Below are 57,671 nucleotides of genomic sequence, written 5' to 3' on the forward strand. Positions count from 1 at the left end.
GTGACATGTTGGAAAATTTAATTTTAGAAGGGAGATATAAGATATTTTAATTGAATAGATGAGAAGAATGAAATATGTACATCAAATGAGGACACACCCTAGTTCCATCCAGCCCAACCAAAATGTTTTTTATCAAATTTTTCTCAGCGGCATTCAATCAACTATTCATAAGTGAATAATCAGACTTTATATTCTCGACTTTTCCATTTAAAAAAATCTGGACTTGTTGATGTTGTTATAGAAAATCAAACTTGTTCTTAATTTTCTGTAAAAAATAAATTTAAAAAAATTAATATTATTTTTATGAAGCTTAATTTTATGTTTTTACTGAATATTTTTATAAATTTTCACTAAACAAATCATGAAATTATTAATGTTTAAATTTTAAGCTCTTTCCCTTCTCAATTTTATTGTGTATTCTTCGCCTAATAAATGCGAAATTTACGCATTTTAAACACATTGATTCGTGTTAATGAATAAAAAGTAAAGGGATTAAAAATGAAATTGAAAACTCTTACGTGGGCTATTTTATTAATTGGTGTACCTACCACTGGGGCATTTGCCGCAGCACTGGATCGTTCGGGACAGTCGATCGCTGCTTTCCTGCAACCCAATAATTACTTTGAAGCAGGTCTTTCTGTACTTGATGCCGATGTTTCTGGAAATATGCGAGATGGCTGGAATATGCCTTCGAATGACACCGCCAAGTCCGGTGCAGATATCTCAAATTCACACTTAGGGGATATGGCTGAAAGTTTTCATTTTGCAAATTTTGCCTTGAAGTATCAGGTCAATGAAAATGTCTCTTTGGGTTTAATATATGATCAGCCTTTTGGTGCAAAGGCAGCTTATTCTGCTAATGATCCTAAACATCAAGTCAGTCCTACAATTTTTCCTGCATTTGGCGGGGATGACGTGCTCAAGACTGGAGCATTTCATAATGATGGTGAAGGGACCAGTGTTGAAGTAAATACACAAAGCCTGTCTTTCATTATGGGTTATCAGCCGAATGAAAACTGGAATATTTATGCCGGCCCTGTTTACCAAACTGTAAAAGGTGATGTCAGTTTACGTGGTTCAGTTTATGGACCATTTGGCGGCATCATGTGCTCGGATAAAATTGGGACAGTGTTTTGTAGCACCTTTAAAGATAAAGATACGGGTCAGCCAATCAAGGGATATGATGCTTCTATTCCCGAAGAAAGCGAGTTCGGTTATTTAGCGGGTGTAGCATTTCAAATTCCAGAAATTGCTTTAAAAGCATCACTGACCTATCGCTCGGAAATTGATTATAAAGTAGATGTAAACGAAAGAATGCCTCAGCCCAATAGTGTCTTTATTGAATCAGGCGTTCCTGAATTTAGCCGTGACTATGTTTATACATCAGGCAAAACAGAAATCACCACTCCTCAATCTGTCAATCTGGATTTTCAATCAGGAATTATGGAAAACACCTTGGCATTCGTCAATGTACGCTGGGTAGATTGGTCCAAATTCAGTATTCGTCCGCATAAGTTTGGTCAATTGGCTTCAGGCTTAACCCAGGCAGTCGCTGGAACACCACGCGGTTTTGACCTGATTGCGTATGACAAAGACCAGATTTCAGCAACATTTGGTGTTGCGCGCAAGCTGAATGATAAATTCGCTTTATCTCTACTGGGTGGATGGGACTCAGGTGCGGGTAATCCGACCTCTACTTTAGGACCGACAGAAGGTTACTGGAGTGCGGGTTTAGGTGGTCAGTATAGCCCTACTCCTGCGACTTTTATTCAGGCCGGTGCACGCTACTTCTGGATGGGTGATGCACAAGCCCAGTCTGCAAGCTGGTTTGGAACTGAACGCTATGATGCTGATTTTAAAGACAACACCGCAATCGGCTATAGCTTGAAAATTGGTTATAAATTTTAATTCATAAGCACACTGCATAACACAGTTTGAAAGTATCGCGATTAAGAGTCATCTACATGCTCTCTTACTCCATTTAATATCTTATACATTTATATTGAAATTGATGACTGTTTGATCCATTTCAAAAATATATAAATGTATAAGCGCGATCTTTCCCTTTCCCCACTTAATTCCTTGAGTGGGTTTTTTTTATCTTTTGAAGCTATTTAATCCGACAGTTAAAATCCATCTGGGTCTCTACAATATTGTCCTTATAACCCAGACTCTGAATAAAAGCGTTTCGATCCTGCAACAGTTTTTGATCCTGCTCCGTTAAGCGCGCCTTATTATCAACTGCCATCCGATAGATATCATTAATGATATTTTGATAAATTCCACACACTTCCTGACGCTTGGTCTTTTTCAACGTTCGTCCAGTCCAGCTTCGCTCAAAATCATCCGCCTTTAAGGTTTTACCCCACGCTTCAATCTGCTGGTTCATACGCTGCTGCATATTTTTTAAGCCTTGTTGAATTTCCGCTTGGGTCAGCGGCTCTACTTTTTCAGGCACACTCTCTGCTGTCGGATTGGCAAAAATAGATACAGAAGCAGTCACTGCCACGATCTTCATTAGGCCACTTAAAATACTTTGAAGTTTTACTGTTTTTATCAAGTTCGACATATGGCTGATCTTATTTCTATGTTTTACTTTTTATAACTAAAATTCATCTATTTATGAAGGAAAAATCAATCGAACTTACATAAAAAAACCACCCGAAGGTGGTTTTCATACATCTTGAACGACTTACTTTAATTCTTGAAAGTCTTGCTGACGCCATGCTTCATACAAAATCACAGCGGTCGCATTGGACAAGTTTAAACTGCGTGAAGTTGCTGCCATTGGCAAACGAATCCAGTGTTCTTTAGGGAACATCATCCGCACATTTTCAGGCAAACCACGTGTTTCAGGTCCCATCAACAATGCAACCGGACGGTTTAAATTTGACGTATGCGGGGTTTCAAAACCTTTGGTGGTTAAAGGATAAATCGCATCATTTTCAATGCCCTGCTCTTTTAAATGAGCAACGCATTCTTCAAAGTTTTCCCAAACTTTCATATGTGCCCATTCATGATAATCCAGACCTGCACGTCTGAGCTTTTTGTCATCCAGCTCAAAACCAAGCGGTTTTACCAAGTGCAACTGTGCACCGGTATTGGCACATAAACGAATGATATTCCCAGTATTACTTGGAATTTCAGGCTCATATAAAACAACATGAATCACAGGATTTCTCTACTCTTTCAATGCAACACGGCTTGAATTAGCCTTGCCACTGTAACTGATCGCGCAAACTTACCACTTCACCAATAATGGTCAGGGTAGGCGCTTGAATTTGATGTTCTGTCACTTTCGATGCAATATCTGCCAAAGTCCCCACCACCACTTTCTGGTCTGGTGTTGTACCTTTAGAAATAAGTGCCACCGGCATATTAGGACGCTGGCCATGTGCAATCAGTTGTGCACATATTTTTTCCAGTCCGACCAAGCCCATATACAACACCAGGGTCTGGTTTTCATAAACCAGTTCATTCCACGGTAATTCAGGTGAACCTTCTTTCAAATGTCCAGTCAGGAAACGGACACTTTGCGCATAATCACGGTGCGTTAAAGGAATGCCGGCATAAGCTGAACAGCCCGATGCTGCGGTAATTCCTGGCACGACCTGAAAAGCCACACCCGCAGCGAAAAGTTCTTGAATCTCTTCACCACCACGACCAAAGATAAATGGATCACCGCCTTTTAAACGGCAAACTCGCTTACCTTGCGCTGCGTATTCCACCAACAAAGCATTAATGCCATCTTGAGGAACGCTATGATTGGAACGCGCCTTGCCGACATAGATTTTTTCTGCATCACGGCGACACAAATCCAAAATCGGTGGCGACACCAGACGGTCGTAAATGATTACATCAGCTTGTTGCATCAGGCGTAAAGCTTTCAAGGTCAACAATTCCGGATCACCCGGACCTGCACCGACCAGATAAACTTCACCTTTCGGTTTTTTCCATTCAGTTAACGCTTGTTCAATTAAACGGTTAGCTTGCGCAATATTGTCATTAAACACCTGTTCCTTGAGTGGACTTGCATATAAGTCTTCCCAAAAAATACGGCGCTCATCTGGATTTTCAATTTTAGCTTTGACTGCAGCACGCCATTTTCCGGAAAAATCTGCCAACTTGCCCATGCCATGTGGAATGGCCGCTTCAAACTGAGTCCGGATTTGACGGGATAAAACCGGTGACGTGCCATTGGTGGCAATCGAAACCACCAGTGGTGAACGGTCAATAATGGCTGGAACCATAAAACGGCAATGCGGTGGATCATCGACACTATTCACCAATATTTTTTCAGCTTCGCACGCTTCAAAAACTTGGATATTGGTGGCTTTATCATTGGTTGCCGCAATGACTAAACGATAATTTCGTAATGGAATATCTCGACTAAAAGCTGATTGGACATATTGCCCTTGGCAAGCTTTAACAATCTCAAGAAGATTGGCTTCAATTTCCGGTGCGATCACGTGAATGACTGCACCCGCTTTTGCCAAAAGTACCGCTTTGCGATAAGCAATATGTCCACCACCGACAATCAGACAAGGTTGCTGTTGCAACTTTAAAGAGATTGGAAAGATATCCACGAATTACCTCAGTATTTTTAAATCTGACTGTCTTAAGCAATTTTCATGCACAAAACTGTGCTATTTGACGATTTATTGATCAATCCAGAGATTAATCAATAAATTCTGCACCACCCATATATGGACGAAGCACTTCAGGAACTTCAATAGAACCGTCTGCACGTTGATAATTTTCCATTACCGCAAGCAAGGTACGACCGACTGCCAAACCTGAACCGTTCAAGGTATGCACAAATTCAGTTTTCTTTTGGTCTACACGGTAACGTGCTTTCATACGGCGTGCTTGGAAGTCGCCCATGCATGAACAGCTTGAAATTTCACGATAAGTATTTTGGCTTGGAACCCAAACTTCCAGATCGTAAGTCTTGATAGCGCCAAAGCCCATATCGCCACCACACAGGATGATTTTACGGTATGGAAGACCCAAGGCTTGCAAAATACCTTCCGCATGACCGGTCAATTCTTCTAAAGCCTGCATAGAATCTTCAGGTTTTACAATTTGCACCATCTCAACTTTGTCGAACTGGTGTTGACGAATCAGACCACGGGTATCACGGCCATACGAACCCGCTTCACTACGGAAACATGGCGTATGCGCTGCATATTTCAGCGGCAGACGGTCTGGATCAACAATTTCATCACGCACGAAATTGGTCACTGGCACTTCCGCAGTCGGAATCAGATAAAGCTCTTTTTCGCCTTGAAGCTTGAACAGGTCTTCTTCAAATTTAGGCAACTGACCTGTACCACGTAAAGAATCTGCATTGACCAAATACGGGACATAGGCTTCGGTATAACCATTTTTCAAGGTATGGGTATCGAGCATGAATTGGGTAATTGCACGTTGCAGACGCGCCAATGGCCCTTTGAGAACACTGAAACGCGTACCAGTCAATTTGGTCGCAGTTTCAAATTCCAAACCACCCATCCATTCACCCAGGTCAGTATGATCTTTGATTTCAAAATCAAATTGACGCGGTGTGCCCCATTTTAAAATTTCAACATTATCATCTTCATCTTTACCTTCAGGTACAGATTCATGCGGCATGTTTGGAATGGTTAAAGACTTGGTTTCAATTTCATTTTGCAATTCAGCAAGCGCAACTTCAGCTGCCTTGATTTCATCACCAATCGCAGCCATACGTGCCATGATTTCAGATGCATCGCCACCAGATTTTTTAATTTGGCCAACTTGTTTAGCACCCGAATTGCGCTCTGCTTGCAAAGCTTCAGTTTTCGATTGAAGCTCTTTACGGCGAGCTTCAAGTGAAGCCCACTCTTCTACATTAAGCTGTACACCACGTTTTGCTAAGGCTAAATTTACAGCCTCAATATTATTTCTGATTAATTTCGGGTCGATCATAGCCAATCTTTTGCAAAGAAAAAAACTGGCTATAGTGTAAGCGCTAAACGCTAAAAAAGACAGTGACCGAGCTTACAGCTGTGCCTTATTAAAGCAAATTTAACCGAATTAACTCAAAATCAGGGTGTCGGATAGTGCGGCAAACTTGGCAAATATTGCGCTTTAACCAGTTTACTGAGCGCAACATAGGGTAAGGTCAGTTCAGTCATGCCTTCTGCATATGAAGCCAGTTCATATAAAGGATAAACAAACACAATGCCGTTCGCGCCGTAGTAAAAATTATCACTTAACTTGAGCTGGCTACGCTCAATAGTATGTTGATCTAACCAGATGCTATTTGAGTCATACAAAGCATTCAATACTTGCTGTTCTGCACCCTTCACCAGAATGTCTTGTAGCGCCAAGCGTTTTTTATTTTTCAAATCAAAATTCACAAATTCCTGATGATGCATGCCATGTGCTGCACCAGATGAATAATTGTAAGTCTGAATGGCAAATGTCGCCCGGTCATATTGCTGACCAATAAAACGCACATAGGTCGAGCTTTGACTTAAGTTAGGCTCAGCACCTTCAGCAGTATTAATTTTTTGATTGGGTGCAGTTGAAAAAGCAATCGGGTCGGCTGTTTTAATTCGATCGATAAAGTAATCATCAATCCATTTCAGATTGGTCTCTACGCTCTGAATGTCATATTGCATACAGCCATTTGCATCGCAAGCTTCTGGCTTGGTCAGTTTGACCGGAACAACTTTGGCTTGAATTAATGCAATGGATTCCGGCTTTTCCTGCTGCTTTGTCGTTGCGGTCTGTTCACTTTTCGGTACCGCCCGTTCCTGACATCCCGTCATGACCAGTGCCGCCAAAGAAACAGGAACTGCCCAGAGCCATTGTTTATTCGTGCAAATTTCCATTTTATTTTTACAACCTAAGACCTTTGATCATGCTCCTGCACTATACAAAGCTCGCTCACTGAATGAAATTTGAAATATGTATCTTTAAAAATATATAGCCTGATAGCGATGAATAAAAAATAGAAAGATCTCAGGATTTTAAGATAAATCGACCCAATTTCCATGAAAGCCCAATGGCACATGCACACCAAGTAAAATTTCAGCCTGAGGCTGAATATTTAAACCTTGAGCTTTTAAAATCACCACTTTCGAGCTTTCTTGATGGATGTGATGTACATAACACAACAAGTGACCCTCCCCCTCAGCCGCATCCGCTGATTCAGGAATAAACACCACTTCTCCCGTCACCCATTGATCACCAAATTCATAGGTGTTTTTTTCACGCGTTCGCAGGTCATGACAAATCAAATGATTGGCTTTGGTCATAGTCGCAGGATCAAAACTGACACTATAAATATAACGATGCTGCTCACCGGTATATCGTTCATCAATTCTTGGAAATTCTTGCGCCTGTGCATCCAGCACCTGCCGGTCCACAGCATTTTGCTTCGGATCAATTGTCCAGCGTTGCAATTGTGTATTCTGCTGCTCAAATGGACCTTGATGGGATTTTTTAAACATGTGGCGATGAACCACGACATCCAGAATAATTTGCTGCTGATCATTTCGATAAGCATTTGCAGCATGAAAAATAAAACAAGGGTCCATCGCAATCCACTGTACTTCATCGGCATGGCCATATTTGGGCAAAATCCCGATGCGTGCCGCATGCTTTTCATTCCATTCATAAGGCAATGGATTGCCTTTAAGGAGTTGCTTGAAAGAAAACGTGACAGGCAAATCAAAAATTAAAACGTCTTGCTTGGTAATGGCGCAGTCATGAATCATCGGGCCATGCTGTACAGGAATTTTAGTCCAATGCACCAGACAACCCTGCTCATCAATCACTTCATAATAGGCATGTTTGATATCCAGCGCATCATAGCAAACCGCATGTAAATGCCCTGTGTTATTGTCTTTATGCGGATGTGCAGTAAAAGGCAGATCAGCATCCGTATTAAAAAAACGGTGTTCTTCCGTATTCAGGTTTAAATCTAAACGCGCCGGCAAAGTGCCCGCTTCCACACTCGCCCAAATTTTATTGGCATGATAAAAAGCATTGGTATTCACCACATCACCGGGACCACGGCGAAATCCGGCTTTAACTGCCTTGTTCTTTTGCTTCTGTACAGCATCCGTTTCAATATAATGACTTTTAAACCAAACGGCTTGGCCCTGTTCAATTTTTAGAGCATGCAGCATTCCATCGCCGGTGAACCAATGATAGCAATCCGGATTTTCAACATGGATGGGATTTGGCCCTATTCTTAACAATAGTCCGGTGAGGTGCTGCGGAATTTCCCCAATGACTTTAAATTCGCGCTTTTCCACCTCATTGACCGGACCAAATATCCCATGTAAATAAGGATTTTCTGCCTTGGCTTGAGAGAGGTTTTTAGCTGAATCTTTTGATCTTCTTTGCAGCCAATTCACTCCTAAACCCATGACTTTTTGACGGTAAGTATTAAATTTTGATTTAAATGGTGTGAACCGCGGATAATCCACGGATGGGGTCACTACATTATTATTTGCCATGTTATTGTTTGCCACGTTTAGTTCTCCTGAACTTTTTTTGCTTTTGTCTTTGTTGCTTTTGTTTTTTGTCTTAAGCGGCAGTGATCTGGGTTATCTTGCCCTTCACTTCTTATCATTCATTTTATATTTTTAAGCATTGTGAGCTGCATTTATTGTGCAGTTTAGCGCTATTTTTGCATAGGGTTACTTTGCCTATAAACGCATCACTATATTTCTAGCAGAATATAAACCAAAAAAGCAGTCACGTATGACTGCTTTTAAATAAACTTTTTGGCTTAATTAATGATAAATCAATTCATTATTGATCAATAATATCGGTGCCTTTAGGTGGGGTAAAATTAAAGGTAGAGGCTGGAATTGAAGGATTCACTTTTACATTATTGAATCGAACATAGGTCGTTTGACCGAGTGAATCTTCCAAGATCATCAAACTTGGTGCCTTGTTTACCCCAAAACTAATGGTCAAGCTTTGAAATGCCCCATCACGGTCTTTAGGCAGCAAGGTGTAATAGGTCTTGCCTTTATCCGGTTGAGTCACACGATATGACTTCATGATTTGACTGGTATTTCCCGACAATAACAAAGCTGGTGTATTTGCCACTTGATCATCCAGGCTTTGACGGACCGCCTGTTGCAAGTCAGGATCATAAATCCAGACGGTTTTACCTGAAGTCACAATGGTTTGTTTTGATGGAGTCGTAGTTTCCCAGAAAAATTTACCAGGACGGGCAACTTTCATCACACCTTTAAAGGTTTGATTCATATGTTGTCCAGTGAGGCCTTTTTTCTGAGCCACTTTACTGCCAGAAGACGCTTTTGTGGTCTGTTCAAAATTCGCTGACAAACTTCGGATATTACTTAACTGTTTCACCAAATTATTGGTTGCTTGTTGCTCCGACGCTGCAACAGGCGCAGCAAAAACAGTAGTACTTATTACCGGTGCAAGCGTTGCGGCACCGAATGTCATAGCACATAGGGTTTTACGAAGCATTTTCATCTCATCACCTTTTTATTTGCTGTATCGCAATTTCTTCAATGTCCCATCTTAAACCAATTTTTATTGCTAATAATTGAGAAAATAAGAAGTTTTGTATTGTTATTAATGCTCAATGTAGATTTTTCTACATCATGATGAAGAACCCAGATTGGTTTTGACGAATTTACAGGCATAAAAAAACCCACATCAAATGTGGGCTTTTTTCTATTTAAGCTTACGCTTCAACAGATACGTAGCGACGACCGAATTGGCCTTTCACTTCGAATTTGATCACGCCGTCAGCGGTAGCAAATAAAGTATGGTCACGGCCCATACCTACGTTTGTACCAGCGTGGAATTCTGTACCACGTTGACGAACAATAATGTTACCAGCAGTCACAGATTGACCACCGTACATTTTAACACCTAACATTTTAGGGTTCGAGTCACGACCGTTACGTGTCGAACCACCAGCTTTTTTAGTAGCCATGTTTCATAATCCTCGTAATTAGCCTGAAATAGCAGTAATTTTCAACTCGGTAAACCATTGACGGTGACCTTGTTGTTTACGGTAATGTTTACGACGACGCATTTTAACAATACGGATTTTGTCGTGACGACCGTGGCTAACTACTTCAGCAGTTACTGTAGCACCAGCAACAACTGGAGCACCAATTTGAATGCTTTCGCCGTTTACAAGCATTAATACGTCATCAAACGTAATAGTTGTACCAGTTTCAGCTTTCAACAATTCTACTTTAAGGGTTTCACCCTCAATAACACGGTGCTGTTTACCACCGCTTTGGATTACTGCGTACATAATGTACTCCAAACATGCCCGTGTCGTCGTGCCGATAAAGGAATATACCGATCTTAATACGAGCGCCACTGGGGTATATACAAGGGCAAACATATTAAGTGATAATAAATCAAACGACAAGCCATTTCAGTGTTTTTTTGCGCTGATCGAATGTTTATTTTATAAACGATCAAAATCTAGAAAATAAATTACTTTTACATCGCAATTTTACATTTTATAAAATCAAATAGATTTTTAAAATCAATTCGCTACTATAGACTACGCAATGTCCGCTCAGTCACCTATGAGATGGGCTGTTAGCATAGGCGCTCGCTTAAAACCATTTGCCTAGTCAGGATTTAAGCAACTATATTAATATCTTAGCTATATCATCCGATATAGTTGTTACACTATAGAATAAGCAATTCAATTTTTAGAGGTTTCTCTTCATATGGCCATCGACTTTAAGCAGGATATTCTCGCTCCAGTTGCTTCAGACTTTGCTGCGATGGACACGTTTATTAATGAAGGGATTACTTCAAAAGTTGCCTTAGTCATGGCAGTAAGTAAACACGTGGTCGAAGCAGGCGGTAAACGTATGCGCCCGATTATGTGTTTACTGGCGGCAAAAGCCTGTGGCGCGACCGACCTGGAAAGTCATCGTAAACTCGCAGCCATTATTGAAATGCTGCACACTGCAACGCTGGTACATGATGATGTGGTCGATGAATCAGGCTTACGTCGTGGTCGTCCAACCGCCAATGCCACCTGGAATAATCAAACTGCCGTTCTGGTCGGTGATTTTCTGATTTCACGTGCTTTCGATTTATTGGTCGATTTAAACGATATGACCTTGCTTAAAGATTTCTCGACCGGAACCTGTGAAATTGCTGAGGGTGAAGTTTTACAGCTGCAAGCACAGCATCAGCCTGAAACTTCAGAACAGACTTATCTTGATATTATTCATGGCAAAACTTCACGTTTGTTTGAGCTGGCGACTGAAGGTGCTGCCATTTTATCTGGCACCCCGCAATACCGTGAACCCCTGCGCATTTTTGCCGGTCACTTTGGTAATGCCTTTCAAATTATTGATGATATTTTAGACTACACCTCTGATGCTGAAACATTAGGTAAAAATATTGGTGATGATTTAATGGAAGGGAAACCCACTTTGCCATTAATCTCTGCACTGCAAAAAACTACCGATGAAGAACATGAAATTGTTCGCCGTAGCATCGCAACCGGTGGTACAGCACAATTAGAACGTGTCATTGCCATTGTGCAAAATAGTGGCGCGCTGGATTATTGCCGCCAACGTGCAACAGAAGAAACTGAATCTGCGCTGCAAGCTCTAGATGCGCTGCCTCATAGTGAATATCGCCAAGCCCTGATTAACCTGACCCAACTTGCCTTAAATCGGATTCAATAATGGATTCTGAAAAAAATAGACTTAACCCTCGCCTATGCATATAAATTTTAATGATCTATTTTTAAAAATGCAGGAACAGCTTGAATCTAATCAAGCTGTTTTTGATGACTTACTGTTAATTGAGCTGGTTAACCGGATTCGACCAGACGACTCAACCAATACCGAAGAAATCAACTGTAAATTTCGTGCACTCATACAAGCACTGCTGATTACCCCCAATGCTGTATCGACTTTACAAAATTTTGTCTTAAAACTGATTAGCCAATATAAACAGACCAGTCTGTATGCCGATACTGGTATTTTATCGCTCGATGGTTTTTGGAATCAGCTTGCACAACGCGTAGGCGCGCATTTTTTACCCCTGATTAATGACAAAAGCCAACTGCAGGATTTAGTGCGTCGCGTGTTTTATCAACGTAGTGATAAATACTGGTTGGACAGCATTTCCAGTGAGGATTGGCAAAAGCTATTTGCCCTACTTAATCAAGGTCATAGTAACCAAGCTGAAAAACTTAAAATCAACAGTGAGCTGATTAAAGCCATTACCGTTCTGTCTTACCGGATTAGCGGGATTGGACTGTATCCGGAATTTATCAACGCACAGCCCGACTTAACCGAATACGAATCGCCTTTTCTGGTACAGAACCGGGAAATTGTCGAATTCATTCAGCATTATAAAAAACTGCATCAAAATACCGACCCTCTGGCAGTCATGCTCCCACCCGATGCTTCACAAGCTCTGGTGATGATTGAGCAATGCCGAAATGTCGTTTTAAAAATTCGTCGTGCCATCAAGCGTATTGGCGTAAGTATCAGCCTGAATTATTTATTATCGCTTCTGGAACAGTGTCTCGATCGGATCGAACTATTAATTAACTTAATTGTTGAACAAGACAAAATTCGTTATGAATCGCTCAGTGCGTTACTGGTCGATATTACTTCCGCCATTTATAGCGAACGCAGTGTTCGTTCTTTACTTGCCAATAACAGTGAATTAGTTGCTTTACAAGTAACCGAAAATGCCAGTAAAACCGGCGAACATTATGTAAGTACCGACAAAAAAGGTTTCTGGTCGATGTACAAGGCAGCAGCAGGTGCTGGCGTCATTATTGCCACCATGTCGACCTTGAAAATATTGACAGCACGTCTGGTCATGGCCCCCTTGATGCAGGCGTTTATGTTTAGCATGAACTATTCACTTGGTTTCATGCTGATTCACGTACTCCATTTCACTGTCGCGACCAAACAGCCGGCCATGACAGCAGCCGCGCTTGCAGCCACGGTACAGCATCAAAAAGGTTCTAAAACTGCACAAATTGCGGAACTTGCCGCACTGATCATTAATATTATCCGGACCCAGTTTATTGCTATTCTTGGCAATATCTCCATTGCCATTCCTACCGCTGCAGTGATTGCCCTGCTCTGGCAATACGGAATGGATGAGCCATTGCTGACCCATGCCAAGGCGACCACGACCCTAAACTCACTCAATCCGTTTACTTCACTGGCCATTCCCCATGCTGCCATTGCTGGGGTTTGCCTGTTTTTCTCGGGTCTGATTGCAGGTTATTTCGACAATATGGCGGTATACCGTAAGGTCGGTCCGCGTCTGAAAGCGCATGCCCACTTAAAACTGTTATTGGGTCAAGAACGCTTAAATCATTTTGCTGCCTATATTGAGCGGAATTTAGGGGCTTTGGCCGGGAACTTCTTATTCGGGATTATGCTTGGAAGCATGGGAACCATTGGTTTTATTTTGGGTCTTCCGCTGGATATCCGGCATATTGCCTTTGCCTCAGCCAATTTTATTCAAGGCTTGATCGATATTAATGGCAGCGCTGAAATTGGTCTGATTTTTGTATCCTTTTTAGGGGTGTTGTTAATTGGCCTGACCAACTTGTTTGTGAGTTTTAGTCTGACCATTATTGTAGCACTACGCGCGCGCAGGGTTCGATTTGAGCAGTGGAAGCCGCTGGCCAAACTGGTGCTCACCCATTTCTTAACCCGTCCAAGTGACTTTTTTTGGCCGCCGAAAATTCCATTAGAGGTGGATGAATCCTCAACATCACAAAAATCGGCTTATAAGTGATTGGTTATTTTTGTTTTACTTCACGTTAAAAAATCGGTAAAAAGAAATTAGCATAATTTACACATACTTGAAATAAAGTGTACTGATGAGTACACTTTAACCATTAATAGTCATGCTCCAATCGGCTAAGATAACAAAGGTTCCTTACATGCCGTACCTATTGCTTGGTGTAGGATTTTTCTTATTTATTTTCAGTGTATTAATACTTTTTATCCCATCACTTCATCACTTCGATCTGGTGATGGTTGAATGGATGAGCCAGCATCGTACAGTGCAATTAAATACGATATCTATCACACTTTCTGTTATGGGCGGCATGCCATTTGTGCTATTTTTAACCACAATCTGGTGTTTACACCAAGCATGGTGTAAAAAATATACAAATATTGTTTTTACAAGTTTAGGGCTTATAGGAAGCATTGCCACGGTTTGGCTGCTCAAATATATAATTTCAAGACCCCGTCCACCCGAAATGTATCATCTGGTCAACAGCTATGGTGCTTCATTTCCCAGTGCGCATAGTATTTATGCCGCCACCCTGGGCTGTCTTGCAATTTACCTCAGTCAAAAACATCCACAGCACACACTGATTTGTCTGTGTGCTTTTATATGGTTGTTAATTATGGGAATTTCAAGGGTTTACCTTGGTGTACATTTCCCCTCTGATGTCTTGGCTGGTTGGAGCATAAGTTTTATTTGGATCACACTACTTTATATGCTGTATGCCAAATTCAGTAGGGCGAAAACAAATTAATTTTTAGATAAAAATCTAATCGAGGTGGAACAATGATGTCTGCAAAGCTATGGGCACCCGCCCTTACCGCTTGCGCATTAGCAACAAGTATTGCACTTGTTGGTTGTAGCAAAGATCCTAAGGATGCGCAGCAAGCTGCAGCAGCCCAACAAATGCCACCGACTGAAGTCGGTGTCATTGTTGCTCAACCACAAAGCGTAGAGCAATCGGTTGAACTTTCAGGCCGTACCACGGCATTTGAAATTTCTGAAGTCCGTCCACAAACCAGTGGTGTGATTCAAAAACGTCTATTCACTGAAGGCAGTTATGTCCGTGAAGGTCAGGCGCTTTATCAAATTGATTCCAGCACCAACCGTGCGAATGTCGATAATGCCCGTGCCGCGATTGCAAGCGCTGAAGCAAACCTGAATGTTTTGCGTGTGAAAGAAGGTCGTTACCGTCAATTGGTCGGTTCAAATGCCATTTCAAAACAAGAATATGACGACATCGCTGCACAAGTAAAACTGGCTGAAGCCACTTTGAGCGCGAACCGTGCAGTCTTGAAAAATGCCGAAATTAATTTGGGTTACTCAACTGTACGCGCGCCAATTTCTGGTCAGACTAATCGCTCAACAGTGACTGTCGGTGCTTTAGTGACTGCAAGCCAGGCAGAACCTTTAGTGACTGTTCAGCGTCTGGATCCAATCTATATCGACATTAACCAGTCTAGTGCTGAATTATTGCGTTTACGTCAGCAATTGAGCCAAGGCAGTTTAGACAGCAGTAACAATACCAAAGTCAAACTTAAGCTTGAAGATGGTAGCGACTACCCTGTGGAAGGTCGTCTTGCATTCTCTGATGCCAGTGTTAATCCGGAAACCGGTACTGTAACTTTACGTGCCGTGTTCCCGAACCCGAACCATTTATTGCTTCCGGGCATGTATGCCACTGCTAAAATTGTACAAGGTGTGATTCCAAACGCCATCTTGATTCCTCAAGCAGCGATTACCCGCACTCCAACCGGTCAGGCGATTGCGATGATCGTGAATGCCAAAGGCGCTGTTGAAACACGCCCTGTAGAAACTGCTGGCGTTCAAGGTAAAGACTGGATTGTGACCAAAGGTTTACAGACGGGTGAAAAAGTGATTGTTGATGGTATTGCCAAGGTGAAAGAAGGCGCAACTGTCGTTGCCAAACCTTACCAGCCTCAAGCTGCGCCTCAGGGTGCCGGTCAACCTGCCGCACAAGCCAATAAAGCAGCTCAGCCTGCGCAGCAAGCACAACCCAAAACTGAACAAAAATCTACTTCAAATACATAAGGGGTAGACTAGATGGCTCAATTTTTTATTCATCGCCCGATTTTTGCATGGGTGATTGCATTGGTGATTATGCTGGCGGGTATTTTAACCATCAGCAAAATGCCGATTGCACAATATCCGACCATTGCTCCGCCAACAGTCAGCATTTCCGCGACTTATCCTGGTGCATCTGCTGAAACCGTAGAAAATACAGTGACCCAGATCATTGAGCAGCAAATGAATGGTCTAGATGGCTTGCGTTATATCTCGTCAAATAGTGCGGGTAACGGTCAGGCATCTATCGCTTTGAACTTTGAACAAGGTATTGATCCTGATATTGCCCAAGTTCAAGTCCAAAACAAATTACAGTCAGCAACGGCGCTACTCCCTGAAGATGTACAACGTCAGGGGCTTCGCGTAACCAAATCTGGTGCAAGCTTCTTGCAGGTTTTGGCTTTCTACTCACCGAATGGTGAATTGACCGATGCCGACATTAAAGATTATGTGAACTCGAATATTTCTGAACCGCTCAGCCGTGTGGCTGGTGTCGGTGAAGTACAGGTATTTGGTGGTTCATATGCCATGCGTATCTGGTTAGATCCTGCAAAACTCAGCAGTTATCAGCTGACTCCAAGTGATGTCGTGGCTGCCTTGCGTACTCAAAACGCGCAAGTTGCTGTGGGTCAATTGGGCGGTGCGCCAGCGGTTGAAGGTCAAGTCCTGAATGCCACTGTAAATGCACAAAGCCTTTTGCAAACGCCTGAACAGTTCAAAAACATTTTCTTGAAGAATGCCGGTTCTGGTGCAAAAGTGACCATTGGTGATATTGCCAAAGTCGAATTAGGCTCGGACAACTATCAGTTCACCTCGAAATTCAACGGCAAGCCTGCCGGTGGTGTAGCGATTAAACTGGCCACGGGTGCAAATGCATTAGACACCGCGACTGCGGTAGAAGAACGTTTAGTACAGTTACGTAAAAACTATCCAACAGGGTTAAAAGATCAGCTAGCGTTTGATACCACACCGTTTATCAAACTCTCCATTGAAAGTGTAGTTCACACTTTAGTGGAAGCGATTATTCTGGTATTCCTGGTCATGTTCCTGTTCTTGCAGAACTGGCGTGCGACCCTGATTCCAACCATGGCTGTGCCGGTGGTTGTACTCGGTACATTCGCGATTATTAACCTGTTTGGCTTCTCCATTAACACGCTCACGATGTTTGCCATGGTTCTTGCCATTGGTCTACTGGTGGATGACGCGATTGTCGTGGTCGAAAACGTTGAACGTATTATGGGAGAAGAGCATCTAGAGCCGGTTGAAGCGACTGAAAAGTCGATGAATCAGATCTCTGGTGCATTGATTGGTATTACCACGGTATTGTCTGCAGTATTCGTCCCAATGGCGTTCTTTAGCGGAACCACCGGGGTGATTTACCGTCAGTTCTCGATTACCCTGGTGACTGCAATGGTTCTGTCACTGATTGTGGCATTAACATTCACCCCTGCACTTTGTGCGACCTTGTTGAAACAGCATGACAAGAATAAACCACAAAGCAACAGTGTGCCTGCCCGCTTCTTCCGCTGGTTCAACGCACGCTTTGAACGTACTGCTGAAGGCTACCAGAAATGGGTCGGAAAACTGCTGATTCACAAAATCATTGCCGGTGCGATTTATGCGGTCGTGATTGTCGGTCTATTGTTCTTGTTCAAAAGCTTGCCAAGTTCATTCTTGCCGGATGAAGACCAAGGCGTAGTCATGACTCTGGTTCAGCTTCCACCGAATGCCACCCTAAACCGTACTGAGAAAGTTATTGATCAAATGACTGGCTTCTTTATGGAAGGTGAAAAAGCCAATGTCGATTCTGTATTTAGTGTCGCAGGCTTCTCGTTTACCGGTGTCGGTCAAAATGCCGGTCTGGCTTTCATCAAATTGAAAGACTGGAGCGAACGTACTTCTCCTGAATCGCAAATCGGTGCCATTATCCAGCGTGGCATGGCCTTGAACGTCATTGCTAAAGATGCGTCTTATGTGATGCCGTTGCAGCTTCCTGCAATGCCGGAACTGGGTGTTTCTGCCGGCTTTAACTTGCAGTTAAAAGATGCTGCAGGTAATGGTCACGAAACGCTTCTGAATGCACGTAACATGATCTTGGGTATGGCTGCACAGGACAAACGTCTTGCCGGTGTCCGTCCAAATGGTCAGGAAGATACGCCACAGTACAAAATCTATGTAGATAACGAAAAAGCCAGCGCTATGGGCGTCAGCATTTCTGAAATTAACAGCACCATGAGTATTGCTTGGGGTGGTTCATACATTAATGACTTTGTCGACCGTGGTCGTATTAAGAAAGTTTATGTTCAAGCCGTTCCTGATGCCCGTATGATGCCGGAAGATCTCAATAAATGGTACGTACGCAGCAACACTGGTCAAATGGTTCCGTTCTCGGCCTTTGCTACAGGTGAATGGACTTACGGTTCGCCACGTCTTGAGCGTTATAACGGTATTTCATCGGTTAACATTCAAGGTACGCCTGCTCCGGGTGTCAGCTCGGGTGATGCGATGCTTGCCATGGAAGAAATCATTGCCAAATTGCCTGAAATGGGGATCGCTGGCCTTGACTACGAGTGGACAGGTTTATCGTTGGAAGAACGTGAATCTGGCTCGCAAACGCTTGGTCTGTATGGGCTTTCAATGCTGATTGTATTCCTGTGTCTTGCGGCATTGTACGAGAGCTGGTCAATTCCATTCTCAGTCATGCTGGTGATTCCACTGGGTATTGTCGGTGCAATTGGCTTGACTTTCTTGGGTATGGTTCTTTTAAAAGATCCAAACCTGTCGAATAACATTTACTTCCAGGTTGCGATTATTGCCGTCATTGGTTTGGCTGCAAAAAATGCGATCCTGATTGTAGAGTTCGCTAAGGAACTGCAGGAAGATAAAGGCGAGCCTTTACTTGAAGCGACCCTTCACGCAGCAAAAATGCGTTTACGTCCAATCATCATGACCACTTTAGCCTTCGGTTTTGGTGTACTTCCGCTTGCCCTTTCATCAGGTGCCGGCGCAGGTAGCCAACACTCGGTCGGTTATGGTGTACTCGGTGGCGTAATCAGTTCGACTTTATTGGGTATCTTCTTTATTCCTGTGTTCTATGTCTGGATTCGAAGTATCTTTAAATTTAAACCTAAAAAACCAAATAATCAGGAGCAAGCATCGTGATGCAAAAGGTATGGTCTATTTCAGGTCGTAGCATTGCGGTATCTGCACTTGCGCTTGCTTTGACAGCCTGTCAAAGCATGCGTGGCCCAGAGCCCGTAGCTCAAGCGAATATTCCAGAACAAGGCTATTTAACTGCCAGTTCTGGTCCTTCAATTGCTGAACAAGGTTATAAAGACTTTTTTGCAGATCAACGCTTATTGCAAGTGCTTGATCTGGCATTAGCCAATAACCGTGATTTGCGTACTTCGACATTGAATATTCAACGTGCGCAGCAACAGTATCAAATTACCCAGAACAACCAGCTGCCAACCATTGGTGCCAGCGGCAGTGTACTGCGTCAAGACACGCTCAACACCGGCGCCATGACCAGCTACAATGTGGGTTTGGGCGTCACTGCCTACGAGCTGGATTTTTGGGGTCGTGTGCGTAGCTTAAAAGACAATGCTTTGGATACTTATTTAGCAACGTCAAGTGCACGTGATGCCACTCAAATTGCGCTAGTGGGTCAGGTTGCGCAAGCATGGTTGAACTACTCGTTCGCCAATGCAAATTTAAGACTTGCAGATCAGACACTAAAAGCTCAACTTGAGTCTTATAACCTCAACAAGAAACGTTTTGATGTCGGGATCGACAGTGAAGTTCCTGTTCGTCAGGCACAGATTTCTGTAGAAACCGCGCGTAACGATGTTGCCAATTACAAGACCCAGATTGCTCAAGCACAAAACTTGCTTAACCTGCTTGTAGGTCAAGCAGTTCCTGCAAACTTGTTGCCGACTCAACGTGTAACGCGTATTACCACCAACAATGCACTCACTGCAGGATTACCAAGTGACTTGCTCACCAACCGTCCTGATGTACGTGCTGCGGAATACCAATTGTCTGCAGCCGGCGCCAATATTGCTGCGGCTAAGGCACGCTTGTTCCCGACCATCAGTTTGACCGGTAATGCAGGCTATGCGTCAACCAGCTTAAGCGACCTGTTTAAATCAGGTGGATTTGTCTGGTCAATTGGTCCAAGTATTGATCTTCCAATTTTCGATTGGGGTACACGTCAAGCCAACATCAAGATTTCAGAAACAGATCAGCAAATTGCGTTGTCTGACTATGAAAAATCGATTCAGTCCGCTTTCCGCGAAGTGAATGATGCCTTGGCAGTACGTCAAAACATTGGTGACCGTTTAGCGGCGCAGCGCCGTCTGGTTGATGCAACCAATACCACTTACCGACTTTCTAATGCCCGCTTCCGCGCCGGTATTGACAGTTACTTGACGGTACTGGATGCGCAACGTGCGTCTTATGCGGCTGAACAAGGTTTATTGTTGCTTGAACAAGCTAATATGAATAACCAGGTTGAAGTCTATAAAACACTCGGTGGTGGCATTAAAGCCAACACCAGTGATGCCGTTTTACAGCCAGCATCTACTGCTGAACGTAAAGCTGCAAACAGCGCTCAATAACTTTAAGCGTTAATTTTAAGCGTTATTAAAAAGCCTGCTCTATGCAGGCTTTTTTATTGCTTTTTAAGGCTCGATTTCCTATCTTCAGTACAAGCTTCTTTATTTGAATATCAAACATGCTTTTAAGTAATCTAGAATCTGTGCCGGGACATACTATTCTCCGCCAAATTGATGTGGTGTATGGCAGTACCGTGCGTAGCAAACATGTTGGACGTGACTTGCTGGCCGGCTTAAAAAATATAGTCGGTGGTGAGCTGACGGCCTATACCGAACTGCTTGAAGAATCCCGTCAGGAAGCCATGAGCCGTATGATTGAAAAAGCTCAATCTATGGGTGCAAATGCTGTAGTGGGTATTCGTTTTTCAACTTCAAATATTGCCCAGGGCGCTTCTGAACTTTTTGTTTATGGCACTGCCGTGGTGGTTGAAGCAAATGCACAAAAACTGCCTGATCCCTTCCCGACTCAAGGCTAAGCTATGGATGCCTTGATATTTAAAATAGCCATCTTTGTAATTTTATTTGCGGTGGGCTGGGGCTTTGGCCGATATACCGAAAGAAAGCATTTAAATGAACTGAATCGACAGGAACAGCGTCTGGCTTATATCACACTGGATAATAGCCGCTTTAAAATCTCTCCACATCTGGGACAAATGATCAGTAGTAATGTAGTCATTTCACATGATTACTTTAAATATGTGATTGCCAATATCGAAAACTTTTTTGGTGGGCGTTTAACCCGTTATGAAAGTGTGGTTGAACGTGCCCGACGTGAAGCCATTGTGCGTTTAAAACTGGAAGCGGAAAAAATGGGCGCGACCCATATTATGGGCTTGCGTTTAAGTACCACTGAACTGGGCATGCAAGGCGGGATGGTCGAAGTCTTTGCTTATGGCACGGCGATTCAATCGTAAATCCTCCCCAGCCCTCCTTTCATAAAGGAGGGAGAAAAGCATAGTCCCTCTTTAATAAAGAGGGATTTAGGGAGATTGTTTGTCACTTTCCCCTTCTATACTCAAAATATATTGCGAGTGTATTCATCTTTAAAAAAGGATGGAGCTTTGCTTACTTCACCTTCATCTTGCGAATCATTTTATACAGTGTAGATGGTGACAAACGCGAAACTAGAACGCCCAGTTTTTCTTTAGTACCACCAACCACAATATATTCTTCATCAGCAAGCAGAGACTTGACTACAGTTTTCGCAAATTCCTCCGGTTGTAAGCCGTTTTCAATCGCTTCATCCTGATGACCCTGTGCTTTACCTTCGCCATTTAAGGCATTAAATGAAACATTGGTTTTCACAAAGCCCGGGAAAATGACCGAAACGCCTACGCCTTCATCCGCCACTTCAGCACGTAAGCTGTTGGCCCACATATGAATCGCTGCTTTCGCTGCCGAATACGAGGCACGGTATTGCGTACCCAATAACCCTGCGACACTGGAAACAAAGGCAATTCGACCTGATTTTTGTTTCAGGAAAGTTGGTAAAACGGTTTTGGTCAGAAACACTTGCGAGAAATAATCCACTTCCATGATGGCGCGTTCAGTTTGCATGGTGGTATCGGCAATCAAGGCACGCTGACTCAGTCCGGCATTATTGATCAACCAATCAATACGCCCCTTTTGATCTAACACCTGTTCATAAGCATGACGAACTTGAGTTTCATCGGTAATGTCGGCAACAACAGAAATATGCTGATCGGGATTGGCTAAACTTTGGCGAACATTTTCCAGTTCATCCTTACGACGGGCAGTAAGTACAACCTGCGCCCCTTGTAAGGCACACTCTTGCGCAAGTGCCTTACCCAAACCTGAAGATGCCCCTGTAATCCATACCACTTTATTGTTTAAACTGCCCTGCTTCGCCATATTGTTGTTCCTAATTACACTTACGATTAATAATGCGTTGAGACTTAATGTATGAATATCTTAATACATGGATAGCTTATTAATGTTTTTGCTCATGATTTAAAAACCTCAGAAAATGATCAAAATAACGATAGGTCATTTGCGAATCATACTGGGTACCCAGTTTTTCCAAACGCTTATAGCCCATCTGTGTAGTCAAATGAATCACGCCATTTAAAGTTTTATCCACCACCACATTGAATTTCAATATGTTTTTGGGTTCACGGACCAGACTGGTCACGCCTTGATCGATCATCTGGGTAAATGCTTTCAAGCCTGGCGAAACATAATGGGTATTGCCGTTTTTGAGCTGCTCTACACATTCCAGCAATTCCACCACCAGGACATGATCGACACTATAAGAAATATAATTCTGACCATTTTCCTCATAGGCCTTATCTTTCAAATAATTCACCATCGGGATCAAGCGGTCATTGCCAAAGAAAGAAACCGACCATGGCATATATTTGCGTACGGTATCTAAAATTTGCTGCACCATTTTTTCAGATTCCTGATCGGCTGTAGTCGACAATCGCGCAATTTCACCAAAAACCTGATCGACAACTTCACAGGAAATATCTGCCAGCACCTCGCCTAAAGGCTTGGCTAAACTTTGCGTTTCTCCCTGATTCAATTGCTGATGAATCTGCTGAAAGCGCTGATGGGTTTCTCGGGTTAATTTTAAAGAAACTAAATAGCTCATAGCGATAACATCCTTTTTAGAATTGTATTGCGATCATTCGCGCTGTTTTTATTTAACTCTTATCATAAGTTCTTATTCAGTGTATGCCAATTGCATAAAGTTTGCATTTGGTGAAGCTGCCTCATTCGGTAATTTTTTTGCTACAATAGTCCTAATTTTTTATTCACTTTTGATCTGTTCTGACTATGACTGATTCTGCGCAAAATATTGCTACGACATACGATCCTACCGAGATCGAGAAAAAATGGTACAAGACCTGGGAAGAGAACGGCTACTTTAAGCCATCTCAAAAAGGCGACTCATTCTGTATCATGATTCCGCCACCAAACGTCACTGGTAACTTGCACATGGGTCATGGTTTTAACAATGCCATTATGGATGCCTTAACCCGTTACAACCGTATGTCTGGTAAAAACACCTTGTGGCAACCGGGGACTGACCATGCGGGTATCGCAACCCAGATGGTGGTTGAACGTCAATTGGCAGCACAAGAAATCAGCCGTCATGACTTGGGCCGTGAAAAGTTCATTGAAAAAGTCTGGGAATGGAAAGAACAGTCTGGCGGTAACATCACCCGTCAAATCCGTCGCCTCGGTTCGTCTGTAGACTGGTCACGTGAACGTTTCACCATGGATGACGGTCTTTCAAACGCTGTAAAAGAAGTCTTCGTACGTTTACATAAAGAAGGCCTGATTTACCGCGGTAAACGCCTGGTTAACTGGGATCCTAAACTCCAAACTGCCCTGTCTGACCTTGAAGTTGAATCAGTAGAAGAAAAAGGTTCACTTTGGCATTTCAAATATTTCTTTGAAGATAAAGACCTTCGTACCAAAGATGGCAATGACTTCTTGGTTGTTGCTACAACGCGTCCTGAAACGTTGCTTGGTGACTCGGCTGTTGCAGTACACCCTGAAGATGAACGCTATGCACATCTTGTCGGTAAAAACATCGTTCTGCCAATTTCAGGCCGTTTGGTCCCTGTTGTTGCCGATGAATATGTTGAAAAAGACTTCGGTACAGGCTGTGTAAAAATCACTCCTGCACACGACTTTAATGACTATGAAGTAGGTAAACGTTGCAACTTGCCAATCATTAACATCTTCAACAAAAACGCTGAAGTGTTGGCTGAGTTTGAATACATTGCCAAAGCTGGCGAACAGATTTCTAAAACCATTGCTGCACCTGCGGACTATATTGGTTTAGAGCGTTTTGCTGCACGTAAAAAACTGGTTGAACAAGCCGAGGCTGAAGGCTGGCTAGATCAAATTCAACCATACGACTTGAAAGCACCTCGCGGTGACCGTTCAGGCGTGATCGTTGAACCATTATTGACTGACCAGTGGTACGTGAAAATTGCACCACTTGCTGAGCCTGCCATTAAAGCGGTAAAAGATGGCGACATCAAATTTGTTCCAGAACAGTACAGCAATATGTACATGGCCTGGATGAACAACATTCAAGACTGGTGTATCTCACGTCAACTCTGGTGGGGTCACCGCATTCCGGCTTGGTACGATGTAGATGGCAACATTTACGTGGGTCGTTCTGAAGCTGAAGTACGCGAAGAAAATGGCATTGCGGCTGATGTAGAACTGAATCAAGACGAAGACGTTTTGGATACCTGGTTCTCGTCTGGTCTTTGGACATTCTCAACTTTAGGTTGGACTGGCGACGCGAAAAAAGATGCAGAAAACTACTTCCTCAATACCTTCCACCCGACTGATGTATTGGTGACAGGTTTTGACATCATCTTCTTCTGGGTGGCCCGCATGATCATGATGACCATGCACTTCATGAAAAATGAAGACGGCACGCCACAAGTTCCGTTCAAAACTGTGTATGTTCATGGTTTGGTGCGTGATGGTGAAGGTCAGAAAATGTCTAAATCTAAAGGCAACGTGCTTGATCCTTTAGACCTGATTGATGGTGTAGATTTAGAGACTTTGGTACAAAAACGTACTACAGGACTCATGAATCCGAAACAGGCGGCGAAGATTGAAAAATCAACCCGCAAAGAATTTCCGGAAGGCATCCAGTCTTACGGTACAGATGCAGTTCGTTTCACCTTCTGTGCACTTGCCAACACTGGTCGTGACATCAAGTTCGACATGAAACGTGTTGAAGGCTACCGTAACTTCTGTAACAAAATCTGGAATGGTACCCGTTTCGTTCTGATGAATGTTGAAGGTCAAACTGTAGGTCAAACTGCACGTCCAGACCTTTGGGAATTGCCTGAACAATGGATCGTGAGCCGTTTGCAAAAAGCGGAACAAGCGGTTCAACAAGCATTTGCAACCTATCGTTTAGACTTGGCTGCGCAAGCGATTTACGAGTTCATCTGGAATGAATACTGTGACTGGTATGTCGAGTTAACCAAACCAGTTCTGAACGATGAAAATGTCTCTGAAGAGCGTAAAGCGGAAGTTCGTCGTGTTCTTCTTGCGGTAATGGAAGCATCTTTACGTCTTGCACATCCAATCATGCCGTACTTGACTGAAGAAATTTGGCAAACCCTTGCACCAATGATTGGTTTGGGCGGTGAAACCATTATGACTGCGGCTTACCCTGTTGCGGATCAAGCATTGATTAACGACCAAGCTGAAGCAGATATGCAATGGCTACAAGGTTTGATTGGTGCGGTACGTAACATCCGTGGTGAAATGGGATTGGGTAATGCGCGTTTACTTCCAGTGTTGATGCAAAACATTACTGATGCGGAAGTTGCGCAAATTTCACGTATCGAGCCTTTGTTTAAAGCATTGGCGAAAGTGGAAAGCATCACTTACCTGGCAGATGGCGAACAACCACCATTATCATCTTCATCTGTAGTCGGTCATGCCTCTGTATTTGTTCCAATGAAGGGTTTAATTGACCCTAAAGCGGAATTGGGCCGTTTGCAGAAAGACTTTGATAAAGTTCAAAAGCAGCATGACCAAATTGCAGGGAAACTTGCCAATGAAGGTTTTGTGGCAAAGGCACCTGCGGCTGTAGTTGAAGGTGAGAAAGTGAAACTTGCTGAATTTGCTGATCAGTTAGTTAAAATTCAAGCGAATATGGATCAGATTGCAGCGCTTTAATTATTAGCAATTTAATCTAATTCAATGTATAAAGGGCTGATTATTCAGCCCTTTATAATTTTATGACTTTAGAAAAAGAAAGTTGGTGTGTTCGTTCTATAAAATATTTAGAGAACAACTATCATCATTTATATAAAAACTTTGAAGCCCTAATTCTTTTTATGCTGAGTGCATATTGTCTCGCCGATTTTACAACTTTAAAAAACGATATTACTGCATTTGTCAGTTCAATCAGTAGTGATCATATTGATAGTTGGTTAATGTTTAAAAATATTCTTTATTCTTATCCATTTTATTTAATTATATTATTGCTTGCTATATCAATTTTTATTACCCGCAAAGTAAGCAATGAAACTAAAACTATTGAAGAAGAAAATCAAAATTTGAAAAAACAAATTCAATTAAAAGAAACAGAACTAATTAACACTAAAATGCAATTAAATGAAGCTGAAGAAGCTATAGATATTTTAAAAGATAGCAATCTAGAAACATCATTTGAAATAGGCAGTAAATTTATTGCATATCTTTTTCAAAAATGGGGCTTAACATCTAGAGAGTGTATAAATTTATATTTAGAGGTCGAAGGTCATTTTGTTTTGAGTGCTAGATATGCTTTAGATGCTAAATTCACAGAAATTCATCGAAAACAATTTCCAATTGATCAAGGTATCATTGGTGATTGTTGGCGCTTGAAAAGAAGATTCATCAAAAATTATCTAAATAACAACCAACAATATATTCGTGAATGTATTAAACACAATTTTACTGAACAAGAAGTTAAATCGTTTACAATGAAGAGTAAAAGTATTATTGGTTTTCCTATTTATAGAGATGAGTTTGAAGTTTGTGGTGTACTAATCGTCGAATCTACACAGCTTAATTGGGACTTTGATGAACACTCTAAATTAACTGACGAATATCGAATACTTTTTAGACAATTTCTTTTACACTATGAAAAAACTATAAATGCTTGTCAAAGGGAGGCTGCATAATGAATCACTCTCTAAATGATCTAATCAAATATTTTTGTAGTGCCTACCCTCATTCTCAAGAGCTTTCTAAAGCTCGTTTGACCAAAATGATTTACCTAGCAGATTGGGAAAATTACAAAGATAGTCAAAAACAAATTTCAAATATTGCTTGGTATTTCGATAATTTTGGTCCTTACGTGACAGATGTTATAAATATCGCTTATGAAGATCCAGAAGTAAGAGTTGTTTCAACTAGAACAATTTATGGAACAGACAAAACTCTGATTGAATATAAAGGTCAAAAACCTATATTGGATGAATCAGTTAAAAATGTCCTCGATAAAGTAATTGAGGGTACAAAATCTCTATCTTGGAAAAGTTTTATTGACTATGTATATGCAACACCACCTATAAAGCAGTCTGCAAGATATAATTACTTAGATTTTTCTAAATTTATTTAACCCTCACCCCAGCCCTCTCCCATAGGGAGAGGGAGCATCTATTGTGAATTCAATTTTCATTTGATACGTAATGAAGTTCCCTCTCCTTGTAGGAGAGGGTTAGGGAGAGGTGCTTTTGATTTTAAAACCCTCATCCCCCGCCTTCTCCCAGAGGGAGAAGGCGCTTCCATTACTTATCACCTTTTAATTTTAGGCAAATTTCCCACAAATCCTCCAACACCTCATCCGTTTTATTCAACACCTCATGATTCCAGTACCGTACAACCTTTAAATCCAAAGCCTCTAAAAACTTCGTCCGTTCTGCATCGTATGCAATAGCATCATCTGTACCATGATGACTACCATCAAGCTCGATTACTAAACCAATTTCATGACAGTAAAAATCCGCAATATACGGCGCAATCACATGCTGACGGCGAAACTTCAGATTCATAATTTGCTTGGCACGAATTAATTGCCACATGAGCTGTTCAGCATCGGTAGCAAAGTGGCGCAAGGATTTGGCGAAGATTAAAAGTTGGGGATCTATTTTCATTCTTATTTCCCTCTCCCTAGCCCTCTCCCATAGGGAGAGGGAACTTTCATTGTGATTCTAATTTTTGTCGGTAAATTCTCAAATTGAAATTCTAGCTTAAATTAAATCAATAATGGATTTTCCCTCTCCTTTCAGGAGATGAGCATCCTCAAAATATATTTTGACTGCGCAAGGGAGAGGTGCCTTTAAAATTATAAAGCCCCATGCTCCAACAACATCTCCAAACCTTTTACCCGGCTCATATATTTAAGCCGTTCCTTTTCCCATTTCAGTTGCTGTTTAATGGCTGCAGTGTCGGCATCAATTTGCTTATATAAATCAGTAATCTGAACCTTTCCTTTGGACTTTTGCACAGCAATTTGGGCATTCTCTGACCAAACCAGTGAATCAATAATGTCATCTATTCGGCTATCGAGCTGCTGACTTTGTGCATCAAGTGCCAATTTATAAAACTTGATTTGATCTGTAGTTAAACCTTTTTGTGTTGTTCCTCTATTTTGCTCAATCTGTATTTGCAATTTGAGTAAATAAAACAAATCCTGCTTCTCATAAGCAGCATTGGCATGTTGCAACATTTCTGTTTTTTCAAGTTTCTTGCTTTCGTCTTGTTCACGGTCAGGGTGAATCACCGCAGCAATTTTTAAATACACGGTTTTCAGCGACTGCTCTGCCATTTTCTGTGCTTGCTCTCGTTTCTCCTGCTGCTTTTTAAGTTTGGCTTGTTCACGTTGCTGTTCGTGCTTTGTATTATCCCAATCACCGAAGGGATCAAATGCTGTTTCATCAGCATCTGATTCAGCACTTTCAAACTTAAAATCTGTTTCAGCTAAAGACTTTTTCTTGGCTTTTTTCGCGTTTGTATGTTCTGCATATTGCCGGTAGAAGGTATCAATTTCTTCGACGGTATTGGCTTGTTGCTCGGACAAGGCTTTAGAGTCTTTTAAGTACGCTGCAAGATGTTGGATTTTTTCATCAAGCAGCATGACTTCAGCTTTTGAAAATTCACCGCCATGTAAATGTTTCCATAACTGTTCAAGCTGCTGAAACAATACAGTGTGCAATTCGTTATACACCGGCACCAAGGTTTGACGCGCGTATTGTTGAATGTCGTTTTGGGCTTTTTCCCATGCTGCCAAGTCTACTTTTTGCTGTTCAATTTTTTCTATCAGACGATTGAGCTTTTTCTGCTGGGGCGAAAGCTCTGCGTCTGGCTGAACCGTGGTTTTTAAATTGAAAGACATAGCGAAGAAAAAAGCAAAAGAAAAACTATAGCAATATTCCTGATTCAATGACAGACAAGTGTATGGCAAGCAAAGTATAGGATTTGCTGGAAAGATGATGCCTGATACGCAGCACCTGCTATAACAACGCTTCAGCTCAGATTATCTTATGCCGCATTCCGCGTGTGAAATTTAAAACTACAAATTGGTTTATTGGCTTATTCAACTTTTTATTTTTTCATACTGGTTATTTTCAATTAACTAAGTTACTCAAATAGTGGCAGTTCTTTACCGAACTATAAACATACATCCTGCTCTACTGGTGCATAGTATAAAAAGAATCATGAAGCAATTATAGAAAGGAACAGCATACATGGATTGGGCCAGTATCTTTATTCATGACACCACGTGGACATTTGCCGCAGAAATCACCATACGTGTAATTCTCATGTTTATCATGATTATGATCTTTCTGCGCTTAACCGGGAAACGGGGTATTCGGCAACTTTCCATTTTCGAACTGGCGATTATTTTATCTCTCGGTTCCATTGCCGGTGACCCGATGTTTACTGAAGATCTGCCGCTAATCCAGGCGCTGCTGATCATGAGTATTGTCATTATCCTGTATCGCCTGACCACCTGGCTGATGATGAAATACCAACCCTTTGAAGACTTGATCGAAGGAAAGTCGCTTTATATTGTAGAAGATGGGGTACTGGTTCTGGATAAGATTAAACGCGGCAAAATGTCGCATGATGAATTCTTTGCTGAAATGCGTCAGCAAGGCATTGAGCATTTAGGTCAGGTACGTGCCGGCTTACTGGAAACTGACGGTAAATTTAGTATTTTATTGTTCAAACCCGATGAAATACGCTATGGCCTGCCGCTTTTCCCCAAACAGTATCAGCAAACCACGCAAGTAGAACCGGACACCTGTTATGCCTGCATGTATTGCGGCCATGTCGATTATATTTCCAAGCCGGATCAGCAATGTTCACGTTGTAAATGTTGCCGCTGGGCCAAAGCGCTGAATAGTCAGATGTTAAGCTAAATTGTCATAGCTTCTGAATATTTTTATCTTTCGTTCAAATCAAACTGCCTTAAACTTTAGTCGCAAGTCAAAATGAGGAACGCACTCTGGCATGTTTCCTGCTGTAGTTAAAGTCGCTTGCTATACCGGGTTTTGGCTAAAAAAATGGTTATTTCCTAAACATTTATCATTAACAAATTCTGCATAAATTTTGCTTGAGCAATACTAGATAACTCGCTTAAGATGAAATTGATGCAGTCTTGCATGAATAATTACAACAGCATCATTTGTGCATAACTTGATAGATGGATCAGTCCAAGACCATAAGCAAATGATCAATAAAATACACAAAAGGAGTTTTGTACATGACCTCTAAACGCACCCTGACTTCGCTACTCTGCGCAAGCGCCTTTATGTTTGGCTTAACGGCTTGTAGCGACAATAAAGCTCCTGCTTCAAATGACCAGCCTGCAAGCGGTGCAGATACGGCATCTTCAGGCACCCTCGATAAAATCAAGAAATCTGGCACCATCGTGTTGGGCTATCGCGATTCTTCTATTCCATTCTCTTATATTGCCGACAATCCGAATCAACCGGTCGGTTATGCGCATGACCTGCAATTAAAAGTGGTTGAAGCGGTTAAACAAAAACTGAATATGCCGGACCTGAAAATTCGCTATAACCTGGTGACCAGCCAAAACCGTATTCCTTTGGTTTCAAATGGCACCGTTGATTTGGAATGTGGTTCAACCACCAACAACAAGGAACGTCAGCAACAGGTCGATTTTTCTGTCGGTTTCTTTGAGGTTGGTTCGCGTCTGCTTACCGCTAAAGATTCAGGGGTGAAAGATTTCACCGATCTTAAAGGCAAAAAACTGGTCACTACTGCCGGAACAACATCCGAGCGTTATATTCGTCAACATCAGCAAGAGCTTGGCATTGGTGAAATTATTTCTGCCAAAGACCATGCAGAATCATTCCTTATGCTACAAAACGGACGTGCCGCTGCCTTTATGATGGATGACATCTTGCTTGCCGGTGAAAAATCTAAAGCTTCGGATCCGAACAAGTGGGAAATTGTCGGTACCCCACCCATTCAAGAAATTTATGGCTGTATGCTGCGTAAAGGCGACACAGGCTTTAAACAAGTGGTCGATGATGCGATTAAAGCCGCTTATAGTTCGGGTGAAGTTAACAAAATGTATGAGAAATGGTTCCAGCAACCTATTCCACCAAAAAATATCAATTTAAACTTTAAAATGTCAGATCAGCTTAAAGCGTTAATTGCTACTCCACACGATCGCGATCAATAAACTTTAAAACAACATACTTTCAAAGTCAGGTAAAAGAGATTTTTACCTGACTTTTCAGTGGAGTCACTATGAATTATAGTTGGAATTGGAGTGTTTTGTGGCAATCCACAGGGGTCGGTGACAGTACCTATTTGCAATGGGTTTTAATTGGTCTGGGCTGGCTGTTGGTGATTGCGCTTGTTGCATGGACTATTGCCATGGTTTTGGGCAGTATTCTGGGCATCATGCGAACCTTGCCAAGCAAAACTGCCCGTGCTATCGGAACGGCTTATGTCACCATTTTCCGAAATGTACCGTTGCTGATTCAATTATTTATCTGGTTTTATGTGGTTCCCAACTTTTTACCGTCAGTCATTCGCAATTGGTGGATTAATGACTTGGGTGCCAATACCACGGCGCTGATTTCTGCCAGTGTCGGTTTAGGTTTATTTACCGCTGCACGGGTCTGTGAACAGGTACGTACAGGCATTGAAGCCTTGCCGGTTGGACAGGTAAATGCCGGTTATGCCATGGGTTTCAGTACCGCTCAACTTTACCGCCACGTCATTTTACCGCAGTCTTTTCGTACCATTTTGCCACCACTCAGTTCAGAGCTGACCAACTGTGTCAAAAATACTTCAGTCGCTTCACTGGTCGGTGTTGCGGAAATTATTTCCCAAATGAAAACCATCAGTGAATATACGCAAAATACCATCGAGATTTATACCATTGTGACCGTGATTTTCATTGTGATTAACGTCTGTTTAATCTCGGCAATGACCTTGCTGGAAAGACGCTTGCATGTACCCGGTTTAATTGCAGGAGGCAAATAATGGAATGGCTCTCTGCATTTTTAAATGACTTACAACTCTCTGGCCCTGCTTTATGGCATGGTTTCAGCATCACCTTAAAAGTGGTCTGTATTGCCACAGTCGGTGGTATTTTAATTGGCACGATACTGGCTTTAATGCGTTTATCTTCCATTAAAGTTTTTAACTTTATTGCACAAGGTTATGTGAACCTGTTCCGCTCCATTCCTCTGCTGTTGGTGCTGATGTGGTTCTACTTTGCGGTACCTTTTATTTATACTGCAGCAACGGGAAATTACCTGACCATTGATACCGCGCTGGTCTCAAGTATTGTGGCTTTTATGCTGTTTGAAGCCGCCTACTTTTCTGAAATTGTGCGTGCCGGTATTCAGTCCATTCCGCGTGGACAATCCGCAGCGGCTTCTGCTTTAGGCATGAGTTATGGGCAATCGATGCGACTGATTATCTTGCCGCAAGCCTTTCGCAAAATGACCCCGCTACTGCTGCAACAAACCATTATTTTATTCCAGGATTCCACCATGGTCTATGCCATCGGTTTACTGGACTTTTTCAGAACCAATTATGTTCGTGGTGACCTGATGTCGCTGCTGACCCAGTACATTTTATTTGCAGGTTTGGTGTATTTCACCATTAGTCTTTTGGCCACTTATGCTGTTAAAAAATTACAAAGAAGGTTACGCGTATGAATGATAACAAAGTGATGATCGACATTCAGAACGTGAGTAAATGGTACGACAAATTTCAGGTACTCACAGATTGCACGACGCAAATTCGCCAAGGTGAAGTGGTGGTGGTCTGTGGTCCTTCGGGTTCGGGGAAATCAACCTTAATTAAAACGGTCAATGGTTTGGAAGCCTTTCAGCAAGGCAATATCACGGTCGACGGAATTTCGATTAAAGATCCGAAAACCAATTTAAACCTATTGCGCAGTCGCGTCGGTATGGTATTTCAGCATTTTGAATTGTTTCCGCATTTGACCATTACTGAAAACTTGACCATTGCCCAGATTAAAGTTTTGGGACGTTCTGAAGCAGAAGCCAAGAAAAAAGGTCTGGCGTATTTAGACCGGGTTGGACTCAGTGCGCAGGCCGATAAATTCCCTGCACAACTGTCAGGTGGACAACAACAGCGTGTGGCGATTGCACGTGCCTTAAGCATGGACCCGATTGCTATGCTGTTTGATGAACCGACCTCGGCACTTGACCCTGAAATGATTACCGAAGTATTGGACGTGATGGTGGGGCTGGCCAAAGAAGGCATGACCATGATGTGTGTCACGCATGAAATGGGCTTTGCCCGTCAGGTCGCAAATCGTGTAATTTTTATGGATCAGGGCAAAATTGTTGAAGACTGTACCAAGGATGAATTCTTTAATACCCAGCGTGGTGAACGTGCCCAGCAATTCCTGAATAAAATCTTGCACTAAATATATCAACATTTAAAAAAGCAGATCATATGATCTGCTTTTTTATTGGGATGCAATTATTCAAGAACCAGGCGTGCATTGGTCGGTTGCACAGGACGGTTATTCGGGTGTTCCATCAGACTTGAAAATGCCTGAATCTGCTGTTTCGATGCTTGTTGAATATCTTTAAGTACAATCCAGCGTACCCCTTCTGAACACGGCGGCGTGGTTAAAGAACCATTGAAACGATAGTAATCTAACTTTTCAGGTAAGAATGCAGCAGCTAAATCCTGATGTTTCAGCTGTACGACATTGCCTGGTTTTTTTGGTAATTCTTTCCAGAGCTGTTTCAGCTTTTTATTTTCCTGACCTTCTTCAAACATTACAGCGATAACCGCTAACTCGCCTTGTTCAGTGGCATGCACCAAATGCATTTCCATGGCAAAGCTTTTTCCTTTAATGGTGTTTTCGCTTGGACTATGTAAATGAAATTGTTTCAGATGAAAGACTTTGTGCTCTAAATCAAGAGTACTGCCCTGAGCAAAATTGATTTGCACGGTACGATTATTATTGATAATGGTGTCCGCTTTTGAGCTGTAATTCAATTTTAAAGCAGGCAGTGTTGCAGATACGGTTTGATCAATATTAATCGGCGCTTGATTCACCCCTTCGCAGGCTTGATATTCAGGCTTGATTTTGCCCCATTGTGCTGGTGCAGTCTGTGCAGCATAGCCCCAGTCAAATTGAGTTCCTTCTGCTGCAAAGGTATTAAAACCAACCAGTGCCAGTAATCCGAGCATACTCCGTTTCATCTTTAACCCTTAAAATCAATATAAAATGAGCACTTATCTTCTAGGGTTAAAACTGCGATATCAAAACCAAAACTACCATTTCGTTATGGATTTTGTATCCCATATTGATTAATTATTCATCTTATATAGGTTTAAGATATCCAGTTCCCCCTACTTCATGGATATCTAGCTCACACTGCATTTAAATTTAGAATGAGTATAAATTTTTCAAAACGCACCATCATTGATGATAAAAACAGCTAAAACTGCTTCATCAAACTGCATTGCTTACCTTACTTTTAAATTATCTTGAAATTATTTTTAATATTTTAGCTCAATAACATTGCCACTATTCAGTGCCATGGGAAAATGCCGAAAAAACAGACAAAATCATAAGTTCTAAATTTAATTTAGTAATCATATATTTATATATACTCTAAATTAAATATTTCGCCTCAAATTGGTGCATAAAATGCATTTAAAAATCATGCTTTGCTTTATATCGAGTCTTGAGCCTTTTTTTAAATGAATAATCAATATTTTCCTTTTCCAAAACCCTTCCTCAAATTTTATGCCTCGATATACTGATCTTCTTTTTGTGAAAAACAGCACTAAAATGGGGCTAAAATATGCAGAATATTGATTTACTCTTTCTCCTTCTTGGTGCAGTTTTAGTTTTAGCCATGCATGCAGGTTTTGCATTTTTGGAGCTGGGCACAGTACGCCATAAAAACCAGGTCAATGCACTGAGTAAAATTCTGACTGACTTCTCTATTTCAGCCATCGCGTATTTTTTTGTTGGCTATTACATTGCTTATGGACAACATTTTTTCCATATTGGCACAACTTTAGCCGCAGATCATGGCTATAACCTGATGCGCTGTTTCTTCCTGCTGACCTTTGCTGCGGCTATTCCTGCCATTATTTCTGGCGGTATTGCTGAACGTGCAAAAATGCGTTCCCAAGCCATCGCCACCTTATTATTGGTCGCCTTGATCTATCCTTTCTTTGAAGGCATTGCATGGAATGGCAACTTGGGATTGCAACAATGGTTAGAAAGCACATTTGGTGCAAGTTTTCACGACTTTGCCGGTTCTGTCGTGGTGCATGCCATGGGCGGATGGATCGCTTTAGTTGCCGTCATCTTACTGGGAGCGCGTCATGGGCGTTATAAAAAAGATGGCCGTGTGAGCGCACATCCACCCTCTTCCATTCCTTTTCTGGCTTTGGGTTCATGGATCTTAATCGTGGGCTGGTTTGGCTTTAACGTGATGAGCGCGCAACGTTTGGATGCTATTTCCGGTCTGGTGGCGATTAACTCACTCATGGCGATGGTCGGTGGAACCGTTGCTGCCAACTTCATGGGCAAAAATGACCCGGGCTTTTTACATAATGGTCCTTTGGCGGGCTTAGTGGCCATCTGTGCAGGTTCTGATGTGGTGCATCCGGTTGGAGCGCTTATTATTGGAGCAGTTGCAGGCATGATCTTCGTGAAACTCTTTACCTATACCCAAAATAAACTTAAAGTCGATGACGTACTCGGTGTTTGGCCATTACACGGCGTATGCGGCACATTTGGCGGCTTGGCCGTGGGTGTTTTCGGACAACAATGGTTAGGCGGACTCGGCAATGTGTCCATGATTTCGCAAATGATTGGTACACTACTGGCAATCTCGATTGCACTTGCTGGCGGCTTTCTGGTTTACGGTGCACTTAAAATCACCATGGGCATCCGTTTATCCCAAGAAGATGAATTTCGTGGTGCAGACTTGTCTATCCATAAAATTTCAGCCAATTCAGAAGAAACTATTTTTTAAACCTTATTCTTTAACCTGTTCTTTAAACCTAATTACGATTTTCAGCGCGACTCGAAAGAGTCGCTTTTTTTTATCTGTGTAAATGTCACTTTTATGTCTAATAATAGATAAGGGACAATGAGCATTATAAATATTGTTTAATTTCAGCTAAATTTTGAATCGTATGTTTTGGCTGCTGACCGTCAACCTCATGAAAACCTTTAAGCCATAAAGCCTGCATGCCCGCTAGGGTCGCGCCTTGTATATCATTGACTGGATGATCGCCAATAAAAAGACAATGTTGCGGCTTAACATCCAATTGCCGGCTGGTATGCAGAAAAATTTCCGGATTCGGTTTGCTCATCCCGACCAGTTCAGAACTGATAATTTCATCAAAATAATGGCTAAAACCCAAGCCTTGCAAAATGGTTAAACGGGTGGCATGTCCCCCATTGGAAACCACTGCCAGTTTATAACCCTGCTGTTTTAATTCTGCTAATAAGCTATTCGCGCCTGGCATGGCCACCGCAGATAATCCAAATTGCTGAAACCAGAATTGAGTGAGTTCTTCAAAATCAGGCAGACTGTTCCAGTTCAGTTCGTGCTGTAGCGCATAAGCCACAGAAGCTGCAATACTCGGATGAGTGAGTAACTCTTTTTTAGGGTAGCCCCCATTATCAATACGGCGAATAATCGACTGAATCTGGCTGATCTCAGCATGCTGTAATTGCTGCTGATAGGTGTTCGCCAAATGTTGGTATGCGCCAAGATACTTTGATCACGATGGGTTAAGGTATTATCCAGATCAAATAAAACAGCACGAATCGTCATTTTAATACCTCACAAATCTTGTGGGCTAATGTAGCACCGAAGACATTCTGGATTATGCTGTTTCCTGAATATGCTTATCAAGATTTAGCACAAAGTTATTGGCAAATTTGCATAATCATATCCCCACAATCTTCCAAGGTTCATATACAGATTCGGCCATCACTTAAGTCTAGATTAAGCTTTTGCTGTTTTAATAACGCAAATAAAATCAGTCGATCTTTTTTATGCACGACAAGCAACGCTTCCTCCTCTACCAAGGCTGCTTCCTGGTCATCAGTTTTTGTATGCTTTGGGTCTTTTTTCCGGTCGGTGGATCACTAGACCTTGCCCTGATTCATCCTTGGGTGAGTGAATCAGGACAATTCTTACTACGTGATAACTGGTATTTAGCCGAACTGAATCACCGCTATGTGAAAGATCTGATCATTTTGGTCTATGCCAGTTTTTTTATACTCTGGCTGGCATCATTCAAAGTTAAAAAGTTAAAACCGCTACGTTGGACCTATGGCTATTTCTTTTGCATGGTGATTCTCTCGACCTCGATGGTTGGGTTGCTAAAATCTCAATCCGCCCACGCCTGCCCTTGGAATATCACTATTCCAACATCTCAGGGCTTTTTCTGGGATTTTTCCGCCAGCAAAGGACATTGTTTCCCGGGTGGTCATGCCTCTACCGGTTTTGCGCTCATGGCAGGCTATACCGTCTTTCGCCTATCCAATAAAAAGCGCGCCTACTTTTTTCTGGTCTCGGGCTGTATTTTGGGGTTTGCCATGGGCTGGGCACAGATGATGCGCGGAGCGCATTTTCTCAGTCATAATCTATGGACGGGATGGATTATCTGGATGGTAAATGTGGTATTTTATTTAGTTAATTATAAGCGTTTTACAAGGAATCCAGCTTCTCAAGAATGATGGATTTTTTAAATTGGTCTGGTCAGCGGCAATTGCACATTCACCTGTAAACCGCCCAGACTGGCACTTGTTGAAAAAGAAATGCTACCGCCTAACCGTTCCGTGGCTTTATCGACTATAGAAAGACCTAAACCGCTACCCATTTCTAAATGATGATGAATCCGATAAAAACGTTTCAAAATCTGCTGGTGTAACTGGGGAGCAATCCCCGGGCCACTATCTTCAACTTGAACCATGGCAAAACCGGCTTGTTCAAATACAGAAACATTTATCACCCCTTGATTCGGCGTATATTTAATCGCGTTATCAATCAGGTTAAAGATAATCGAATGCACCGCTGATTCCTGACTATGCAATACCACATCTTCCTGACGCTCCATCCCCAAATCAATTTCTTTTTGCATGGCTAAGTGAATTAACTGCTCTACGCAATTGGCTGCGACCTGATTCAGTAAAAATTGCTGCTTGCTTTCCACCTCCAGAATTGAAGCATCCTGTTTGGCCAGATTAAGTAACTGGCTGACCAGATGTTGAATCCGAATTAACCCCTTACTTAAATTTTGTAAATTGTGATCTTCTGGAAACTGTTTTAACAGGATCTGCATTTGTAAGTTTAATGCAGTAATCGGCGTGCGTAATTCATGTGCGGCATCGGCAATAAACTGTCGCTGTTCCTGTTGCGAAGATGAAATACGCTCAAATAAATAATTCATTTCCGTAATGGTCGGTACAATTTCAGCAGGATAATCATTGAGTTGTATTGCTCTTAATTCGTCTGAGTCGCGCTGTGCCAATTCAGCTTTAAAGTCATCCAGTGGCTGTAAACTTCGACTGATAATCCAGCTTAAGCCCCAAATCACAAAAGGCATAAACAACAAATAGGGAATAAACATACTGCCGGCAAGCTCGAGTGCCAAACGCTGCCGAGTCGCTTGCTGCTGGCTGACCTGAACCTGATAGTCTTTTAAAGGTAAAACATAAGTATGCCAAATATCTTGGGTGGTTTTGTGGGTGTAAAATCCTGCTTTCTGAACCGGATGTAGCAGCAAATTTATAGCATGGGTTTTATGTTCTTGACGTGCATAAGACCAGACATCCACAAACAGATCTTCTTCATGATAATGCTTGGAGGGATCAAACTGGCTTTTTACCGGTTCCGGATCATGTGCCGCGACGCGCTCTGCTAAATTTTTCATCTGCGCATCTAAAACTTCATTAATTTCTTCCAGCGCAATCCGATAAGCTGAAAAAATCAACAAGCAGCCCAAGGCAATACTAAAAACAGAAATATAGATAATCAGGCGTTTTTTTAATGAATACTGTGACTGCACCAGTTAAGCCCTTAGAGTTGTCCGAGTCGATAGCCTAGCCCACGAATGGTGCGAATAAAATCTTTACCCAGTTTGGCACGTAAATGATGCACATAGACCTCAATGGTATTGCTGCTTACTTCGCTATCCAGATCATATAACTTATCTTCTAAATTGGCTTTAGAAAAAATCTTGTTTGGATGACTGACCAAAGGAGTCAAAATTGCCCATTCACGATTGGAGAGATCAATATATTGCCCTTTGAATTTGGCAATATGCTGCTCGACATCCAAGACCAAATCACCATAACGTAAAATTTGCTGGCTCTCTTGAAGTGCAGATTCAGCTCCACTACGGCGTAACAAAGCGTGAATACGTGCTAATAATTCATCAAACTCATAAGGCTTAATCAAGTAGTCATCTGCACCATTGTTCAATCCGTCCACACGGTTTTGCAACTGGTCACGCGCGGAAATAATCAGCACCGGTAAAGTTGGCCACTGCTGACGCATCTGTTTCAGTACCTGCATACCGTCCATCATCGGTAAGCCCAGATCGAGTAGAACAATATCAAATTTTTCTTGTGCTAATCTCTTTAAACCATCAATGCCATTATTGACCCACTCCACATCAAATTGCTGGTATTTCAGCAACGTCATGCTGGATTCAGCAATCATAAAATCATCTTCAATCATTAATATTTTAGTCATGCTTTACTCACACTTTCTTTTTTGATTCACACTGCTGCAACATATTATTTTGTTCATCAATGACTTGGGTTTTAACATCCAGCAAACCAAGCAGACTTGGAAACAAGTTATCTTGACTCAATTCTTTGCTTTTTTGCTTGGCTAAGCAAGTAATTTGTGCAGAATTGTGTTGGGTCCACTCCGGTGAAAACCACATCAACATTGGAATATGGGTTTGTTGAGTGGGTGCAATCGCATACGGTGAGCCATGTAAATATAAACCATGTTCCCCTGTCGACTCACCATGATCGGATAAATACCAGAATCCAGTTTGATGAGTGTTATTGCCTTTTAACACCTGAATGAGTGAGCTTAAAACATGGTCGGTATAGACAATCGAATTATCATAACTGTTCAATAATTCTGTGCTGCTACAGCCTTGAATCGCATTGCTATCACAGCTAGGTTTAAACGGTTGGAATTTCTCTGTTGAACGCTGGTAATAAGCCGGGCCATGACTACCCATTTGATGAAGTACAATTAAACGCGGTGTCTGGTCATTTTCAGGAATCGCTGCAAGATAAGCCTTTAAACTATCCACCAAAATTTCATCATAACAATCCCCATCTTTGGCACACCATTTGTCTTTTAACTGTTGTGGAATTTGATACTGTTCCACTCGGTTACAGGTGCCTTTACAGCCTGAATTGTTGTCCATCCACGTCACTTTATAACCTGCTCGCTGTGCAATATCGAGTAGCCCTTCGCGGTGACTGGCCAGCTGTGCATCATAATCTGAACGAGGCATCCCGGAGAACATACAAGGTACTGAAACTGCTGTTGCCGTACCGCATGAACTGACCTGATTAAAATTGATAATATCCAGTTTAGAGAGTTCAGGATTGGTGTTTTTAGCATAACCATTTAAAGAAAAACTTTCTGCACGTGCCGTTTCACCTACCACCAAGACCATCAATTTTGGTTTATTCTGCTTAGCCGCGGGCTGAAGCAAATGGGCATCTTCGCCATAAGTCACTAAAGGCAAATTCTGTGCGGGTTTAGATTTATGATAATAAGAGAGTGTGGATGAGATGGTATTTTGTGGAGAAATCATCCCTTTTAAATCGCGATGTTCACGAAAGATGGCTGCATAATCGACATAGAAGAGGAATAACAATCCGCCCACCAATAACAATGAAATAATGCTATTAATGATTTTTTTAGTGGCTTTCGATAAGAAAACTTCAGGCTTGATCCGAACCAAAGCAACCAAAACAAGCGGACAGATCACAAAGACCACCGTCCACAGTACAAAGCGTAAAGATAATAAGCCCCGGACTTCACGCGCATCGGTTTGCAGCATATTCTGAACTTGTTCAGGTGAAATCACCACGCCCAGACTATTCACAAAATATGCAGTAAAACCGCCAATGAAAAGCAATACACAGGCAAAGATTTTTGCATTCCATGACCATTGCACGAGCTGAAAAATCAGATTATAGGCAGCCACAATAACCAATACAGTTGCGCTTAAAAACAAGTAGGCTTTAGGACCTTGATACGGAGTCAAGCTTTGTATTTGTTGAAAAAAAGCAAAGTTCAGCACCACACCTAACCAAATCGCCAGCAATAGATTAAACTGGCTTAATGAAATCGGCTTTATCTGATTACGTATTGGACTGATGATATTTGACATGATTACTGGCTAATCTATTTACTGATGCCTTAATCTAAAATGTCAAACTTAAAACTCACTTAATAAAAGAAAATAATAAAAAAAGGCGATGTTTACATCGCCCTTTAAGTCTAAATACGCATTAGAATTTGTATTCTATACCTGTACCTACCACAGGTTGTTTATCTTCTTTAGAACCTTGTTCAAGGGTTAATTGACCTGCATAACCGTATGCCTTAACTTGCTTGTTAAATGCATAGTCGAGTCCTGCAAGAATTTGTTTCGCTTCAAAGTCATTTGTATCGACTGCATTCGATTTAAATGCTGTAGTGTTTTGGCTATATTGCGCTTTTACAGTCCAGGCCTTTGCCGTTGGAAGATTATATTCAGCTCCCAATAACCATCCTTGAGCATCATCAATCGTATTTGCTAAAGCTGCTGTAACAGGGTTAGCACTTGGACGACCTACATCTGAACTCTGATAAAGGGCTCTTAATGACAAACCATTGTCTAAATTTAAACGACCAATTGCACGAATCGTATCGGCCTCAATGGTCTGGTTTAGAGCTACAGTATTTTCTGTAGAAGTCGCATTTAAGAAACCTTTACCATTGAAGCGGCTTGGGATGGCTTTGTCATAACCTAAACCGACTACAAACAGATTATCTGTATAGGTGACAGAAGTAGACCATGAATCCCCTAAACCACGACCGGCAACCTTGCTGCCCCCTTTAGTCGCTTTAATCGTATCGCCTTCACCTGTTGCCAATAATGCTTTGGCTTCTAATTTACCTGTACCAATTTTAAATGGAGGTGTCTCATAGACAAGAACATTATCAATACGGTTTTCACCGGCTAAGATACCGTTTACATCAGCTGAATTTTCAATGTAATTATTAAAGGTATCTACAGTTGCAGATAACTGTTTCACTGGCGTATCAATTTTACCGGCTTTTAAAGCCCCTAATTTTTCGTCTTTAAGGCCGACTAACAAGTTTCGTGGAACAAAGACATCTGTACCATTGTCACCATCATCCACATAAAAAGTAAATTCAGCTTGATATAAAGCACTTAGACGATCATTAAGTTTTTCTTCGCCTTTTAGACCAATAAATGAGTTATTTGAACTGAGTTCAACAATATCACGGTCAGATGTATTCGCATTATTTTCTGGTAGGTAATCTACAGTTGCATCCACTTCCCCGTAGAATGTTGGTGCTGCAAAAGTAGAGCCTGCAAATAGGCTTAAAGCAATCGCTGCTGCAATTTTGGTTTTCATTGTTAAATTCCCCTAAATTATTTTGTAACGGATGTTACTGTTTAGAAATATTTAAGAAAATGATTTAATTTTTATTTAGTTATCTTTTTTAATGTTTAGATTTTAAATAGATATTCAATTGAATTAAAAAGCTTTTATTAGATTACTCCAGTTTGCTTTTCCAGCGCACAATAGGAAATAAACAGATCACGGCAATCAGACTGATTAAAAGCAAATAGTCTGCATAGCCCAAAAAGTCACCCAATATTCCACTTAGGCTATATAGGCCCCCACTCACCGTCGCCATCAGCGCCACCTGAAAAGTAAAATCTGTTCCTGCCAGGTGTTTGCGACTGTATTGCATCACCAAAGTCAGCATTACCACCAGCAACATCGCTGAAATCATATCTTCAGCGGCATTAATCAAATAAATCATCCACGGTTTAACTGGCTGTTGTGCCTTATATTGAAAAGCCAGCCATGCGTATGCAGCCAAGCTAAAAATTTTCAAAACAGAAAAACAGAGCAGCGCATTGGCACGGGAAATATACTTCAGACTCAGTCCGGCGAGTCCCGCCCCGATTAAAGCTGCCAACGCCCCAAGCATGGTCACATAAATACCAATTTGGGAAAATGTCAGGCCTAGATCGACCATTAAAGGCTTTAGCAAAGGCCCGGATAAACCGTCGGCAATTTTAAAAGTGATCAGTACCCCTAACCATAAAGCCAGACTACGGCTCTGATAAAAATAGGCCAGATAACTTTTTACTTTGCTCCAGCTAAATGCCTCTTTGTCGGTCGTCTGCTGAATATGCTTGAATCGCGCAGGTTCTTTAAAGCATAAAACAGGCAATGTATTTAAAAGAACCAGTCCGGCCAAAACTAGAAAAGTGATTTGCCAGTCCAGCCAGTCCAGTGCCCATAAAATTGCTCCGCCCCCGACAATAAAACCCAGCCGTGAACCAATTACCTGAAAAGTATTGCCCCAATGCTGCTGTTCATTTTTAAGCATATTGACGGCTAAGCCATCGGTTGCAATATCCTGGGTGGCACCGACCAGATTCATGCTCAGTAAAGCCACAAAAAATGCCAATAGATACGCAGGTTGATTCAAAGCCTGGATCGGCAGGAATGATAAGCCGATGAGTACAACCACACTCAATAACTGGGCCGGAACAATCCAGCTCCGATAATGTCCAAAAGCTGAGTAGCCAAAACGATCAACTAAAGGCGCCCAGAAAATTTTAATCGACCACGGCAACATCAATAATCCAAAGCCGCCAATTTGTGCCAGTGATACGCCTTGTGCACGTAAAATTACCGGTAAAGCATGCGTCATGAAACCAACCGGTAAACCTTGCGCCCAATATAAAGAAAACAACAAGATATAGATGTTAGGTGTACGCGGCATAGTGTGCCCTTATGATCAAAAACCGGATTGATTATTTTTATCAAGCAAGCTGAATTGGAGTTAATATATTGCCAATGCATCTTATTTAACAAAAGCTTAACATAATTAAAATGCGATAAACTTCTGTCGGGGAGGTCAATAAAAACTATGTCAGCACATTTCCCAACATTGCCCGATCAAGTGCCGGCTCGCGGTAGCCGCTTAAGCCGAACGATATTCAAAAAAATATTTCTTGCCCAAGGCTGGAGTTTTGAAGGTGAATTTCCAAACTTGCCCAAAGCGATCGCAATTATTTCTCCACATACATCGAATATAGATGCTTGGCATGGTTTTACTGCATTGCTCGGACTGGGCATTAAAATTACCATTTTTGGCAAACACACCTTGTTTAAAACCCCGCTTAAACCGTTACTTGAATGGATTGGCGTGATTCCCGTCAATCGCAGTATTCAACAAGGTACAACTCAGCAAATTATCGACTTTATTCATACTCAAAATCAGATTTGGGTCGGTATGGCGCCTGAAGGAACGCGCAAACAGGCAAAATCGTTTAGAAGTGGTTTTTACCGTATTGCCGTGGGTGCCAATCTGCCGATTGTGATGTTTTCCTTTGATTACGCCCATAAAACCATTTACTGCTTAGGCGTGTTTCAACCCACCGGAAATTATGGACAGGATTTAGAACAGATTTTAAATCTGTATGCGGGAAAATTTTCGCCGAAAAATCCGGACTGGCTGGCCAAACCGTTACAAAATCGTATAAAAAATAGCTAGTCAAAATTATGTTTATCTGCTGTCATGTGCGCAACTTTTGTCTATTTGATGTCCAATTTTAATTATGAAGTTTGTGCAATATTCTTTCATGGGTCTTCTTGCGCTTAGCCTGATGGGCTGTGATAAAGCCACTAAAACGCCAACGCAAACAACAACCATAAAAGCACGTGAACCCGTAATTGCCATTGCTCTGGGGGGCGGTGGAGCCAAAGGTTTTGCCCATATTGGGGTATTGAAAGTTTTAGAATCGCATGGCATTAAACCGAAAATTGTCACAGGTACCAGTGCTGGTAGTTTTGTCGGCAGTATTTACGCCAGTGGCAAAACGCCCTACCAGCTGCAGCAAATCGCCCTGACCTTAAAAGAATCTGATATTCGTGATTTAACCTTAAACAGTCAAGGGGTTGTGCAAGGCCAAAAATTGCAAAACTATGTCAACAAGCACATTGCCAATAAACCGATTGAACAGTTCCCGATTCGTTTTGCGGCTGTTGCAACGCGCCTCGACACCGGTCGTAAAGCTGAATTTATTAAAGGCAATGCAGGTCAGGCAGTTCGTGCTTCATGCAGTATCCCAAATGTATTCGTCCCTGCAACCATTGGCGGGAAACAATATGTTGATGGTGGACTGGTAAGTCCGATTCCGGTAAAAACCGCGAAAGATATGGGTGCTGATATTGTGATCGCGGTGGATATTTCTGCACGTCCAGTCGGTGGCAGACCGCTGAATATGTGGGGCTTGCTCGATCAGACCATTAATATTATGGGACAGCAAAGTATCAATGAAGAACTCAGTCAAGCGACTGTGGTGATTCAGCCGAAAGTGGGACACTTGGGCACCCTGGATTTAAAAGCCAGCAATCAGTCCATTTTAGAAGGTGAAAAAGCCACCCAATTGAAAATTATTGCAATTGAAAAAGCCATTACCGATTTTAAAAAGTCGCCCGCTGCATTTAAAGCAGCACCCAAAGCCAAAATCTAAAAAAGATGCTTTTTTAATATTCAAAGACTTACTCATCTGCTAAATTGATATAGACGCTTGGTTATCTATATCAATTTTAACAATACACGAGTAGATGTATGGAATTTGTTTTCGAACCTTGGCATTGGTTTGTATTGGGTGTTTTGCTCATTCTTTCTGAATTGGTACTACCCGCTTTTGCTGCACTATGGTTTGGCATCGCTGCCATCATGGTGGGTGTTTTACTTTGGCTGTTCCCGATGATGGGCTTCACCACGCAACTCGTCACCTGGATTATCCTGTCGGTCCTGTGCACCTTACTCTGGTTTAAATTTATCAAACCACTTTCAACCGATAAAACCAAAGCCGGTTTATCCCGTGAGGCGACCATTGGTCAGGTTGGCATGGTCATTCAAACCCATATGGAACATGACCTGATTACAGTGCGTTTCCCCATGCCGGTTTTGGGTTCTGACGAATGGAACTGCCGTACCTTGGAACCGGTTCAGGTCGGTGACCGGGTACGCGTGATCGATATTCTCGGTAACGATCTTGTGGTCAAGCCACACCATTCACATAATGAAAATATATAAAGCGAGGAAATAACATGTCTGGTGGATCTATTATTGTTTTAGCCCTGCTGGTTTTTGCAGGTGTCACTATTTTTAAAGGTGTGCGCATTGTGCCCCAAGGGTATAAATGGATTGTACAACGTCTGGGTAAATACCATGGCACCCTGACACCGGGTCTGAGTTTTGTGATTCCTTATGTAGATGAAGTCGCTTATAAAGTCACCACCAAAGACATCGTGATGGATATCCCTTCTCAAGAAGTGATTACCCGTGATAACGCAGTTTTGTTGATGAATGCCATGGCATATATCAATATCACTACACCAGAAAAAGCGGTCTACGGCATTGAAAACTATACCTGGGCGATTCAAAACCTGGTACAAACTTCATTGCGTTCTATCGTTGGTGAAATGGATCTGGATGATGCCTTATCATCACGTGATCACATTAAGGCAAAACTGAAAGCGGCCATTTCTGATGATATTTCTGATTGGGGTATTACGCTAAAGACTGTTGAAATTCAAGATATTCAACCATCAAGCACCATGCAATCTGCGATGGAAGCACAAGCTGCGGCTGAACGTCAGCGCCGTGCCACCGTGACTAAGGCAGATGGTGAAAAACAGGCCGCTATTTTAGAAGCAGATGGCCGTTTGGAAGCTTCACGTCGTGATGCAGAAGCACAAGTAGTCTTGGCTGAATCATCACAACGTGCCATTGAGATGATTACTTCTGCGGTCGGTGATAAAGAAGTCCCTGTTGCTTACTTACTGGGTGAACAGTATGTTAAAGCCATGCAGGATATGGCGAAATCTAACAATGCCAAAACTGTGGTATTGCCTGCAGATATCATGAACACCATTCGTGGCGTGATGGGTCGTAATCCATAAAGATTTGCATTTTTCTATAAAATAGGCAGCATTGGCTGTCTATTTTTATTTCAGTTGCGAAAAACTCTGCAATCATTGTGAAATTATGATTAAATTTCGCGTTATTTTTTGAAATTATTTGTGCTTCTTTATCCAAGCCTTTGTTTCGATCTACTGTCCACCTTGTAAATGGATACCGTATGAGCTCCCTGAATCCGACCTTAATTACCTTTCTTTTTTATATTGTCGCCATGATTGTGATTGGCCTAATGGCTTATCGCGCGACAGCCAACTTCTCTGATTACATTTTGGGGGGTCGTCGTTTAGGTAGTTTCGTAACAGCGCTCTCTGCTGGTGCTTCAGATATGAGTGGCTGGTTGCTCATGGGACTTCCTGGCGCAATTTATCTTTCAGGTTTGTCTGAAATATGGATTGCCATTGGCTTGATTATTGGCGCATGGCTGAACTGGCGACTGGTGGCCGGACGTCTTCGTGTTCACACCGAAGTTCAGCACAATGCCTTGACCTTGCCAGACTATTTCTCCAACCGTTTTAACGATCAGAAGAAAATTCTGCGTATTGCTTCTGCTTTCATTATTTTGATTTTCTTTGCCATTTACTGTGCTTCAGGCATGGTTGCAGGCGCACGTCTGTTTGAAAGCATGTTTGACATGTCCTATAGCACGGCGCTTTGGGTCAGCGCAATTGCCACCATCAGTTATGTGTTTATTGGTGGCTTTTTAGCAGTCAGCTGGACCGACACCATTCAAGCAACCCTGATGATTTTTGCCTTGTTGCTGACGCCTGTGGTTGCAGTATTAAGCTTTGCCGATATGAACCAAGTGACTTTGGCGCTTGAAGCTGCCCGCCCACAGGCAACCGACGTGATTGGCAATTTAAGCTTTGTAGCGATTATTTCATTACTGGCTTGGGGCTTGGGTTACTTTGGTCAACCGCATATTCTGGTGCGTTTTATGGCTGCTGACTCAGTCAAGTCCATTCCCAATGCACGCCGTATTGGCATGACCTGGATGATTCTGTGCCTAGGCGGTGCAGTTGCTGCCGGTTTCTTTGGTATTGCTTACTTCCAGCAACACCCTGAACTTGCCGGTGCGGTAACCGCGAATCCGGAAACCGTGTTTATGGAACTGACCAAAATTCTGTTTAATCCATGGATTGCCGGAATCGTGTTGGCTGCCATTTTAGCCGCAGTGATGAGTACCTTAAGCTGCCAGTTACTGGTTTGCTCAAGTACCTTAACCGAAGACTTTTACAAATCATTCTTACGCAAAAATGCAACGCAAAAAGAATTGGTCTGGATTGGCCGTTTGATGGTATTGCTGATTGCCCTGCTTGCAATCTGGATGGCAGGTAATCCTGAATCTAAAGTCCTCGGCTTAGTGGCTTACGCTTGGGCTGGCTTCGGCGCTGCCTTCGGTCCACTGATTATTCTGTCATTGTTCTGGCGCCGCATGACGCTAAATGGCGCACTTGCCGGTATGCTGATGGGTGCGGTTGTGGTCATTCTCTGGAAAAATATGTTTAGTGCGACCGGGCTGTATGAAATCATTCCAGGTTTCATTTGCTCACTGATTGCCATTATCGTGGTCAGCTTAATGGGTAAAGCGCCAACCGAAGAAATCACCACACGCTTCGATGAAGGTGATCGTTTATATCAAGACTCTAAATAGTCTTTAGCAAATAATCTTTAGCGCATAAAAAAGAGGACGCCATGTCCTCTTTTTTAATTCAATTTTTCTAGATGATACTTTTACAAAAACTACTTTTCTAAAACCGACTTTTCTAAATCACACGCTTCTAAAGCCCAGTGTATTCAGCTTTTGCGCAACAATAAAAACTGTGAAATCTGATTCAGATCAGCTGCATTTTCAGCAAAAATTTCCAAAGCGCTAAAGGCCTGATCGTGCAATTCTTTGGCATAAGTCTGGGCCTTTTCCAAACCCATCAATGCAGGATAAGTCGATTTATCCACTTGCTGGTCTTTACCTGCAGTTTTCCCCAACACTTCGGTATCGGAAATAATATCCAGAATGTCATCTTGCACCTGAAAAGCCAGTCCAATCGCTTGCGCATATTCACGTAATTTAGGAATCGCCTGATCAGTGCCTCCAAACACGCATACCGCAGCCATCATCACCGCAGCAGAAATTAAAGCGCCGGTTTTATTACGGTGAATATTTTCCAAAGCCTCTTGATTGACATGCTTGCCTTCAGCCTGTAAATCCAGTACCTGACCGCAGACCATTTTTGAACTGGCTGTCGCCAAAATCTGCATCTGTTTTAACACAATCGATGGATCAACCGCAGGCCCTTGATCAAACAAACGGCTGCCTAATATTTCAAAGGCCATGGACTGTAAAATATCACCGGCAAGCAATGCTGTATCTTCCCCAAAAGCCACATGACAGGTCGGCTGGCCACGACGCAATAAATCATTATCCATACAGGGCAAGTCATCATGCGCCAGTGAATAGCAATGGATCATTTCAATGGCCACTGCCGCACGACGTACCGCAGCAAAATTTACATTGGGCTTTATGGCTGCTGTTGCATAGCAAAGCGCCGGACGTACACGTTTCCCACCGAGCATCACCGCATGATGCACAGCGCCTTTCAGCGGTTCCGGAATGGAAAATGCGTCTAATGCCGTCAATAAATCTTGTTGAATACGTTGCTGTGCTTGGGTTAATACATTTGCATGTACGTCAGTTAAAGATGACACATTCGCCTCGAATACTTTGCTTTGGTTCGTCGATTTAACCATCAGAAATCAATGATTGATCTAATATACAGCGCTCTTGTCATCATCGACAGAGAACTTGCGACTCATAATACTGCTTTCTCGCAAGTTTCTCTATCTTGTTTACTACTTCAGGCTATCTTCTGGAATACGAACCCCGCCTTCCATCAGCACGCGTGCGCTACGGCTCATCACCGCCTTCTTCACCTGCCATTGTCCATTTTCCTGAACCGCTTCTGCACCGACACGTAAGGTCCCTGAAGGATGACCAAAACGTACTGCTTCACGCGCTCCGCCACCCGCAGCCAGATTCACCAATGTTCCAGGAATTGCAGCGGCAGTACCAATGGCAACAGCGGCTGTGCCCATCATGGCATGGTGCAGTTTGCCCATCGACAAGGCACGAACCAGTAAATCCACATCTGTAGTTTGAATGTCTTTACCGCTTGACGATGTATAGGCTTTAGGTTTAGACACAAAGGCAATTTTCGGGGTGTGCTGGCGTTTTTCAGCTTCGGAAATGTCCTGGATCAAGCCCATATGTTTTGCCCCATAGGCACGAATGGTTTCAAAACGTGTCAGTGCCTGAGCATCGCCATTAATCGCATCTTGCAATTCAGTTCCTGCATAACCAATGTCTTCGGCATTTAAGAAAATGGTCGGAATACCGGCATTGATAAACGTGGCCTGGAAAGTACCAATATTGGGAACTTCAAAAGTATCGACCACATTTCCAGTCGGGAACATGGCACCGCCCTCTTCACCATCATCTGCAGGATCGAGGAATTCAATCTGAACTTCTGCTGCAGGGAAAGTCACGCCATCGAGTTCAAAGTCCCCGGTTTCCTGTACTTGTCCGTTTGTAATCGGTACATGCGCAATAATGGTTTTTTGAATATTCACTTGCCAGATTCGCACTGTACAGATGCCATTTTCAGGAATACGTTCCGCACTGACCAAGCCATTGGAAATCGCAAATGAGCCTACCGCAGCCGTTAAATTACCGCAGTTACCACTCCAGTCGACAAAAGGCTGATCAATTGCGACCTGTCCAAATAAATAATCCACATCATGATCAGGTTGTGAACTTTTCGCCAAGATCACGGTTTTACTGGTACTTGAACTTGCTCCACCCATACCATCAATTTGCTTGCCGTATGGATCTGGACTGCCAATCACACGCAATAACAGTTGATCACGAACTGTTCCAGGCTGCTGTGCGGCTTCCGGCAAGTCATCGAGTTTAAAGAAAACCCCTTTACTGGTACCACCGCGCATATAAGTTGCTGGAATCTTGATTTGTGGAGCAAAACTCATTTCATTAATCCTTAATACTTATCGTTGTTTTAAACAACATTCGGAAAATGTTGATCACTTTTATGATAATGCTTTTTTCACTAAAAACCTTCGCTACAGGACTTAAGTATAAAAAAGAAACGCTCAAATATTATTGATAAAAACCATTTATAACTTACAAGTCATTGTATTAATAAAATTAATCTATTGATTCATTTATCAATTATTTACAAATCATATCTTTCACTTATTCACATAATCATGACCATACTAGGGTTGTACTAGGCTAATACAAATCAATCCATTACAATCACTTCACTTATCCATTGTCGGGCTGATTACTTTGAATAGCGAGTCTTCTACACTTCAGCGTGGCTTAAAGAACCGTCATATCCAACTCATCGCCATGGGCGGAGCAATTGGTACAGGCTTATTCTTAGGTTCCGCACAGGTGATTCAATCTGCAGGTCCTTCCATCATTTTGGGTTATGCCATTGGTGGTTTGATTGCATTTTTAATCATGCGTCAACTGGGTGAAATGATTGTACATGAGCCTGTAGCAGGATCATTTAGTCATTTTGCCTTTAAATATTGGGGGAAATTTCCCGGCTTTTTAGCGGGTTGGAATTACTGGATTTTATATATTTTAGTGGCCATGACAGAGCTGACTGCAGTCGCCAAATATATTAATTACTGGTGGCCTTTTATTCCTGCATGGGCATCGGTACTGTTCTTTTTCGTTGTGATTACTTTGGTCAATCTCGGCAATGTGAAATTTTATGGTGAATCGGAATTCTGGCTTTCCATTATCAAAGTAACCGCTGTTATTTCCATGATTGTGTTTGGTGTGTATCTGCTGCTTACCGCAGATGCAGGCTCAACGTCTTCATTGAGCAATCTTTGGGAACATGGCGGATTCTTTCCGAATGGTTTTGAAGGCTTGTTCTATATGCTCGCCTTCCTCATGTTTGCTTTTGGCGGGATTGAGCTGATTGGTATGGCTGCAGCAGAAGCGAAAGATCCTGAAAAAACCATTCCTAAAGCCATTAACCAAGTGGTTTTCCGTATTCTGCTGTTCTATATCGGTTCATTGACCATTCTCTTAGCATTGGTGCCTTGGAATCAGCTTGATTTAGGTGGTCTGGATAAAAGTCCATTTGTGATGATTTTCAGCCAACTCGGTATTGGCTGGGCAGCTCACTTACTGAACTTCATTATTTTAACTGCTGCGCTGTCTGTTTATAACAGCGGTATGTATGCCAATAGCCGCATGCTTTATGGCCTAGCAAAGCAAGGAAATGCACCAAAAGTATTCCAAAATGTAAATAAACAAGGTGTTCCTATCCCTGCTGTTTTATTTTCAGCGCTATTAATTTTTGGCTGCGTACTCTTAAACTACTTTGTTCCAGAAGATGCCCTAAGCCATTTGATGTATGTGGTTGTGGGTGCATTAGTTCTTAACTGGGCAATGATCAGTTTGACGCACTTGAAATTTAAACAAGCTGTTAAGCAAGCGTCAATTCAAACCAAATTTCCTGCACTCTGGTCTCCACTGAGCAATTATTTAGTACTCATTTTCATTGCAACTGTACTTTATATTATGTGGACGCAAGGGTTTAAAGAATCTGTACTGATGATTCCGATCTGGATTGTAGTGATGTTTGGTTTATTTAAAGCACTCAAGATGAATAAATCTTAAGCAAAAACCATAAAGCTCAGTATTTAAAAAAGTTATTGTTTCGACAATAACTTTTTTTTTATCAGTATTTGCGTTAAATTAGCTGCGCATTGTGCCCTTAGCTTAACTGGATAGAGCAGTTGCCTCCTAAGTGACCGACGCGGGTTCGACTCCCGCAGGGCGCACCACCCCAATAGCAAAATATAAAATAATTTAGTTAAAAATAATTTATATTCATATAGATAAGATTAAAACATAGAAGAATATAGGTAAATATATAAGGATATAGTTGCAAAATATAAGGATATGATTGAGGATATATACAGTTCTACTCAATATGTATCCTTATTCAATCATGGCCAAAAAGACTATCCCTCTATCTGACTCCAAGTGCACCGGAGCAAAACCACAGGAAAAAGACTACTCTTTGTATGATGGCCATGGGCTTATTTTATTCATCCGAAAGAGTGGCTCAAAGGTATGGCGATTTAAATACAAAAGAGCCAACGGTAAAGACGGTTTAATGACTTTAGGCAACTTCCCTGCTTTAAGTTTAAAAACTGCCCGGGATAAGCGACGTGAATTAGAAGAACTAATTGCTAATGGCATAGATCCAATTGAATACGGCGAAGTACAAAAAGCTAAATTGAATAATGCATATAGTTTTGAGGTTATAGCTCGAGACTGGCATAAGGAATATAGCAATACTGGTCGCTGGATTGCACATACAGCTGAAAGAGCATTAAAGAACTTAGAAGACTATGTTTTTCCCATCATCGGGCAACAGTCGATAGATGCAGTGAAACCTAGAGACCTGGTTAAGGTTTTACGCTCCATTGAAGAATCTGGATATGCAGAGGTATTAAAGAAAACTCGCCAAAGATTTAGCAGCATATTTTCTTATGCGATATCACGCGGCCTCATAGAAGAAAATCCCGCTTACTTTCTAAAAGATGTTTTTGTCAAAACGAAAAAGTCTAAACACCACCCTCAATTACCATTAGAACAACTGCCTGAGCTTTTGCAAAGATTAGAAAATGATAAGGGTTACCCTATAACGAAGTTATGTACCGCATTTGCACTTCATACATTTGTCCGTTCAAGCGAGTTTCGTTTTGCACGTTGGAATGAGTTTGATCTTCAAAAAGGCATATGGACTATCCCCGGAGAAAGAGAGTTCACTCCAGGACAAAAGTTTTCTAATCGTGGTGCAAAAATGAAATTAGACCACTTAATACCACTTTCACCTCAAGCTATTATCTTGCTCAAAGAAATTCATAAATATAGCGGAATGACAAAAAATGTATTCCCAAAAAACGGTGACCCTCAAGGTTTTATTAGTGAATCTACAATAAACAAGACATTACGCCGTATTGGCTATGACACTAATACAGATATATGCGGACACGGCTTCAGGGGCATGGCATGTTCTGCCCTGGTACAAAGCACTTTATTCCAGAAGGAAGCTGTAGAGAAACAAATGAGTCATCAAGAGCGCGACCAAGTACGTTTAGCTTATACACATCAAGCAGAGTACTTGGAAGAGCGTAAAGCCATGCTCAACTGGTGGAGTGATTATCTAGAAGCAAATCGAGTTCAACACATCAGTCCATATGACTTTACTCAACAATTGCTTAGTGATGATGTAATCAATTTTAAATATGCAAAATTGGTGAAGTAATTCATTTTCAATCCGTAAAATCAATCTATTAAAACTTGAAATTAAAATGAATAAATCAAAAACTACTAATATTTTGCCTCGCTCTTTCAAATTGGAAAATTATGAGGGGATGGATAGATTATCTCCATTGGAGTGGTTATTTCAATTAGAAGCAAGATATCAATTACATGCCTCACTTGGGAGTTTTATAGACTGTAGTCATCGACTAACTAATGAAGAAAAAAAGAAATTTTTAGATTTAATAATAACTGACTATTTTAAAAATCCTTTTAAATTAGATAGACAGTACAAATTTTTCTCTCAAAACCACAAAGAAAATGTTGAAATTTTTGTATATGCGGAATATGAGAAATTACCCCAAATAGTTACTTCTGGCGCTATTAGACCTATGACAATAAAAGATTTCCATAGAACCAATCAGCAATATGGTGAACTTTTTCAGAATGATAGAAATGCGGAACCTTTTTTCAAAGAAGCAATCCAACGACATTCCTCTGTAGATTCTCTAAAGTTAATCCCTTTCTATATGGATTTATCATTTTCAGATGAAGTACTAGAAAAAGAATTTAAAAGAAACCTTGCAAGTTTGAGAGCTAATTTTAAGGATATTGAACCAACAAAAAATTTAACTAAATACAAGTTAGCCTACTGGGCATCTTATAAATTACTGGCCTACATTGATTTATATTTATGGTCTTGCATTCACGATATCAGTATAAAAAGACCAGTTTTAAGCAAAGCTTTATATCAAAATCAATCTGAATATGGCGAAGATACCTTAAGAAAAAGCGTTCTTCCAATCATGAATCGCTTATTCACTCCTAATGGAATTGAATTAGATGATTTAGAGAACCCAACGCACCTATTAGATGAACTTGCGATATTAGCACTATCAAATCTGGAAAATAATTAAGCAATTTCTTTCCGGATTTTTAGAGAACTAACTCAATCCACATTTTTTTATTTACTTCTTAGAAAATGCCTAAAATTCTTAACTAGTTAGGCATATCTATGACTATTCAACCAATCCGCATCCAATTCAAAACAGCTTGTGAATTACTAGATATCAGTCGCGAATCATTGCGCCATATCGTGCGTACTGATGCTAATTTTCCTCGACCAATCAAAACAGGAAGCACTAAGCAGGCTCCAGTCTATTTCGACTATGCAGAACTTTTAGAGTGGCATAACAGCCAGAAGCAAAGTCTTTCGACTTTGGAGGCTTAAACATGATGAAGCAGCACAAAGAATCTGCACTTTTTGCCAATGGCTTTTTGATTAATGCCAACGTGAACCCGATCTAGTGAGGGCAAGAACATGAATAACACTCAATTAAAACAAGTTTTAGGCCATCTCAAGCAAGGAGAAACCATTTCCCAAGCAGAGGCTATCGACCTTTTCGATTGCTACCGTTTAAGTGCAATCATCCAGCGTTTACGCAATACAGGTTATGACATTACGACCCATAACGAGCGAAATAAGTCAGGTATTGGCAGACATGCTCGTTATGAGCTTGTTAAGCAGGTGGCAGTATGAAAGATGTATTTTTAGGAATTATAAACGGCATATTTCTAGATACTTGCTTTGTTGTGCTTTGCTTAATTCTTGCAAGTATAAACAGTTCTGTTTATTCTAAGACCGTTCATCCACATGATGAATTAGCTTTGGTCGGCTATCAATTCTCAAACGGCGTACATTCCGCTCCCTGCGGTTTTTTTGTGCGTAATATCTCTATGCGTTCGCATGTTATGGCGAAGCTGGAGAGGGACACCTTCGGGTGTGCAGGTATCCGTTTGAGCCTGTCGACCAACCCTTTTCAGCTTTGCCACCCTCATTTGGTCGTGATTGGCAAAGCTCCTTTAAATTCAAACGGAATGCATACTCATGCCTAATCAAATTACTCCTAAATATCAATTAAAAAAAAGAATCCAAGCATGGATTAATGTAATGGCAGATAACAAACGCTATTGCTTTTATATCGCCGTTGGACTTGCAGATAGTGATATTGTCTATCCTCTAGGAAACTGGAATATTCCCTTTTACTCTATTGAGGAAGCTAACCAGTTTAAGAAAGAAGCTCAATTAAAATACCCTGATTGTAGTTTTGATTTTATTACAGGGACTTTGCATATTGACCAGGCAATGGAGGACGTTTCTTGCGTGTTCTGGGCTAAATGGCAAAAGAAACATAGTGAGCGTATTTCTTTCTTAAATAATAATGCGGGGTAGTCACAATGCCTGACTATGACCACCCCAAAGAAGAACTAATAACACCCAAAGCCATTTTAAACGAATGCACACAGCTTGTATCGTTTAATGATGCTTATTCATCACATGAATTAATACAGCGTTTTGGCAGCCCTGAGCAGCCGATCTATGTTGATGATGGCAGTGTGGATATAAACGGTGTTACTTATGAGCAGCCTTTGATTATGCCTATCTATGATGGGCAAATGGAGCTTGTTCAATGCGCTGTCATGCAA

53 protein-coding genes, 1 tRNA gene and 1 pseudogene (1 of these 55 running past the window's edge) are annotated in these 57,671 nt (G+C 41.8%); 33 read left to right on the forward strand and 22 right to left on the reverse strand.

The annotated features are described in order from the left end of the window. The first annotated feature begins 498 nt into the window (after positions 1 to 498). Positions 499 to 1,908, forward strand: coding sequence for an OmpP1/FadL family transporter (locus ACU0NF_RS09580; RefSeq protein ID WP_445660960.1), 1,410 nt, complete (start codon positions 499 to 501; stop codon positions 1,906 to 1,908). 202 nt (positions 1,909 to 2,110) lie between these two features. Here ACU0NF_RS09580 and ACU0NF_RS09585 read toward each other — a convergent pair whose 3' ends face one another. From ACU0NF_RS09585 to rplU, 9 genes are all read right to left on the reverse strand, one after another. Continuing rightward, positions 2,111 to 2,569, reverse strand: a complete 459-nt coding sequence (locus ACU0NF_RS09585; protein ID WP_445660961.1) for a hypothetical protein — start codon at positions 2,567 to 2,569, stop codon at positions 2,111 to 2,113. Positions 2,570 to 2,692: 123 nt separating this feature from the next. Then, positions 2,693 to 3,172, reverse strand: a complete 480-nt coding sequence (locus ACU0NF_RS09590; RefSeq protein ID WP_171539107.1) for a tRNA (cytidine(34)-2'-O)-methyltransferase — start codon at positions 3,170 to 3,172, stop codon at positions 2,693 to 2,695. 37 nt (positions 3,173 to 3,209) lie between these two features. Further along, positions 3,210 to 4,586, reverse strand: a complete 1,377-nt coding sequence (gene cysG, locus ACU0NF_RS09595; protein WP_445660962.1) for a siroheme synthase CysG — start codon at positions 4,584 to 4,586, stop codon at positions 3,210 to 3,212. Positions 4,587 to 4,677: 91 nt separating this feature from the next. Next, positions 4,678 to 5,949 carry a serine--tRNA ligase gene (serS, locus tag ACU0NF_RS09600; protein WP_445660963.1) on the reverse strand — a complete coding sequence of 424 codons (1,272 nt, stop codon included), beginning with the start codon at positions 5,947 to 5,949 and terminating at the stop codon, positions 4,678 to 4,680. 119 nt (positions 5,950 to 6,068) lie between these two features. Further along, entirely contained in the window at positions 6,069 to 6,860 is a 792-nt protein-coding gene (locus tag ACU0NF_RS09605) for a DUF3298 domain-containing protein (protein ID WP_445660964.1), read from the reverse strand. Positions 6,861 to 6,998: 138 nt separating this feature from the next. Next, the gene (locus ACU0NF_RS09610) at positions 6,999 to 8,510 is read right to left on the reverse strand and encodes a carotenoid oxygenase family protein (RefSeq protein WP_445660965.1); all 1,512 of its coding nucleotides are present in this window, start codon (positions 8,508 to 8,510) and stop codon (positions 6,999 to 7,001) included. 283 nt (positions 8,511 to 8,793) lie between these two features. After that, a complete protein-coding gene (lolA, locus tag ACU0NF_RS09615) occupies positions 8,794 to 9,492 on the reverse strand; it encodes an outer membrane lipoprotein chaperone LolA (RefSeq protein WP_445660966.1) in 699 nt (232 codons plus the stop codon). 214 nt (positions 9,493 to 9,706) lie between these two features. Further along, complete coding sequence (gene rpmA, locus ACU0NF_RS09620) at positions 9,707 to 9,961, reverse strand: 50S ribosomal protein L27 (RefSeq protein WP_067723977.1); 255 nt, start codon at positions 9,959 to 9,961, stop codon at positions 9,707 to 9,709. A gap of 18 nt (positions 9,962 to 9,979) precedes the next feature. Further along, on the reverse strand, positions 9,980 to 10,291 hold the full coding sequence (gene rplU, locus ACU0NF_RS09625) for a 50S ribosomal protein L21 (protein WP_067723976.1): 312 nt from the start codon (positions 10,289 to 10,291) through the stop codon (positions 9,980 to 9,982). Positions 10,292 to 10,721: 430 nt separating this feature from the next. Here rplU and sdsA point away from each other — a divergent pair, with 430 nt between their 5' ends. The 8 genes from sdsA to ACU0NF_RS09665 all read left to right on the forward strand — a co-directional run bounded on the left by sdsA (position 10,722) and on the right by ACU0NF_RS09665 (position 21,403). After that, complete coding sequence (gene sdsA, locus ACU0NF_RS09630; protein WP_131266910.1) at positions 10,722 to 11,699, forward strand: All-trans-nonaprenyl-diphosphate synthase; 978 nt, start codon at positions 10,722 to 10,724, stop codon at positions 11,697 to 11,699. Positions 11,700 to 11,733: 34 nt separating this feature from the next. Then, positions 11,734 to 13,788, forward strand: a complete 2,055-nt coding sequence (locus ACU0NF_RS09635) for a site-specific recombinase (protein ID WP_445660967.1) — start codon at positions 11,734 to 11,736, stop codon at positions 13,786 to 13,788. Between the two features lie 148 nt (positions 13,789 to 13,936). Next, complete coding sequence (locus ACU0NF_RS09640) at positions 13,937 to 14,542, forward strand: phosphatase PAP2 family protein (protein ID WP_445660968.1); 606 nt, start codon at positions 13,937 to 13,939, stop codon at positions 14,540 to 14,542. Positions 14,543 to 14,574: 32 nt separating this feature from the next. Further along, positions 14,575 to 15,840 (forward strand): efflux RND transporter periplasmic adaptor subunit, encoded by a 1,266-nt coding sequence (locus ACU0NF_RS09645; RefSeq protein WP_131266916.1) that lies wholly within the window; start codon positions 14,575 to 14,577, stop codon positions 15,838 to 15,840. Between the two features lie 12 nt (positions 15,841 to 15,852). Continuing rightward, the gene (locus tag ACU0NF_RS09650; protein WP_445660969.1) at positions 15,853 to 19,035 is read left to right on the forward strand and encodes an efflux RND transporter permease subunit; all 3,183 of its coding nucleotides are present in this window, start codon (positions 15,853 to 15,855) and stop codon (positions 19,033 to 19,035) included. Continuing rightward, entirely contained in the window at positions 19,035 to 20,492 is a 1,458-nt protein-coding gene (adeK, locus tag ACU0NF_RS09655) for a multidrug efflux RND transporter AdeIJK outer membrane channel subunit AdeK (RefSeq protein ID WP_445661013.1), read from the forward strand. Before ACU0NF_RS09650 ends, adeK begins: the two co-directional genes overlap by 1 nt. A gap of 116 nt (positions 20,493 to 20,608) precedes the next feature. Further along, positions 20,609 to 20,965 carry a YbjQ family protein gene (locus tag ACU0NF_RS09660; protein WP_445660970.1) on the forward strand — a complete coding sequence of 119 codons (357 nt, stop codon included), beginning with the start codon at positions 20,609 to 20,611 and terminating at the stop codon, positions 20,963 to 20,965. Between the two features lie 3 nt (positions 20,966 to 20,968). Continuing rightward, on the forward strand, positions 20,969 to 21,403 hold the full coding sequence (locus ACU0NF_RS09665) for a YbjQ family protein (protein WP_445660971.1): 435 nt from the start codon (positions 20,969 to 20,971) through the stop codon (positions 21,401 to 21,403). A gap of 151 nt (positions 21,404 to 21,554) precedes the next feature. On the opposite strand, the gene ACU0NF_RS09670 is transcribed toward ACU0NF_RS09665, so the two are convergent. Continuing rightward, positions 21,555 to 22,361 carry an SDR family oxidoreductase gene (locus ACU0NF_RS09670; protein WP_445660972.1) on the reverse strand — a complete coding sequence of 269 codons (807 nt, stop codon included), beginning with the start codon at positions 22,359 to 22,361 and terminating at the stop codon, positions 21,555 to 21,557. Between the two features lie 79 nt (positions 22,362 to 22,440). Next, complete coding sequence (locus ACU0NF_RS09675; RefSeq protein WP_445660973.1) at positions 22,441 to 23,103, reverse strand: hypothetical protein; 663 nt, start codon at positions 23,101 to 23,103, stop codon at positions 22,441 to 22,443. 185 nt (positions 23,104 to 23,288) lie between these two features. Between ACU0NF_RS09675 and ACU0NF_RS09680 the strand changes: the two genes are divergently transcribed. The 3 genes from ACU0NF_RS09680 (at position 23,289) to ACU0NF_RS09690 (ending at position 27,612) form a co-directional block, all read left to right on the forward strand. Beyond that, positions 23,289 to 26,180: a valine--tRNA ligase gene (locus ACU0NF_RS09680; protein ID WP_445660974.1), complete on the forward strand. Its 2,892-nt coding sequence runs from the start codon at positions 23,289 to 23,291 to the stop codon at positions 26,178 to 26,180. A gap of 62 nt (positions 26,181 to 26,242) precedes the next feature. Beyond that, the gene (locus ACU0NF_RS09685) at positions 26,243 to 27,172 is read left to right on the forward strand and encodes a GAF domain-containing protein (protein WP_445660975.1); all 930 of its coding nucleotides are present in this window, start codon (positions 26,243 to 26,245) and stop codon (positions 27,170 to 27,172) included. After that, complete coding sequence (locus ACU0NF_RS09690) at positions 27,172 to 27,612, forward strand: Panacea domain-containing protein (RefSeq protein WP_445660976.1); 441 nt, start codon at positions 27,172 to 27,174, stop codon at positions 27,610 to 27,612. Before ACU0NF_RS09685 ends, ACU0NF_RS09690 begins: the two co-directional genes overlap by 1 nt. Before the next feature lie 169 nt (positions 27,613 to 27,781). On the opposite strand, the gene ACU0NF_RS09695 is transcribed toward ACU0NF_RS09690, so the two are convergent. Further along, the gene (locus ACU0NF_RS09695; protein WP_445660977.1) at positions 27,782 to 28,147 is read right to left on the reverse strand and encodes an endonuclease domain-containing protein; all 366 of its coding nucleotides are present in this window, start codon (positions 28,145 to 28,147) and stop codon (positions 27,782 to 27,784) included. A gap of 191 nt (positions 28,148 to 28,338) precedes the next feature. Continuing rightward, positions 28,339 to 29,388 (reverse strand): molecular chaperone DnaJ, encoded by a 1,050-nt coding sequence (locus tag ACU0NF_RS09700; protein WP_445660978.1) that lies wholly within the window; start codon positions 29,386 to 29,388, stop codon positions 28,339 to 28,341. Between the two features lie 352 nt (positions 29,389 to 29,740). Here ACU0NF_RS09700 and ACU0NF_RS09705 point away from each other — a divergent pair, with 352 nt between their 5' ends. From ACU0NF_RS09705 to ACU0NF_RS09725, 5 genes are all read left to right on the forward strand, one after another. Further along, complete coding sequence (locus tag ACU0NF_RS09705) at positions 29,741 to 30,418, forward strand: DUF421 domain-containing protein (protein ID WP_131266934.1); 678 nt, start codon at positions 29,741 to 29,743, stop codon at positions 30,416 to 30,418. Between the two features lie 344 nt (positions 30,419 to 30,762). Further along, positions 30,763 to 31,710, forward strand: coding sequence for a transporter substrate-binding domain-containing protein (locus ACU0NF_RS09710; RefSeq protein WP_445660979.1), 948 nt, complete (start codon positions 30,763 to 30,765; stop codon positions 31,708 to 31,710). A 68-nt stretch (positions 31,711 to 31,778) separates the two neighbouring features. Further along, positions 31,779 to 32,522 carry an amino acid ABC transporter permease gene (locus ACU0NF_RS09715; protein WP_131266938.1) on the forward strand — a complete coding sequence of 248 codons (744 nt, stop codon included), beginning with the start codon at positions 31,779 to 31,781 and terminating at the stop codon, positions 32,520 to 32,522. Further along, on the forward strand, positions 32,522 to 33,205 hold the full coding sequence (locus tag ACU0NF_RS09720; RefSeq protein ID WP_131383882.1) for an ABC transporter permease subunit: 684 nt from the start codon (positions 32,522 to 32,524) through the stop codon (positions 33,203 to 33,205). The genes ACU0NF_RS09715 and ACU0NF_RS09720 overlap by 1 nt, the downstream gene beginning before the upstream one ends. Before the next feature lie 14 nt (positions 33,206 to 33,219). Next, positions 33,220 to 33,945: an amino acid ABC transporter ATP-binding protein gene (locus ACU0NF_RS09725; protein WP_171255174.1), complete on the forward strand. Its 726-nt coding sequence runs from the start codon at positions 33,220 to 33,222 to the stop codon at positions 33,943 to 33,945. A 56-nt stretch (positions 33,946 to 34,001) separates the two neighbouring features. Here ACU0NF_RS09725 and ACU0NF_RS09730 read toward each other — a convergent pair whose 3' ends face one another. Further along, positions 34,002 to 34,736: a carbonic anhydrase gene (locus tag ACU0NF_RS09730; RefSeq protein ID WP_445660980.1), complete on the reverse strand. Its 735-nt coding sequence runs from the start codon at positions 34,734 to 34,736 to the stop codon at positions 34,002 to 34,004. Between the two features lie 608 nt (positions 34,737 to 35,344). Here ACU0NF_RS09730 and ACU0NF_RS09735 point away from each other — a divergent pair. Beyond that, positions 35,345 to 36,532, forward strand: coding sequence for an ammonium transporter (locus ACU0NF_RS09735; RefSeq protein WP_445660981.1), 1,188 nt, complete (start codon positions 35,345 to 35,347; stop codon positions 36,530 to 36,532). Positions 36,533 to 36,656: 124 nt separating this feature from the next. Here ACU0NF_RS09735 and ACU0NF_RS09740 read toward each other — a convergent pair. Beyond that, positions 36,657 to 37,342: pseudogene (locus tag ACU0NF_RS09740) on the reverse strand (HAD family hydrolase). Between the two features lie 224 nt (positions 37,343 to 37,566). Between ACU0NF_RS09740 and ACU0NF_RS09745 the strand changes: the two are divergent. Further along, positions 37,567 to 38,253 carry a phosphatase PAP2 family protein gene (locus ACU0NF_RS09745; RefSeq protein ID WP_445660982.1) on the forward strand — a complete coding sequence of 229 codons (687 nt, stop codon included), beginning with the start codon at positions 37,567 to 37,569 and terminating at the stop codon, positions 38,251 to 38,253. A gap of 8 nt (positions 38,254 to 38,261) precedes the next feature. Here the strand turns inward: ACU0NF_RS09745 and ACU0NF_RS09750 are convergent, their stop codons facing one another. From ACU0NF_RS09750 to ACU0NF_RS09770, 5 genes are all read right to left on the reverse strand, one after another. Further along, positions 38,262 to 39,584 (reverse strand): ATP-binding protein, encoded by a 1,323-nt coding sequence (locus ACU0NF_RS09750; RefSeq protein ID WP_445660983.1) that lies wholly within the window; start codon positions 39,582 to 39,584, stop codon positions 38,262 to 38,264. A gap of 11 nt (positions 39,585 to 39,595) precedes the next feature. Continuing rightward, the gene (locus tag ACU0NF_RS09755; RefSeq protein WP_445660984.1) at positions 39,596 to 40,273 is read right to left on the reverse strand and encodes a response regulator transcription factor; all 678 of its coding nucleotides are present in this window, start codon (positions 40,271 to 40,273) and stop codon (positions 39,596 to 39,598) included. Positions 40,274 to 40,280: 7 nt separating this feature from the next. After that, the gene (locus tag ACU0NF_RS09760) at positions 40,281 to 41,948 is read right to left on the reverse strand and encodes a phosphoethanolamine transferase (protein WP_445660985.1); all 1,668 of its coding nucleotides are present in this window, start codon (positions 41,946 to 41,948) and stop codon (positions 40,281 to 40,283) included. 121 nt (positions 41,949 to 42,069) lie between these two features. Further along, complete coding sequence (locus ACU0NF_RS09765; RefSeq protein ID WP_445660986.1) at positions 42,070 to 43,206, reverse strand: porin; 1,137 nt, start codon at positions 43,204 to 43,206, stop codon at positions 42,070 to 42,072. A gap of 142 nt (positions 43,207 to 43,348) precedes the next feature. Next, the gene (locus ACU0NF_RS09770; RefSeq protein WP_445660987.1) at positions 43,349 to 44,596 is read right to left on the reverse strand and encodes an MFS transporter; all 1,248 of its coding nucleotides are present in this window, start codon (positions 44,594 to 44,596) and stop codon (positions 43,349 to 43,351) included. A 147-nt stretch (positions 44,597 to 44,743) separates the two neighbouring features. Between ACU0NF_RS09770 and ACU0NF_RS09775 the strand changes: the two genes are divergently transcribed. The 5 genes from ACU0NF_RS09775 to putP all read left to right on the forward strand — a co-directional run bounded on the left by ACU0NF_RS09775 (position 44,744) and on the right by putP (position 49,463). Further along, a complete protein-coding gene (locus tag ACU0NF_RS09775; RefSeq protein WP_445660988.1) occupies positions 44,744 to 45,370 on the forward strand; it encodes a 1-acyl-sn-glycerol-3-phosphate acyltransferase in 627 nt (208 codons plus the stop codon). Positions 45,371 to 45,434: 64 nt separating this feature from the next. Beyond that, on the forward strand, positions 45,435 to 46,352 hold the full coding sequence (locus tag ACU0NF_RS09780) for a patatin-like phospholipase family protein (protein ID WP_445660989.1): 918 nt from the start codon (positions 45,435 to 45,437) through the stop codon (positions 46,350 to 46,352). Positions 46,353 to 46,450: 98 nt separating this feature from the next. Next, on the forward strand, positions 46,451 to 46,924 hold the full coding sequence (locus ACU0NF_RS09785; protein ID WP_284066266.1) for an NfeD family protein: 474 nt from the start codon (positions 46,451 to 46,453) through the stop codon (positions 46,922 to 46,924). A 14-nt stretch (positions 46,925 to 46,938) separates the two neighbouring features. Further along, positions 46,939 to 47,793 (forward strand): SPFH domain-containing protein, encoded by an 855-nt coding sequence (locus tag ACU0NF_RS09790; protein ID WP_445660990.1) that lies wholly within the window; start codon positions 46,939 to 46,941, stop codon positions 47,791 to 47,793. A gap of 179 nt (positions 47,794 to 47,972) precedes the next feature. Next, entirely contained in the window at positions 47,973 to 49,463 is a 1,491-nt protein-coding gene (putP, locus tag ACU0NF_RS09795) for a sodium/proline symporter PutP (protein ID WP_445660991.1), read from the forward strand. A 143-nt stretch (positions 49,464 to 49,606) separates the two neighbouring features. Here putP and ACU0NF_RS09800 read toward each other — a convergent pair whose 3' ends face one another. Then, positions 49,607 to 50,515 carry a polyprenyl synthetase family protein gene (locus ACU0NF_RS09800; RefSeq protein ID WP_445661014.1) on the reverse strand — a complete coding sequence of 303 codons (909 nt, stop codon included), beginning with the start codon at positions 50,513 to 50,515 and terminating at the stop codon, positions 49,607 to 49,609. Between the two features lie 144 nt (positions 50,516 to 50,659). Continuing rightward, positions 50,660 to 51,850 (reverse strand): 2-methylaconitate cis-trans isomerase PrpF, encoded by a 1,191-nt coding sequence (gene prpF / locus ACU0NF_RS09805; RefSeq protein WP_445660992.1) that lies wholly within the window; start codon positions 51,848 to 51,850, stop codon positions 50,660 to 50,662. A 322-nt stretch (positions 51,851 to 52,172) separates the two neighbouring features. Here prpF and ACU0NF_RS09810 point away from each other — a divergent pair, with 322 nt between their 5' ends. The 9 genes from ACU0NF_RS09810 to ACU0NF_RS09850 all read left to right on the forward strand — a co-directional run. Next, positions 52,173 to 53,528, forward strand: coding sequence for an amino acid permease (locus ACU0NF_RS09810; RefSeq protein WP_445660993.1), 1,356 nt, complete (start codon positions 52,173 to 52,175; stop codon positions 53,526 to 53,528). A 91-nt stretch (positions 53,529 to 53,619) separates the two neighbouring features. Next, a tRNA-Arg gene (locus ACU0NF_RS09815) sits at positions 53,620 to 53,695 on the forward strand. A 167-nt stretch (positions 53,696 to 53,862) separates the two neighbouring features. Beyond that, the gene (locus ACU0NF_RS09820) at positions 53,863 to 55,188 is read left to right on the forward strand and encodes a tyrosine-type recombinase/integrase (RefSeq protein ID WP_445660994.1); all 1,326 of its coding nucleotides are present in this window, start codon (positions 53,863 to 53,865) and stop codon (positions 55,186 to 55,188) included. Between the two features lie 46 nt (positions 55,189 to 55,234). Beyond that, the gene (locus ACU0NF_RS09825) at positions 55,235 to 56,101 is read left to right on the forward strand and encodes a DUF6387 family protein (protein ID WP_445660995.1); all 867 of its coding nucleotides are present in this window, start codon (positions 55,235 to 55,237) and stop codon (positions 56,099 to 56,101) included. A 98-nt stretch (positions 56,102 to 56,199) separates the two neighbouring features. Continuing rightward, positions 56,200 to 56,415, forward strand: a complete 216-nt coding sequence (locus ACU0NF_RS09830; protein ID WP_370983606.1) for a transcriptional regulator — start codon at positions 56,200 to 56,202, stop codon at positions 56,413 to 56,415. 90 nt (positions 56,416 to 56,505) lie between these two features. Then, the gene (locus ACU0NF_RS09835; RefSeq protein ID WP_445660996.1) at positions 56,506 to 56,724 is read left to right on the forward strand and encodes a helix-turn-helix domain-containing protein; all 219 of its coding nucleotides are present in this window, start codon (positions 56,506 to 56,508) and stop codon (positions 56,722 to 56,724) included. Next, positions 56,721 to 57,080 carry a hypothetical protein gene (locus tag ACU0NF_RS09840; RefSeq protein ID WP_445660997.1) on the forward strand — a complete coding sequence of 120 codons (360 nt, stop codon included), beginning with the start codon at positions 56,721 to 56,723 and terminating at the stop codon, positions 57,078 to 57,080. Before ACU0NF_RS09835 ends, ACU0NF_RS09840 begins: the two co-directional genes overlap by 4 nt. After that, on the forward strand, positions 57,073 to 57,417 hold the full coding sequence (locus tag ACU0NF_RS09845) for a hypothetical protein (RefSeq protein WP_445660998.1): 345 nt from the start codon (positions 57,073 to 57,075) through the stop codon (positions 57,415 to 57,417). Before ACU0NF_RS09840 ends, ACU0NF_RS09845 begins: the two co-directional genes overlap by 8 nt. A gap of 5 nt (positions 57,418 to 57,422) precedes the next feature. Continuing rightward, a protein-coding gene (locus ACU0NF_RS09850; protein WP_445660999.1) for a DUF927 domain-containing protein crosses the window boundary here: on the forward strand, positions 57,423 to 57,671 show its start. The gene runs 2,220 nt beyond the window's last position; 249 of the gene's 2,469 nt are visible here — the first part of the coding sequence; the start codon lies at positions 57,423 to 57,425; its stop codon lies beyond the right edge, outside the window.

The sequence above is a fragment of the Acinetobacter sp. F16 genome (assembly GCF_052712855.1).

Excerpts from the sequence above, each read along its gene's own strand:
- ACU0NF_RS09580 (WP_445660960.1), top strand. The coding sequence starts at position 499 with ATGAAATTGAAAACTCTTACGTGGGCTATTTTATTAATTGGTGTACCT.
- ACU0NF_RS09695 (WP_445660977.1), bottom strand. The coding sequence starts at position 28,147 with ATGAAAATAGATCCCCAACTTTTAATCTTCGCCAAATCCTTGCGCCAC.
- sdsA (WP_131266910.1), top strand. The coding sequence starts at position 10,722 with ATGGCCATCGACTTTAAGCAGGATATTCTCGCTCCAGTTGCTTCAGAC.
- ACU0NF_RS09840 (WP_445660997.1), top strand. The coding sequence starts at position 56,721 with ATGAAAGATGTATTTTTAGGAATTATAAACGGCATATTTCTAGATACT.
- ACU0NF_RS09835 (WP_445660996.1), top strand. The coding sequence starts at position 56,506 with ATGAATAACACTCAATTAAAACAAGTTTTAGGCCATCTCAAGCAAGGA.
- serS (WP_445660963.1), bottom strand. The coding sequence starts at position 5,949 with ATGATCGACCCGAAATTAATCAGAAATAATATTGAGGCTGTAAATTTA.
- rpmA (WP_067723977.1), bottom strand. The coding sequence starts at position 9,961 with ATGGCTACTAAAAAAGCTGGTGGTTCGACACGTAACGGTCGTGACTCG.
- ACU0NF_RS09685 (WP_445660975.1), top strand. The coding sequence starts at position 26,243 with ATGACTTTAGAAAAAGAAAGTTGGTGTGTTCGTTCTATAAAATATTTA.
- ACU0NF_RS09730 (WP_445660980.1), bottom strand. The coding sequence starts at position 34,736 with ATGAAACGGAGTATGCTCGGATTACTGGCACTGGTTGGTTTTAATACC.
- ACU0NF_RS09650 (WP_445660969.1), top strand. The coding sequence starts at position 15,853 with ATGGCTCAATTTTTTATTCATCGCCCGATTTTTGCATGGGTGATTGCA.
- ACU0NF_RS09690 (WP_445660976.1), top strand. The coding sequence starts at position 27,172 with ATGAATCACTCTCTAAATGATCTAATCAAATATTTTTGTAGTGCCTAC.
- ACU0NF_RS09765 (WP_445660986.1), bottom strand. The coding sequence starts at position 43,206 with ATGAAAACCAAAATTGCAGCAGCGATTGCTTTAAGCCTATTTGCAGGC.
- ACU0NF_RS09705 (WP_131266934.1), top strand. The coding sequence starts at position 29,741 with ATGGATTGGGCCAGTATCTTTATTCATGACACCACGTGGACATTTGCC.
- ACU0NF_RS09785 (WP_284066266.1), top strand. The coding sequence starts at position 46,451 with ATGGAATTTGTTTTCGAACCTTGGCATTGGTTTGTATTGGGTGTTTTG.
- adeK (WP_445661013.1), top strand. The coding sequence starts at position 19,035 with ATGCAAAAGGTATGGTCTATTTCAGGTCGTAGCATTGCGGTATCTGCA.
- ACU0NF_RS09825 (WP_445660995.1), top strand. The coding sequence starts at position 55,235 with ATGAATAAATCAAAAACTACTAATATTTTGCCTCGCTCTTTCAAATTG.
- ACU0NF_RS09745 (WP_445660982.1), top strand. The coding sequence starts at position 37,567 with ATGCACGACAAGCAACGCTTCCTCCTCTACCAAGGCTGCTTCCTGGTC.
- ACU0NF_RS09845 (WP_445660998.1), top strand. The coding sequence starts at position 57,073 with ATGCCTAATCAAATTACTCCTAAATATCAATTAAAAAAAAGAATCCAA.
- ACU0NF_RS09670 (WP_445660972.1), bottom strand. The coding sequence starts at position 22,361 with ATGGCGAAGCAGGGCAGTTTAAACAATAAAGTGGTATGGATTACAGGG.
- rplU (WP_067723976.1), bottom strand. The coding sequence starts at position 10,291 with ATGTACGCAGTAATCCAAAGCGGTGGTAAACAGCACCGTGTTATTGAG.
- ACU0NF_RS09665 (WP_445660971.1), top strand. The coding sequence starts at position 20,969 with ATGGATGCCTTGATATTTAAAATAGCCATCTTTGTAATTTTATTTGCG.
- ACU0NF_RS09780 (WP_445660989.1), top strand. The coding sequence starts at position 45,435 with ATGAAGTTTGTGCAATATTCTTTCATGGGTCTTCTTGCGCTTAGCCTG.
- ACU0NF_RS09755 (WP_445660984.1), bottom strand. The coding sequence starts at position 40,273 with ATGACTAAAATATTAATGATTGAAGATGATTTTATGATTGCTGAATCC.
- ACU0NF_RS09640 (WP_445660968.1), top strand. The coding sequence starts at position 13,937 with ATGCCGTACCTATTGCTTGGTGTAGGATTTTTCTTATTTATTTTCAGT.
- ACU0NF_RS09775 (WP_445660988.1), top strand. The coding sequence starts at position 44,744 with ATGTCAGCACATTTCCCAACATTGCCCGATCAAGTGCCGGCTCGCGGT.
- ACU0NF_RS09760 (WP_445660985.1), bottom strand. The coding sequence starts at position 41,948 with ATGTCAAATATCATCAGTCCAATACGTAATCAGATAAAGCCGATTTCA.
- ACU0NF_RS09770 (WP_445660987.1), bottom strand. The coding sequence starts at position 44,596 with ATGCCGCGTACACCTAACATCTATATCTTGTTGTTTTCTTTATATTGG.
- ACU0NF_RS09790 (WP_445660990.1), top strand. The coding sequence starts at position 46,939 with ATGTCTGGTGGATCTATTATTGTTTTAGCCCTGCTGGTTTTTGCAGGT.
- ACU0NF_RS09725 (WP_171255174.1), top strand. The coding sequence starts at position 33,220 with ATGATCGACATTCAGAACGTGAGTAAATGGTACGACAAATTTCAGGTA.
- ACU0NF_RS09660 (WP_445660970.1), top strand. The coding sequence starts at position 20,609 with ATGCTTTTAAGTAATCTAGAATCTGTGCCGGGACATACTATTCTCCGC.
- ACU0NF_RS09635 (WP_445660967.1), top strand. The coding sequence starts at position 11,734 with ATGCATATAAATTTTAATGATCTATTTTTAAAAATGCAGGAACAGCTT.
- ACU0NF_RS09680 (WP_445660974.1), top strand. The coding sequence starts at position 23,289 with ATGACTGATTCTGCGCAAAATATTGCTACGACATACGATCCTACCGAG.
- ACU0NF_RS09830 (WP_370983606.1), top strand. The coding sequence starts at position 56,200 with ATGACTATTCAACCAATCCGCATCCAATTCAAAACAGCTTGTGAATTA.
- ACU0NF_RS09715 (WP_131266938.1), top strand. The coding sequence starts at position 31,779 with ATGAATTATAGTTGGAATTGGAGTGTTTTGTGGCAATCCACAGGGGTC.
- lolA (WP_445660966.1), bottom strand. The coding sequence starts at position 9,492 with ATGAAAATGCTTCGTAAAACCCTATGTGCTATGACATTCGGTGCCGCA.
- ACU0NF_RS09710 (WP_445660979.1), top strand. The coding sequence starts at position 30,763 with ATGACCTCTAAACGCACCCTGACTTCGCTACTCTGCGCAAGCGCCTTT.
- ACU0NF_RS09605 (WP_445660964.1), bottom strand. The coding sequence starts at position 6,860 with ATGGAAATTTGCACGAATAAACAATGGCTCTGGGCAGTTCCTGTTTCT.
- ACU0NF_RS09820 (WP_445660994.1), top strand. The coding sequence starts at position 53,863 with ATGGCCAAAAAGACTATCCCTCTATCTGACTCCAAGTGCACCGGAGCA.
- ACU0NF_RS09675 (WP_445660973.1), bottom strand. The coding sequence starts at position 23,103 with ATGAGCTATTTAGTTTCTTTAAAATTAACCCGAGAAACCCATCAGCGC.
- ACU0NF_RS09720 (WP_131383882.1), top strand. The coding sequence starts at position 32,522 with ATGGAATGGCTCTCTGCATTTTTAAATGACTTACAACTCTCTGGCCCT.
- putP (WP_445660991.1), top strand. The coding sequence starts at position 47,973 with ATGAGCTCCCTGAATCCGACCTTAATTACCTTTCTTTTTTATATTGTC.
- ACU0NF_RS09585 (WP_445660961.1), bottom strand. The coding sequence starts at position 2,569 with ATGTCGAACTTGATAAAAACAGTAAAACTTCAAAGTATTTTAAGTGGC.
- ACU0NF_RS09735 (WP_445660981.1), top strand. The coding sequence starts at position 35,345 with ATGCAGAATATTGATTTACTCTTTCTCCTTCTTGGTGCAGTTTTAGTT.
- ACU0NF_RS09645 (WP_131266916.1), top strand. The coding sequence starts at position 14,575 with ATGATGTCTGCAAAGCTATGGGCACCCGCCCTTACCGCTTGCGCATTA.
- prpF (WP_445660992.1), bottom strand. The coding sequence starts at position 51,850 with ATGAGTTTTGCTCCACAAATCAAGATTCCAGCAACTTATATGCGCGGT.
- ACU0NF_RS09700 (WP_445660978.1), bottom strand. The coding sequence starts at position 29,388 with ATGTCTTTCAATTTAAAAACCACGGTTCAGCCAGACGCAGAGCTTTCG.